This is a genomic window from Aquimarina sp. 433 (assembly GCF_054054605.1).
Genome location: NZ_JBSWZK010000018.1, coordinates 1 through 57,671 on the forward strand (window position 1 = coordinate 1; position 57,671 = coordinate 57,671).

At 33.1% G+C, this 57,671-nt stretch carries 44 protein-coding genes and 1 tRNA gene (1 of these 45 running past the window's edge); 16 read left to right on the forward strand and 29 right to left on the reverse strand.

Features of this window, described 5'->3' with window-relative positions:
• Positions 1-238: 238 nt before the first annotated feature.
• Positions 239-2,341 carry an ATP-dependent DNA helicase RecG gene (gene recG, locus ACWNT5_RS23525; protein WP_456518758.1) on the reverse strand — a complete coding sequence of 701 codons (2,103 nt, stop codon included), beginning with the start codon at positions 2,339-2,341 and terminating at the stop codon, positions 239-241.
• Positions 2,342-2,759: 418 nt separating this feature from the next.
• Between recG and ACWNT5_RS23530 the strand changes: the two genes are divergently transcribed.
• The 4 genes from ACWNT5_RS23530 (at position 2,760) to ACWNT5_RS23545 (ending at position 7,775) form a co-directional block, all read left to right on the forward strand.
• Positions 2,760-3,650, forward strand: a complete 891-nt coding sequence (locus ACWNT5_RS23530; protein WP_456518759.1) for a glycoside hydrolase family 16 protein — start codon at positions 2,760-2,762, stop codon at positions 3,648-3,650.
• 172 nt (positions 3,651-3,822) lie between these two features.
• On the forward strand, positions 3,823-5,943 hold the full coding sequence (locus ACWNT5_RS23535; RefSeq protein WP_456518760.1) for a M1 family metallopeptidase: 2,121 nt from the start codon (positions 3,823-3,825) through the stop codon (positions 5,941-5,943).
• An 8-nt stretch (positions 5,944-5,951) separates the two neighbouring features.
• Positions 5,952-6,848 carry a patatin-like phospholipase family protein gene (locus ACWNT5_RS23540; RefSeq protein WP_456518761.1) on the forward strand — a complete coding sequence of 299 codons (897 nt, stop codon included), beginning with the start codon at positions 5,952-5,954 and terminating at the stop codon, positions 6,846-6,848.
• A gap of 3 nt (positions 6,849-6,851) precedes the next feature.
• Positions 6,852-7,775, forward strand: a complete 924-nt coding sequence (locus ACWNT5_RS23545; protein ID WP_299610949.1) for a patatin-like phospholipase family protein — start codon at positions 6,852-6,854, stop codon at positions 7,773-7,775.
• A gap of 128 nt (positions 7,776-7,903) precedes the next feature.
• Here the strand turns inward: ACWNT5_RS23545 and ACWNT5_RS23550 are convergent, their stop codons facing one another.
• The 8 genes from ACWNT5_RS23550 to ACWNT5_RS23585 form a co-directional block, all read right to left on the reverse strand.
• On the reverse strand, positions 7,904-10,768 hold the full coding sequence (locus ACWNT5_RS23550) for a PKD domain-containing protein (RefSeq protein ID WP_456518762.1): 2,865 nt from the start codon (positions 10,766-10,768) through the stop codon (positions 7,904-7,906).
• Between the two features lie 515 nt (positions 10,769-11,283).
• On the reverse strand, positions 11,284-12,192 hold the full coding sequence (locus ACWNT5_RS23555) for a YitT family protein (RefSeq protein WP_456518763.1): 909 nt from the start codon (positions 12,190-12,192) through the stop codon (positions 11,284-11,286).
• Between the two features lie 6 nt (positions 12,193-12,198).
• Positions 12,199-12,966: a hypothetical protein gene (locus tag ACWNT5_RS23560; protein WP_456518764.1), complete on the reverse strand. Its 768-nt coding sequence runs from the start codon at positions 12,964-12,966 to the stop codon at positions 12,199-12,201.
• A 91-nt stretch (positions 12,967-13,057) separates the two neighbouring features.
• Positions 13,058-13,582, reverse strand: coding sequence for a DUF7935 family protein (locus ACWNT5_RS23565; RefSeq protein WP_299610941.1), 525 nt, complete (start codon positions 13,580-13,582; stop codon positions 13,058-13,060).
• A 6-nt stretch (positions 13,583-13,588) separates the two neighbouring features.
• Complete coding sequence (locus ACWNT5_RS23570; protein ID WP_456518765.1) at positions 13,589-15,163, reverse strand: FMN-binding glutamate synthase family protein; 1,575 nt, start codon at positions 15,161-15,163, stop codon at positions 13,589-13,591.
• A 10-nt stretch (positions 15,164-15,173) separates the two neighbouring features.
• A complete protein-coding gene (locus ACWNT5_RS23575) occupies positions 15,174-16,376 on the reverse strand; it encodes an amidohydrolase (protein ID WP_456518784.1) in 1,203 nt (400 codons plus the stop codon).
• Positions 16,377-16,470: 94 nt separating this feature from the next.
• Entirely contained in the window at positions 16,471-17,007 is a 537-nt protein-coding gene (locus ACWNT5_RS23580) for a DsrE family protein (protein WP_456518766.1), read from the reverse strand.
• Between the two features lie 226 nt (positions 17,008-17,233).
• Positions 17,234-17,521 (reverse strand): hypothetical protein, encoded by a 288-nt coding sequence (locus ACWNT5_RS23585; protein WP_343914865.1) that lies wholly within the window; start codon positions 17,519-17,521, stop codon positions 17,234-17,236.
• A 265-nt stretch (positions 17,522-17,786) separates the two neighbouring features.
• Between ACWNT5_RS23585 and ACWNT5_RS23590 the strand changes: the two genes are divergently transcribed.
• The 8 genes from ACWNT5_RS23590 to ACWNT5_RS23625 all read left to right on the forward strand — a co-directional run bounded on the left by ACWNT5_RS23590 (position 17,787) and on the right by ACWNT5_RS23625 (position 32,142).
• Positions 17,787-20,117 carry an ATP-dependent helicase gene (locus ACWNT5_RS23590; RefSeq protein ID WP_456518767.1) on the forward strand — a complete coding sequence of 777 codons (2,331 nt, stop codon included), beginning with the start codon at positions 17,787-17,789 and terminating at the stop codon, positions 20,115-20,117.
• A gap of 380 nt (positions 20,118-20,497) precedes the next feature.
• The gene (locus ACWNT5_RS23595) at positions 20,498-23,881 is read left to right on the forward strand and encodes a starch-binding protein (protein WP_456518768.1); all 3,384 of its coding nucleotides are present in this window, start codon (positions 20,498-20,500) and stop codon (positions 23,879-23,881) included.
• A 688-nt stretch (positions 23,882-24,569) separates the two neighbouring features.
• Positions 24,570-26,360 carry a type VI secretion system Vgr family protein gene (locus ACWNT5_RS23600; protein ID WP_299610927.1) on the forward strand — a complete coding sequence of 597 codons (1,791 nt, stop codon included), beginning with the start codon at positions 24,570-24,572 and terminating at the stop codon, positions 26,358-26,360.
• A gap of 37 nt (positions 26,361-26,397) precedes the next feature.
• Positions 26,398-27,192 carry a hypothetical protein gene (locus ACWNT5_RS23605; protein WP_299610925.1) on the forward strand — a complete coding sequence of 265 codons (795 nt, stop codon included), beginning with the start codon at positions 26,398-26,400 and terminating at the stop codon, positions 27,190-27,192.
• A 4-nt stretch (positions 27,193-27,196) separates the two neighbouring features.
• Complete coding sequence (locus ACWNT5_RS23610; RefSeq protein ID WP_299610923.1) at positions 27,197-28,456, forward strand: DUF3289 family protein; 1,260 nt, start codon at positions 27,197-27,199, stop codon at positions 28,454-28,456.
• Between the two features lie 27 nt (positions 28,457-28,483).
• Positions 28,484-30,223: a glycoside hydrolase family 19 protein gene (locus ACWNT5_RS23615; protein ID WP_456518769.1), complete on the forward strand. Its 1,740-nt coding sequence runs from the start codon at positions 28,484-28,486 to the stop codon at positions 30,221-30,223.
• Position 30,224: 1 nt separating this feature from the next.
• Positions 30,225-30,644 (forward strand): hypothetical protein, encoded by a 420-nt coding sequence (locus tag ACWNT5_RS23620; protein WP_456518770.1) that lies wholly within the window; start codon positions 30,225-30,227, stop codon positions 30,642-30,644.
• A 178-nt stretch (positions 30,645-30,822) separates the two neighbouring features.
• The gene (locus ACWNT5_RS23625; RefSeq protein ID WP_456518771.1) at positions 30,823-32,142 is read left to right on the forward strand and encodes a leucine-rich repeat domain-containing protein; all 1,320 of its coding nucleotides are present in this window, start codon (positions 30,823-30,825) and stop codon (positions 32,140-32,142) included.
• A 50-nt stretch (positions 32,143-32,192) separates the two neighbouring features.
• On the opposite strand, the gene ACWNT5_RS23630 is transcribed toward ACWNT5_RS23625, so the two are convergent.
• From ACWNT5_RS23630 to ACWNT5_RS23650, 5 genes are all read right to left on the reverse strand, one after another.
• Positions 32,193-33,233 (reverse strand): alpha/beta hydrolase family protein, encoded by a 1,041-nt coding sequence (locus tag ACWNT5_RS23630; protein ID WP_456518772.1) that lies wholly within the window; start codon positions 33,231-33,233, stop codon positions 32,193-32,195.
• Positions 33,234-33,438: 205 nt separating this feature from the next.
• The gene (locus tag ACWNT5_RS23635; RefSeq protein WP_456518773.1) at positions 33,439-34,278 is read right to left on the reverse strand and encodes an alpha/beta hydrolase; all 840 of its coding nucleotides are present in this window, start codon (positions 34,276-34,278) and stop codon (positions 33,439-33,441) included.
• 164 nt (positions 34,279-34,442) lie between these two features.
• Complete coding sequence (locus tag ACWNT5_RS23640; protein ID WP_456518785.1) at positions 34,443-35,204, reverse strand: class I SAM-dependent DNA methyltransferase; 762 nt, start codon at positions 35,202-35,204, stop codon at positions 34,443-34,445.
• Between the two features lie 11 nt (positions 35,205-35,215).
• Positions 35,216-35,869, reverse strand: a complete 654-nt coding sequence (locus ACWNT5_RS23645) for a response regulator transcription factor (protein WP_299610911.1) — start codon at positions 35,867-35,869, stop codon at positions 35,216-35,218.
• Positions 35,862-37,763 (reverse strand): tetratricopeptide repeat-containing sensor histidine kinase, encoded by a 1,902-nt coding sequence (locus ACWNT5_RS23650; RefSeq protein ID WP_456518774.1) that lies wholly within the window; start codon positions 37,761-37,763, stop codon positions 35,862-35,864. The genes ACWNT5_RS23645 and ACWNT5_RS23650 overlap by 8 nt, the downstream gene beginning before the upstream one ends.
• Positions 37,764-38,096: 333 nt before the next feature.
• On the opposite strand from ACWNT5_RS23650, the gene ACWNT5_RS23655 reads away from it, so the two are divergent.
• The 3 genes from ACWNT5_RS23655 to ACWNT5_RS23665 all read left to right on the forward strand — a co-directional run bounded on the left by ACWNT5_RS23655 (position 38,097) and on the right by ACWNT5_RS23665 (position 40,545).
• A complete protein-coding gene (locus tag ACWNT5_RS23655) occupies positions 38,097-39,398 on the forward strand; it encodes a cytochrome ubiquinol oxidase subunit I (RefSeq protein WP_456518775.1) in 1,302 nt (433 codons plus the stop codon).
• A 3-nt stretch (positions 39,399-39,401) separates the two neighbouring features.
• Positions 39,402-40,439 carry a cytochrome d ubiquinol oxidase subunit II gene (locus tag ACWNT5_RS23660; RefSeq protein ID WP_456518776.1) on the forward strand — a complete coding sequence of 346 codons (1,038 nt, stop codon included), beginning with the start codon at positions 39,402-39,404 and terminating at the stop codon, positions 40,437-40,439.
• 31 nt (positions 40,440-40,470) lie between these two features.
• Positions 40,471-40,545, forward strand: a tRNA-Pro gene (locus ACWNT5_RS23665).
• A 139-nt stretch (positions 40,546-40,684) separates the two neighbouring features.
• On the opposite strand, the gene ACWNT5_RS23670 is transcribed toward ACWNT5_RS23665, so the two are convergent.
• Positions 40,685-42,094: a vanadium-dependent haloperoxidase gene (locus ACWNT5_RS23670; RefSeq protein ID WP_456518777.1), complete on the reverse strand. Its 1,410-nt coding sequence runs from the start codon at positions 42,092-42,094 to the stop codon at positions 40,685-40,687.
• Positions 42,095-42,683: 589 nt separating this feature from the next.
• Between ACWNT5_RS23670 and ACWNT5_RS23675 the strand changes: the two genes are divergently transcribed.
• On the forward strand, positions 42,684-43,529 hold the full coding sequence (locus ACWNT5_RS23675) for a helix-turn-helix domain-containing protein (protein ID WP_299610899.1): 846 nt from the start codon (positions 42,684-42,686) through the stop codon (positions 43,527-43,529).
• Positions 43,530-43,593: 64 nt separating this feature from the next.
• On the opposite strand, the gene ACWNT5_RS23680 is transcribed toward ACWNT5_RS23675, so the two are convergent.
• The 14 genes from ACWNT5_RS23680 to thrS form a co-directional block, all read right to left on the reverse strand.
• Positions 43,594-44,403 carry an OmpA family protein gene (locus ACWNT5_RS23680; RefSeq protein WP_299902967.1) on the reverse strand — a complete coding sequence of 270 codons (810 nt, stop codon included), beginning with the start codon at positions 44,401-44,403 and terminating at the stop codon, positions 43,594-43,596.
• Positions 44,404-44,473: 70 nt separating this feature from the next.
• Positions 44,474-44,911, reverse strand: coding sequence for a hypothetical protein (locus ACWNT5_RS23685; RefSeq protein WP_299610894.1), 438 nt, complete (start codon positions 44,909-44,911; stop codon positions 44,474-44,476).
• A 69-nt stretch (positions 44,912-44,980) separates the two neighbouring features.
• Positions 44,981-46,228 carry a PepSY-associated TM helix domain-containing protein gene (locus ACWNT5_RS23690; RefSeq protein WP_456518778.1) on the reverse strand — a complete coding sequence of 416 codons (1,248 nt, stop codon included), beginning with the start codon at positions 46,226-46,228 and terminating at the stop codon, positions 44,981-44,983.
• Between the two features lie 101 nt (positions 46,229-46,329).
• A complete protein-coding gene (locus tag ACWNT5_RS23695) occupies positions 46,330-48,660 on the reverse strand; it encodes a TonB-dependent receptor domain-containing protein (protein ID WP_456518779.1) in 2,331 nt (776 codons plus the stop codon).
• A gap of 220 nt (positions 48,661-48,880) precedes the next feature.
• Entirely contained in the window at positions 48,881-49,231 is a 351-nt protein-coding gene (locus ACWNT5_RS23700; RefSeq protein WP_456518780.1) for a hypothetical protein, read from the reverse strand.
• A gap of 222 nt (positions 49,232-49,453) precedes the next feature.
• Entirely contained in the window at positions 49,454-50,725 is a 1,272-nt protein-coding gene (locus ACWNT5_RS23705) for an adenylosuccinate synthase (protein ID WP_299610886.1), read from the reverse strand.
• Complete coding sequence (locus ACWNT5_RS23710; protein WP_299610884.1) at positions 50,725-51,192, reverse strand: Fur family transcriptional regulator; 468 nt, start codon at positions 51,190-51,192, stop codon at positions 50,725-50,727. Before ACWNT5_RS23710 ends, ACWNT5_RS23705 begins: the two co-directional genes overlap by 1 nt.
• 84 nt (positions 51,193-51,276) lie before the next feature.
• Complete coding sequence (locus ACWNT5_RS23715; protein WP_299610881.1) at positions 51,277-53,484, reverse strand: RelA/SpoT family protein; 2,208 nt, start codon at positions 53,482-53,484, stop codon at positions 51,277-51,279.
• Between the two features lie 138 nt (positions 53,485-53,622).
• Positions 53,623-54,855 (reverse strand): M48 family metallopeptidase, encoded by a 1,233-nt coding sequence (locus ACWNT5_RS23720; RefSeq protein ID WP_299610878.1) that lies wholly within the window; start codon positions 54,853-54,855, stop codon positions 53,623-53,625.
• Positions 54,856-54,914: 59 nt separating this feature from the next.
• Positions 54,915-55,721, reverse strand: coding sequence for a TrmH family RNA methyltransferase (locus ACWNT5_RS23725; protein ID WP_456518781.1), 807 nt, complete (start codon positions 55,719-55,721; stop codon positions 54,915-54,917).
• A gap of 170 nt (positions 55,722-55,891) precedes the next feature.
• Entirely contained in the window at positions 55,892-56,236 is a 345-nt protein-coding gene (gene rplT, locus ACWNT5_RS23730; protein ID WP_219010935.1) for a 50S ribosomal protein L20, read from the reverse strand.
• A gap of 107 nt (positions 56,237-56,343) precedes the next feature.
• A complete protein-coding gene (gene rpmI / locus ACWNT5_RS23735; RefSeq protein WP_027394180.1) occupies positions 56,344-56,541 on the reverse strand; it encodes a 50S ribosomal protein L35 in 198 nt (65 codons plus the stop codon).
• Positions 56,542-56,592: 51 nt separating this feature from the next.
• The gene (gene infC / locus ACWNT5_RS23740; protein ID WP_280139552.1) at positions 56,593-57,108 is read right to left on the reverse strand and encodes a translation initiation factor IF-3; all 516 of its coding nucleotides are present in this window, start codon (positions 57,106-57,108) and stop codon (positions 56,593-56,595) included.
• 80 nt (positions 57,109-57,188) lie between these two features.
• Positions 57,189-57,671: the 3' end of a threonine--tRNA ligase gene (gene thrS, locus ACWNT5_RS23745; protein ID WP_456518782.1), read on the reverse strand. It continues 1,464 nt past the right edge of the window; the window shows 483 of its 1,947 coding nt (coding positions 1,465-1,947); its start codon lies beyond the right edge, outside the window; its stop codon occupies positions 57,189-57,191.

Sequence of the window (57,671 nt, forward strand, 5' to 3'; positions counted from 1 at the left end):
AAAAGGGAAACAAAAGTCTAAATCAGCTTATAAGTCTTAAAACTTAGAGCCTTGTCATAGGTTACTTTTGTTTCCTTTCTCTTTCATAAATATCTAAAAAACAAATCTAAAGGAGCCTGTCGAAGATCAATAAAGCTGTAATTTTTAATTACACTTCGACAGGCTCAGTGTGACAAACAGTAGAATTACAAGCTTAACTTAATGAAATTGTATTTGCCGTAGCAAAGACGGAAACGCCCTAACTAATATAATTCCAAATGTTTTTGTGTTTGGCCAGCTGTTGATATGTAAATAAGAGCACTTTATTTTTCTCCATAGCTAATGAAGGATCTTCTTTTAGGATTTTCATCGCGTAGTGTCTTGCCGTTTTTAGCACATCATTATCGCGCACAATATCTGCAATTTTAAGTGCCAAAACTCCGCTTTGTTGTGTGCCCATAATATCTCCGGGACCACGTAGTTTTAAATCTACCTCTGCAATATCGAACCCATCATTAGTGCGTACCATCGTTTCTAATCGAGTCTTACTATCAGAAGAAAGTTTATGGCTGGTCATTAGAATACAAAAACTTTGTTCGGCGCCTCGACCAACGCGACCTCTTAACTGATGTAGTTGCGATAGCCCGAAGCGTTCTGCACTTTCGATAATCATCACACTGGCATTAGGAACATTTACACCAACTTCTATCACCGTTGTAGCCACCATAATATTGGTTTCGCCTTTTACAAAACGTTCCATCTCGTAATCCTTATCGGCAGGTTTCATTTTACCGTGTACAATCGATATCTGATAATCTGGAGCAGGGAAGGAGCGGGCAATACTTTCATAACCATCCATAAGATCTTTATAATCTAATGCTTCGGATTCCTGAATTAGCGGATATACAACATAGATTTGCCTTCCTTTTTTTATTTCATCAGCTATAAACTTAAATACTTTAAGGCGATTGCTATCATAGCGATGCACGGTTTTAATGGATTTTCTACCTGGTGGTAATTCATCAATTACCGAGATATCCAAATCTCCATATAAACTCATAGCCAAGGTTCTAGGAATGGGTGTAGCGGTCATTACCAATATATGTGGCGGATATATATTCTTATGCCATAATTTAGAACGTTGTGCTACTCCAAAACGATGTTGCTCGTCTATAATAGCCAATCCTAAGTTTTTAAACTTTACTTTGTCCTCTAATACAGCGTGTGTTCCTACCAATATATGTAAGGTGCCATCTTCTAATTCTTGATGAATCTCTTTACGTTCTTTGGCTTTAGAACTACCCATCAATAATTTTATATTAATATCCAGATCTTTGGTAAGTTCTGTAATTCCTTGATAATGCTGATTTGCTAAAATAGCGGTAGGAGCCATAAGACATGCCTGAAATCCATTATCGATTGCCAATAACATCGTCATAAGAGCCACAATAGTTTTTCCAGAACCTACATCTCCTTGTAACAAGCGATTCATTTGTGCACTGCTGCCAATGTCTTTTCGAATTTCTTTAATTACTCGTTTCTGAGCATTAGTAAGTTCGAAAGGCAGATGATGGTTATAAAAATTAGTAAAATGATGTCCAACTTCTGGAAAAGGAAATCCTTTTATCTTTTGTTTCCGAATTAGTTTTTTGGTAATTAACTGAAGCTGGATATAAAATAACTCTTCAAATTTAAGGCGATATTGTGCTTTGGCAAGTAACTCCTGATTTTTAGGAAAATGAATATTCAGAATCGCTTCGTTTTTGGGGATCAGTTTTAACTCGGTTCTTATTTCTTCTGAAAGGGTATCATAAAATCGAGCCTTAGTATCCAAAAACAATTGTTGCATCATTTTACTAATAACCCGATTAGTAATTCCTCGATTTGATAATTTTTCGGTAGACGGATATACCGGTTGCATCATAATTTTGAGGTTTTTTTGATGCTCCGAAAGGAGTTCCATCTCTGGATGTGGCATACTAAAGCCGTTATAATATTTTGTTTTGCCGAAGATTACATAAGGTGTATTGAGTTTTAAGTTTTCTTTGATCCATTTATGACCTCTAAACCAAACCAATTCCATTTCTCCAGTATCATCCATAAACTTGGCTACTAATCGTTTTCCTCGTTTTTGTTCTACTGTTTTTATATGAATGATCTTACCAACGATTTGTACCTCTGCAGAAGTTCTTTGTAATTCATTGATTTTGTAATAGTTGGTTTTGTCGATATATCTATTCGGAAAGAAGTTGACTAAATCCTGATAGGTATGAATCCCTAGTTCCGTACGAAGCAAATCAGCTCTGGAAGGCCCAACACCTTTTAAGTAATCGATAGGAGTTTGTAAGATTGTAGCGCTCAAAGAAAATAAACAGGTTATTTAACACTTTAATGACCACAATATAAAAATAAATAATTAGGGATATGGATGCTATAGTATATTAGAAACTGACTGTTTTTTGGTTTTGAAATAAAAAAAGTATTAAAATATCAGTTTTTAATTGTTGTTTTTTGTTTTTAAATGTTAAAAAATTACATATTTATTATTTTTTTATCTTAAAAGTATATTGAATTTTAGGTTTTTGATGGAGGGAATATATTTTGTTAAATTCTTCTAAAGGCATTGATTTTGTTAGTATTCATAATTTCTTAAGAGATATTTTATCGACATCACGTTACGTCTTTACCGCACATAACTTACGTCTCGGTTGCTTTTTTTGGTACATTTACGAAAACGTTGTAGTCACAACGTAACTATCTAACCCCAAATGATTTATATTATGAAAAAAATAGTGCTCTACACATTCGTATTAGCTGCTTTTATTGTTTTTATTTCTTGTGATAAAAATGAGGAAGTTTTCAATGAAAACTATAAAGATTTTAGTTCTGTAACATCCAAAGCTCCATGGACTGATATTCTGATCGATGAATTTAATGCAGGAACTAATATCGATGCTAAATGGCAACGTACAGAACGATTAGATTATAATTCTGATTTTTGTATGTACAGACCATGGAATGTTAGTATTCAAAGCTTGGATAACAGAAGTTGTTTACGATTGCGTTCGTATAAAAAACAAAACGGATTATGGGAATCTGGTCATGTAAAGTCATGGACAAGTTTTGAGCCTGGTTATAACGAGCAGGTACATGTACAAGTAAGTGCGAAAGTTATTGCTTGGGAAAATGGAAATGCTAAAGGATTTGCAGAAACTTATGGTGTTTGGCCTGCAGTATGGACTGTACAAGAAACGGCTTGGCCTACACAAGGAGAGATCGATATGATGGAAGCATATTCTTATGGATATTACGGTGGAGAAAAATATGCGAGTAATCTTTTTTATGGATATAACGCAGGACAAAGTTTATTAGGTCAAAATGCTGTAAGACATTATGATACTATTGGAGAAGGGTGGCATACTTATGATATGTACTGGACTAATGTAAATGGCAATGTATATGTTGATGTATTGGTAGATGGTGCTGCAGTAGCTAATTATCATAACGGAATCGATTCAGATTTACAATTACAAAACTTTGGGCCACATAATGTAATTCTGAACTTAAATATAGGTTCTAATGACGGTATTTTTAATAATAATGCCATCAATGTATTTTGGAATACGGATATGTATGTTGATTTTGTAAGAGTAAAAAAGACCTCTATATAACATTTTATAATACTAACTTAATTTTATTATCAAAAATCTGAGTTTAAGCTCAGATTTTTGTTTTTAGATATATGTAAAAAAAGTAGTATTTGTCGTATGGTCATATGTTTCTTCTGTCACAATACGCGAATAAATTCGTTATTTTGGCAGAACATTTGATTATTCATAAAATATGCGATTTTTTCTGTATTTATTTATCGGTTTTATTTCGGTATCGACCATCGCGTCTCACGACGAAAAAACCTTATCTATTCCACCTAAAAAAGAACAACCTAATGTAGATTTTCTTACCGGAAATGTATCTATTTTTCTAGATGCTGATTTTAAAAAAATAGAGGGTAAAGTAACATACACCTTTAAAGTGTTACAGCCTGTAAATTCTATCAGTATCGATGCCCAGAAGATGCAGATTATGGATGTGTTGCTAGACGGAGAAAAGACCGCGATAAATTATGACTTTAAAAAAATAAAGGTTGGGGGTAATTTTTTTGCAAATTCAGAACATAGGATAGAAATTCAATATATCGCAGTTCCGAAAAAGGCACTTTATTTTTTAAATGATTATCAAGGCAAAGACCAGATCTGGACACAAGGACAAGGAAAATATACCTCTAATTGGTTGCCAAGTTTTGATGATATGAATGAAAAAGTAGAGTTTGATCTGGTGATTCACTATGACGCTGAATATGAAGTGATAGCCAATGGTAAATTACTACAAACCCAGGCTGTTAATGACACGATAAAAAGATGGGAATACGATATGCAACAGCCGATGAGTAGTTATTTACTGGCCTTAGCAATAGGAAAGTATGAAAAGGTTGTTGAAACTTCTGAAAGTGGAATCCCTCTAGAGATGTATTATTATCCGAATGATAAGGATAAATTTGAGTCTACCTACAAGCATAGTAAGCAACTATTCGACTTTTTGGAAAAAGAAATTGGATATGCATTTCCATGGCAAAATTATAAACAAATTCCTGTAAAGGACTTTTTGTATGCAGGTATGGAAAATACGGGAACCACTATATTTTCTGATGCTTTTGTAGTGGATGATATAGGTTTTAATGATCGAAATTATATCAATGTAAATGCGCATGAATTAGCGCACCAGTGGTTTGGTGATTTAGTAACCGAGACTGATGGGAAACATCATTGGTTACAAGAAGGTTTTGCAACGTATTATGCTTTATTGGCAGAAAGAGAGATTTTTGGAGACGATTATTTTCAATACAAATTATATGAAAGCGCAGAACAACTTACTGAGCAATCCAAAGCCGATAATGCTACTCCTTTATTAGACCCTAAAGCCAGTTCTCTTACTTTTTATCAAAGAGGTGCTTGGGCATTGCACGCTTTGAAGGATATGATTGGAGCTGATGATTTTAAAACGACAGTAAAGCAATACCTCGAAAAACATCAGTTTGGTAATGTTACCACTTCTGATTTTATTAGAGAGGCAGAGCAGGTAAGTGGTCAGGATTTATCGGATTATCAAAAAATATGGTTAGAAGCTATTGTTTTTCCTTCTCAGGAAGCACTTGATATTTTAACAAAATCTCCATTTATAAAACGCTATCTAACTTTAGCTGGTGAACGTACACAGCCCATAGCAGGTAAGTGGGGTACACTGGCAACCGCTTTAGACTTTCCTATTAATGAATACCTAGGGCAAGAAGTAATTTATCAATTGGAAGGAGATACTTCTAAAGAGTCATTAGGATTATTTACCAAAGCTTTCGAAACAAACAATATTTTTGTGCGTCAGGCGATTGCAAATACAATGAGTACGATCCCAAGAGAATTAAAGAAGCAATATGAATCCTTACTAACTGACGAATCCTATGCTACCATAGAACCGGCGTTGTACCATTTATGGGCTAATTTTCCATCTGATAGAACTTCTTATTTAGAACAGACGAAAGGAGTTATAGGGTTTCACGACAAAAATGTGAGAATATTATGGTTAGTACTGGCATTGAGTACACAAGAATATCAACCAGAAAAGCATCAGGAGTTTTATAAAGAACTATCAAGCTATTCGTCTCCTGTTCATCATTTTAGTACTAGAGAAAATGCTTTTACGTATCTAGAAAGTCTTCAGGCTTTTTCGGAACAATCGTTGGTAGATCTTGTAGATGGAGCGGTGCATCATAACTGGAGATTTAGAAACTTTTGTAGAAAAGTGTTGGATAACCTTCTGAAGAACTCTGCATATCAAAAGAAATATGTAGATTTAAAGAATAATTTGCCAAAGAGGCAACAAGAATTTTTAGAAAAGAAATTAACCCCATAAACAAACGTATGCGCGCATTGGTCATATCCGGTGGAGGAAGTAAAGGAGCTTTTGCTGGTGGTGTAGCGCAATATCTTATTCAGGACCTAAAGAGAGAGTATGATTTGTATGTAGGAACTTCTACCGGAAGTTTATTGATCTCTCATTTAGCACTATCTAAAATAAAAGAAATTAAAGAGATATATACTTCGGTAAATCAATCTTCGATATTTAGGAATTGTCCTTTTGTGATCAAAAAAAGAAAAGGATACAACCTTATCACGATTAATCACTTTAATGTATTACGAAACTTGATCAAAGGAAATAAATCCTTTGGAGATAGCAGAAATCTTAGAGACCTTATCAGAAGGTCTGTTACCGAAAGTTATTTTAATACACTTAAAGAATCCCAAAAAGATATCATAATTACAGTCACTAATTTGTCTACGAATGAAGTAGAGTATAAGTCGATTAAAGAGTGTACATATCAGGAGTACTGTGATTGGGTTTGGATTTCTTGTAATTATCCTCCATTTATGAGTCTGGTACAAAAGAACAATTGTGATTATGTAGACGGAGGATTAGGTTCTATGGTTCCGATAGAAGAAGCAATTAGACGAGGAGCGAAAGAAGTGGATGTAATCATATTAGAAACGGAGATCAATTATCTAAATCGTATGCCTACTAAAAATCCATTTACACTAATTACTAGTATGGTGGATTTTATGATGGATACGATCGAGCATCAGAACATTCGAATAGGTAAGTTTATAGCTAAAAGAAAGGATGTAGCAATGGATCTTTATTATACACCAACGGTACTGACTACCAATTCATTAATTTTTGAAAAGGAAAAGATGAAAAAATGGTGGAAGAAAGGGTACGAGTTTGCCAAAGAGAAGAACAAATCAAATCGATTAGAATAAAATATGCGAGCATTAGTTATATCTGGTGGAGGAAGTAAAGGAGCTTATGCTGGTGGCGTAGCCCAATATTTAATCCAGGAACAAGGCAGGAAGTATGAACTTTTTTTGGGAACTTCTACCGGAAGCCTGTTAATACCACAATTGGCACTCGGAAATATAGATAAGGTGTATGATATGTACACGAATGTTAATCAGAGTACTATTTTTAGTGTTAATCCCTTTAGAACCCGCAAAAAAGGAAATCGTGAGTTTGTTTCTATTAATTTCTTTAATACCGTAGTTCAATTTTTAAAGCGCAAACGTACATTCGGAGAGAGTAAAAATTTGCGTAGAAATATTCGTAGAAATTTTTCTGAAATAGAATTCGAATTGGCTAAGAAAAAAGTCAAGGATATTGTAGTTACAGTTTCTAATTTAACCAAAAACACTACCGAATATAAGTCTATTAACGACTTTTCTTATGAAGATTTTTGTGATTGGATTTGGATCTCTTGTAATTATGTTCCATTTATGAGTTTAGTGACTAAAAATGGATGTGAGTATGCAGATGGTGGATTTGGTTGTATGGTTCCTATTAGAGAAGCTATTAAAAGAGGTGCAACGGAAGTAGATGCTGTAATTTTGGAGTCGGAAAATATGGAACATAATAAGGTGTTAGGTAAAAATCCATTTTCGCTCATGGTTAATTTATTCAGTTTTATGTTTGATCAGGTAGAAGGTCATGATACGGTAGTTGGGAAATTAGCAGCAAAAAATAAAGATGTTGTACTAAACCTATATTATACACCTTCTAAATTAACGGAAAACTCTTTAGTTTTTAATAAAAAATTAATGCGAAGTTGGTGGCAACAAGGGTTTGATTATGCTGCGGAAAAAGCTAAACAAGCAGATGAAAATAAACTGAAAGAGATTGATATGGCGGGATAGAATATTTTCCTTTGTATCTATCTTTACATAAAATAGCCAAATCAAATAATCACTTCTCATTTTTGAAAATGATTATTTGATTTGGCTATACTGGTTTAAGAAAGACCTTTTAGGAACTTAGATCATTCTTAACGTGTTATTTTGAGAAATTTATCTACCTGTTTGTTGTTAATCAGCAAGAAATATAATCCTTCAGAAAGTTTTGTGGTGTCTATAGTTTCTGGAACACCTGATTTAAGAATTACTGTTTGTCCTAAAGCGTTTACAACTTTTAAAGAGAATTTATCTTTTAATTCGGATACGCCATCAATATGTAATATTTCATTCGCAGGATTTGGATATAGTACAATCTGATCTTCTGGTGATTGAAGATCTGGTGTAGATAATGCCTGAATCTCTACAGCTTCAGAAAATATGCTACATCCACCTTCATTAAACACTTCTAAAGTGTAAGTTCCTGTTTCTTCAGCAATATAGGTAGCAGCATTAGCTCCGGTAATTGGTTGATCATCTAAATACCACTGATATGATTCATAATTTTCGGTTACCGAGAGTTCATTAGTTTGTGCGTCTACATTTATTGTAGGAACCGTAGGAGTATCCGATACAATTACCTGAATAGCAGCTCTATCGGAAGTACTACAACCACCGAGTGTGGAAACTTCCCAATTATATAGATAATAATAAAAACCTTGAGGATTTGTGGTAGCAGAACTTCTTTTAATAGAAACTATATTGTTTACCGTATATGGATAATTTACATTATCATTACTTCTAAAAAGATTCGCTTCTTCTAAAAATCCTATTTCCATATCATTTCCAGCTGGGATGTTCATATTAATATCGATAACACTTTCTCCATCTGGAATATTTATAGTCTTAGTTTCTAAAACAGTTCCACTAGCATCTATCAATTGTAGGGTTCTATTACCAGATCCTTGTGCTATAACGGTTGCTTTTTTTAACATAATAGGTTGATCAGCGTCGAATACCAAATTAAATCCTCCCTGATGTATATTACCAACTATGTTCGCAACGTCTGTAATTCCAGTAACCGCATCTACGATTGGTTCCGTAGTTCCAGCTACATAAAAAGTTCGATTTTGTGTAATATTTGATACATCTAAAGTTGGTCCTGTTCCTAAAACCGTATCGCCATCTAGAGTATCATACCAGATATACCCATTACTACCAGAAGCTGTGATCGTATCTACATTACCAGAACAAATAGATTGCGTGTCATTATTAGGTAAAGAAGCAATGGTAACGGTAACAAAATTTTCTTGAGTATTGGTATCATCTCCAACGGTATTCGTTGCTGTTAATGATACCGTATAACTTCCATCAGCAGTGTAGGTATGTGTTGGGTTTTGCTCCATAGAAGTGGTTCCATCTCCAAAATCCCACAATACAGAAGTAACGGTATTTATAGAGGTATTTCTAAAACTAACCTGATCACAATCGATCGTAGCTTCAAAATTAGCAATTGGAGGTTGATTGTTATTTCCTGGAGTATAAGATCCAGAAATTTCATAAAAACCAACTGAAGCATAATCAGAATATCCACTGGATAAATTACCTTCTCCCACACCATCAATTTCAATAAAATAGGTACCTCCTGCTAAGGTAGTATTTATACTGGCACTTAGGTTATCTTGTGGACTAGATATAGCTAATTCTTCTCCTGTACCGCTTATAATTCTAGCTTGTATGTTTAGGTTTGGATAATATGGATCCGGATCAATGGTAAAGTCTACTTCGCCACCAGCAGTAATAAAAGAGAATACATCTTTATCTTCTCTTGTAGAAATGAGTGCCTGATGCAAAGATGGATCTACTGTTCCATTAGAACCTACCTGAATTGGAGTAGCTTCAGAAACTGTATCTGCATGGTCATCTTCTTTATATCCAAAACCATTTCTATTTCCAGAAATAATAGCCATATCATCTTCCTGAGTGATAGCGTTGTCGTACTCACCTTGGCTCCATTGTCCGATAGCTCTGCTGGCACTCCATCCCATAATAGGACTCCATGATCCATGACCTGAGTAATATTGATTTCCAGGAACTCCGTCATGCGATAATCCTAGGGTATGTCCAACTTCATGTGATCCCGTTTCTCCTGCAGATCTGGTTCCATTGTTATACACCCAACATGGGTTGTCGATATTATTATTTGAAAAAGAATTAAGATAAGCTACACCACCAGATCCTGGCGCAGCATCAGTAGTAGGAGTGAAAATACACATCATTCTACGATTGATAGGAGTGTTTTCGAAAGTAGCTCTATCGGTAGTGATATTAATATCAAAAGGTCTAAAATCCTCTGCCATAATTCTCCAGATCTCAGTAATTTTGGCATCACTATAGCCAGTAGGTTGCGCATTAATGGTTTCTCCATTAACCCACCAAGTGTCACTTACCACTTCGCCATCAAAATCCAGATAGACAGTAAATGCAGATCCTGGTAGACTTGATAAAGTAGGAACTACCATTTTTGATTGATACGATGTTACTTCTACAGAAGGAAGTTTTTCGTAATCGACACAAAGTACTTTATGAATATCAACTTCTTCTATGAAAACAGCCTTCGCATCATCTGAGGAATACTGATATGCAATTTTATCTTCATATAATACAATTTGACCAGAGATGAGATTGTTTTGTTTTGTAATATGAAATGTAGAGGTTTTGGAATCGCTAATACTTCCTATGATGGAATAAGAATTGGCGTTTCCATTCCTCTTTGTAATAACCCCAGAATATGATATCTCCTTAGAGACTTGAAGAGTAATTTTGTTTGTTTTTGCTCCCCAAAATTTATTAGAGAATGTTTTTTCATTTCCCAGGTTAAAGGATTCATTCTTTTGGGAAAAGATATCTGTCTGATAAAAGAATATCACTAAGAGTAATGATAAGGTTTTGACTGATTTGGATTTGATTTGTTTAAAACACTGCTTTTTCGTCGTTTTTAAGAGTGCAATTGTTTTCATTTGATGTGTATTGAGTTTGTAATTACGGTTTGATTCAATGTTCAAATGACTTGCTAGGATATGAAAAAAATGTTCATATCCTTAAGATATTTTTTCTTGTGCTGAAGAAGGGGAGGTGATGAAAGATTGCCTAAAGGGTCTGGTTTCAGGCGATAATTTAAGGATGTCTGAAATCCTTAAAAAAGTATTCATCAAATTACACAAGCGTTGCAATGTTGTTTTACGAAGTAAAACATATTTACTTAACTGAAAAATATTGGTTTTAGTATGTGAAATAGAAACGTTTTATATGCTAAAGCGTTGGTTTTCTACTAAAGATTATAGCGGTCACGATTCTTTTTTAACTTAATGCGTTGTTATATAGTTTTTTACATAGAAGTTGAATAGCTTGAGAACTATTTGATTCATGCGGGAATTCTTACACAAAAATTAAATGATTTAGATAATATGAATATTTAATAAATGTATTTAGCAAAATAGAATTCTTATTACAAGATTTGTTGGACTAATTTAGTTTACATATTATCGCTAGAAGCATTTTGTTTAATGGAAGAAGAAGATAACTTTTTTAACCCTTCTTTAGACAAAAACTTAGTATACATTCCTCCCTTTATGTTGTTTACATCAAATTCAATAATAAAAGCGTTTTTATCAATGGTATCGATTAGGTTATAGGTTCTTCGAATATCAATTCTATTAATTACACTATGAATAATTTTTTTTTCTGATTGAGGACCTCTTTTTCCAAAACCTCCAGAGCCGTTATAAATGGTTGTTCCAGTGCCTATAATATCAATTAATTGTTTATTGATTTCATCGGTTTGTTCTGATACAATCATTAAACCTACATAATCTTCGAATCCTTCTATCATAAAGTCTATTACTTTTGCAGTGATAATAAAGGTAAGAATAGAATACATAGCGATTTCTATAGAAAGAAGTAAGGCGGTGACGCTGAATAAAATAATATTGAACAGAAGGATAATTTTTCCGATACTTATTCCTAATTTTTCATTTATGAAGATCCCCAGAATTTCAGAACCATCTAAAACAGCACCGTTTTTGATAGTTAATCCAATTCCAGCACCTAAAAATAAACCGCCAAAAATGGCTGTCAAAAGTTTATCATCTGTAATAGCTGCAAAGTTTTCAAAGTGAATAATAATTGCAAGGGAAATGATCGATAATAAAGATTTAACAAAAATTCTTTTGGTAAGGCTGAACCAAGCTAAAATCAAAAAAGGAATACTGACCAACAATAGAAAAATAGATATGTCAATCTCAAAAAGCTCACTAAGCAAAATAGCAATACCAGTGGCTCCGCCATCTAAAAATCCATTTGGTAGTAAAAACATTTTTAATCCTAAACTAGCGAGTAGAATACCTAAAGCAATTTGAAAAATTTCTGACAGTGTTCTTTTCATAGGGTTCTATTTTACTATTTTAACTTCAATTCCCTGAACCCAATGTTTTAAAAAGTTTTCATTCGTACTAAGTTCACTTAGATAAAACTTGTCGTAAGAGGCAAAGACTATAGAGTTTTCAATTTTTTCAATTTCTACTCCTTTTGAATAGATATAGTTGGAATGTATTAGATATAATTGTTCGTTTTCTTTTAATATATAGCCAACATGACTAGAATCAAAACCAATGAAATGAATGCCTTCTTTAAGATTTTTACGAATTTTGGTTATGTTTTCGTTCACAGAATTTTCGGAAATTTCTATAGGATCGGAATCAAGTGCTAAACTTTTTGCTTCTAAGAAAGGGCTTTGTTGTGCTAATTTGTATCGATTTAGGTTTACTCCAATATGCTGAAGTGTAGTAGATACAAAATAACCACAAGCTATTTTACCTTTTTTTGGGATAGAAGTATGCCCTTCGAATGACCATTCTGTTCCTTCCCAATGAGGAAGTATTCTGTGTAGCAAAGAACGCTTAAATAAAGTTGATAAAGAATGGGTAGAGGATTTGGTGTAGTTAGCTTTTTGCTGTTTGATATTGTTTTTAATTTCTTGATAGTTTTTAAGGGTGTCACTAGCCAATCTTATTTCTTGAAGTGATTTTATGGTGTTTTTAGTGACAGTATCCTGAACTTTCTCGACAACAGTAATTTTTTCATCAATATTCTTTTCTTGGTGTTGACCTTTACATCCAAACTGTAGTAATATTAATATTCCAAAAATTATTTGATTCATATAATAATTATTCATGGATTATTACTATAGTTTGTTTATAACAGAAATATTGACGCATCAAATACCGTAAGTATCTTTTTAGATTTGAGAATTAGATACTAAAAAGATCTTCTACTTCAGATTTAATAGCAGATAGTGCTTTATCACTTGGAGCGCCTTTTTCTACTACTTCTGTTAATATAAATTCTCTCATTTTATTGGCGGAATCTACCTCACCATTTAATACGCTTTTTCTAATCAATGCGATAGTACCGTTTTTAGCAGTTTTAATCATATTCCAGCACTCATCCGAAATATAAATTTGTTGGGTTAGATTATGATCAAATTCTTGTTCTATAGTACTTACCAATAAGGATTCATAACTTTTTTTATCATTATCCACAGGAGGAGTTCTTAGTAATAGTTTACCAGGCGAAATTCGCTCCATAAATAAAGCCATACGCTCGTAAGCCTGTAATCTTAATGGTAGCGCCTGCTTTTGATTTTCTCTATGAAGTAAGTATCTTCTTCTTTTTTCTTCATTATCTGTATGCGTTTTGAAATAGAAAAACGCTAAAAGAGTGATAAAAAGTGATGGAATAAGTGAGATTAATAAAGGAATGATTTCTATCTTCATGTAATGTTATTTTGATTTTTTTTCTTTATAATGTCCTCCTAGATATGAGCAATCTTTGAGATCCTGAATACAGGTAAATTCTACAGGTGTCTTGCTATATTTAAAAGAATCTTCTAGGGTTTTTGTGAGCTCTCCATCATCCACATTAACATCGATATCTTTCATTGTAAACTGTGATGGATGTTCATATCCAGCAGCATGCGTTATCTCTATTAGTTCTTTTCTAAAAGATTTAAAATACTGCGCGAGGCGATCTGATTTTAGTGGTACATTAATTCCTTTTTGTAGCCATTTACTTTGTGTAGCAACACCAGCTGGACATTTATTAGTATGACATATTTGAGCCTGGATACAACCAATGCTCATCATAGCTTCTCGAGCTACATTAATACAGTCAACCCCCATGGCAAAAGCCATTGCAGCTTTTGCAGGAAAACCTAACTTTCCACTACCAATAAAGACAACTCGTTCTGTAAGATTATGTTTTTGAAATATTTTATAAATCGCGCTAAAACCATAAATCCATGGTAACGAAACGTGATCTGCAAAACTTGGAGGAGCAGCTCCAGTTCCACCTTCACCACCATCTATCGCAATAAAATCAGGTCCGCGATTAGACTTAACCATAAGTTCTGCAAGTAGTTCCCATTGTTCGGTTTTACCAATTGCCGCTTTAATACCTACAGGTAAACCTGTTTCTTCAGCAATATCTTCTATCAGTTGTAATAATTCGGGTACATCTTTAAATGCTTTATGACTAGAAGGAGATAATACATCTTTCCCAACTTCGACACCTCTGATTTTGGCAATTTCAGGAGTGATTTTTGCTCCAGGCAATACGCCACCTTTTCCAGGTTTAGCACCTTGAGAAAGTTTTATTTCTATGGCTTTTATAAATGGATTGTTGCGAACTAATTCCTTCATCTTTTCCATAGAAAAATTTCCGTCTTCAGAACGAACACCAAAATAGCCTGTTCCAAAATGAAATACTACATCACCTCCATTGCTATGATACGGAGATAACCCGCCTTCTCCTGTATTATGATAAGCTCCAGCTTTTAGAACTCCAATATTTAAAGAATCTACAGCGCGAGCAGAAAGAGATCCATAACTCATAGCAGAAATATTAATGATAGAAGCAGGTCTATATGGTTTTTTACGTTGATTGTAAGAGCCCATAACTTTTGCACAAGGCAGAAATGTTTTGTCTACAGTATTAGGATGACCCGCTTCCATTTGAAAAGGAATCATACAATTTTTTATAAAAATATGTTGATGCTGATAAATGTCTCTATCGGTTCCAAAGCCTTCGTAGTTATTTTCGTTTTTAGAAGATGCATATACCCATCCTCTTTCAATTCTATTAAATGGAAGTTCTTCTCTGTTATTGGCAACAAAATATTGCCTCATTTCTGGTCCAATACTTTCTAAAAGGTATCTAAGATGTCCCACAATAGGAAAGTTATGACTGATAGTGTGTTTTTTATTGAAAAACATATCTCGTATGGCTATTAAGCCTAACGCCAGGAGTATCCACATCCACCAGGATATTGAGCCGAGAAAATTTAAGAAAGCTTCCATGTAATAAATATTATTGAGCGTTTAAATAGTCAAGAGTTAATTGAGACATTACTTTTACACCAAGTAATAAACCACTCTCATCAATATAAAAATCTGGTGTATGATGAGAAGGTGCTTTTGCTTCAGTATGAGGTTTTCCCCCTAAAAAGAAATAAAATCCAGGAACTACTTCCTGAAAGTACGAAAAATCTTCTCCTCCGGTAGTAGCTTTAGATAGGATTACATTTTCTTTTCCTGCAATTCCCTCTATTGTGGGTAACATTTGTGTCACCAGAGCAGGGTCATTGTAGGTGATGGAAGTATTATTCTGAAAATCGATTGTTGCTTCTCCTCCATAGGCTTTTGCAATTGCAGGTACCATTTCACTCATTCTACGGATAATCATTTTTCTCATCGTAGGGTCTAATGTTCTTACTGTTCCTATCATTTCAGCACTTTCTGGAATAATATTAAAACGAACACCACTAGTAATTTTACCTACTGTAATTACAGCGGCTTCATCTACCAACGGAGACTCTCTACTAATAATGGTTTGTAGTCCATCAATTATTTTTGCTGAGATTAATATCGGGTCAACACCTGTCCAAGGTGCAGATCCGTGTGTTTGTTTTCCCTTTACGTTAATTACAAAACGTTCTACTGCAGCCATCGTACCACCTGGTTTATAACGGATCATTCCAACGGGAGTTCCAGAATTGATATGAAGCCCAAAAATAGCATCTACATCAGGATTTTTTAAAACTCCTTCTTTGATCATTAATTTAGCTCCACCTTCTTCTCCAGGAGGGGGTCCTTCTTCAGCAGGTTGAAAAATAAATTTTACGGTTCCTTGTATTTTATCTTTGTTCTTACTTAATACTTCTGCTACTCCCATAAGAATAGCTGTATGAGTATCATGACCACAAGCATGAGATACTCCAACTTCTTTACCAAGAAATGTTGTTTTTACAGTTGATTTAAAGGGAACATCAGCTCGCTCGGTTACAGGAAGTGCATCAATATCTGCTCTTAATGCAACTACTTTTCCCTTTTGTTTTCCCTTAAGAAGAGCTACAACACCAGTTTTTGCAACATTTTCTGTTACTTCTAACCCTAAACTCTTTAAGTGAGCAGCAATTTTTTTGGCGGTTTCGAATTCTCGATTCGAAAGTTCTGGGTTCTGATGAAAATCTCTTCGCCATTTGATAACCTTACTTTCTACTTTGTCCGACATTGCATCCACATCGGGATCTATTTTTTGTGCGTTCGTTAAGTAACACACTAATACCATAAGGATGAATATGCTGTTCTTCATAGGATACGTTGAGTTAAAAATTAATGAGTTTGTAGTTTTTATTTTGTAGTTGTACCAAAGCGGTCATCGCAGATAAAGCTAGTTGAACTTTAGGATGTATATCTGACTTGGTGATTTTTCTATGTGTAGCTGTTTGTCCACATAATATAATCTGTACACCTTTCTCACTTAATGCAGTGATCAAATCAGTATTTGGGTTCTTAATACTAAATTTAGCTTGATATACTTTATCTTTCAAAATATCATTAGCAGCATTTCCATGAATCACTAATGCTACTTTCAAATTCTTAAACGGTACTCCAGCATTTACATGCATGTTGAGATATCGAGCAGCTGTATTCATCAGCGGATTTACTTTGGTACTATCACCGAATGAACGACCAACATCAAAAACAACTTTCAGTTCATTTTCTAAGTCTGTTTTAAAATCAGGATTTTCAACCTTATATGTGTTCCCAAATTCCTTTATAACAGTACCTTGTTGAGGTTCTTTTTGACAGAAAAGGATCATTGGAAATATAGCGAGTAGAAAGAAAAATGTTTGTTTCAAGCCGTTTTTTTTGGTTTCTAAAGATATTCAAAAATCTATAAAAGGAAAGTTAAAATATATTTTTGATAATTATGATAGCCAAAAAAGACATCAGAAAAGTTTGTATTCGGAATATGATCTATGATAAAACAAAAGGTGTCGGTAGTAATTAGTTTTAACATAAATAAAAAATAAAGCTCTCAATTAAATATTATTGAGAGCTTTCAAATAAGTAGTTTTACTTTTATTAGGATATACTAATAATTCGTTCTAACGGAATAATTGTTGATTGTTTTAGAATAACTTCTTTATCTGTGATTCCCCAGATAGTCGTTTCTACTTTTTTAAATCCTTTATTATCCACAAAAACAATTTTTACTTTATGACGTTCTAGATTGCCTAATGATAAGGCTCTCTTAAGTTCTAAGACTCTATCAATTTGGTCTTTTCTTTTCTCTAGTACGTCTTTTTTTGGAAAGGTTAGAAATTTAATTTGTTCTTTTTCAATAGGTTGAATGTTCATGTTTGGGGACATAACAAAAATATTAGGTGAATGTTGGGGTTAAGGTGTTATCTAGGTGTTTTAGATAAGCTTTTCCTAAGATACGTATTTTATCCTATAAAACCGTAATTAAACGATGTTTTTTGCATAAAAATTCAGAATTGTCTTGTGAAATATTTCCCCGGATGAAAAATTTTAATCTTTTTATGGTTAATGATTTGTTTATAAATATCAATCATATTAGTTCTTAAAAAAAGATAGTTTACTTAAATTTCGAAGCTTATAAAAAATTGAAAATTTGGAAGAGTATTTAGCTGGATTGAATGACGCTCAGAGAGCTCCTGTATTACAAAAAGATGGTCCTATGATTGTAATTGCGGGTGCTGGTTCTGGAAAAACAAGGGTGCTTACGTTTAGGATAGCATATCTTATGTATCAGGGAATAGATGCATTTAATATTTTGTCTTTGACTTTTACGAATAAGGCAGCACGTGAAATGAAAAAACGTATTGCTGATATCGTTGGAGCTAGTGAAGCTAAGAATTTATGGATGGGAACTTTCCATTCTATTTTTGCCAAAATTTTAAGAATAGAAGCAGATAAACTTGGATACCCTTCTAATTTTACTATTTATGATACACAAGATTCTCAGAGATTAATAGCTTCTGTTATTAAAGAAATGGGATTGGATAAAGATATTTACAAATACAAACAGGTTCAATCTCGAATTTCTTCTTATAAAAACAATCTGATCACGGTAAAAGCATATTTTCAAAACCCTGAATTGGTAGAAGCAGATGCCATGGCCAAAAGACCTCGTATGGGAGAGATCTATCAACATTATGTAGATAGGTGTTTTAAAGCGGGAGCGATGGATTTTGATGATTTATTGTTGAAAACGAATGAATTATTGAATCGTTTTCCCGATGTTTTAGCGAAGTATCAGAATAGATTCAGATATATATTGGTGGATGAGTACCAAGATACAAACCACTCTCAGTACCTTATAGTAAAGGCCTTATCTGATAAATTTCAGAATATATGTGTAGTAGGTGATGATGCCCAAAGTATTTATGCATTTCGTGGGGCAAACATCAATAATATTCTGAATTTCCAAAGAGATTATGATAATGTTCAGCAATATCGCTTAGAACAAAATTATAGATCTACCAGAAATATTGTAGAAGCTGCGAATTCTATTATCGATAAAAATAAAACCAAATTAGACAAGGTGGTTTGGACCGCTAATGAACCAGGTCCGAAAATTTTAGTAAATAGATTGCTTACCGATGGGGATGAAGGGCGATATGTAGCGAGTTCTATTTTCGAGAATCAAATGCAGCATCAGCTTAATAATGGTCAATTTGCTATTTTGTATAGAACCAATGCACAATCCAGAGCAATGGAGGACGCATTACGAAAACGTGATATTAAGTATAGGATTTATGGAGGTTTATCTTTTTATCAGCGAAAAGAAATCAAGGATGTACTTGCGTATCTTCGATTAATTATTAATCCAAAGGATGAAGAAGCGTTAAAAAGAGTAATTAATTATCCAGCAAGGGGAATTGGTAGTACTACAGTAGATAAATTAGTTGTTGCCGCAAATCATTATGATCGATCTATTTTTGAAGTAATCGAAAATTTAGATCGTATTAACTTAAAAATTAATAGCGGAACTAAAACTCGATTGGAAAACTTTATGAATATGATCAAAAGTTTTCAGGTCACTAACCAAACTTCTGATGCTTTTACGCTGGCAGAAATGGTAGCAAAAAATACTGGATTACTACAAGAGCTTAAAAAAGATGGAACTCCAGAAGGTATTGCTCGTATTGAGAATATAGAAGAATTACTCAATGGTATTCGTGATTTTGTAGAAGGGCAAAAAGAGCTTGCTGATGAAACGGGATCTCTAGCAGAATTCTTAGAAGATGTAGCACTAGCTACAGATCTTGACCAAGATACAGGAGATGATGATAGAGTCGCTTTAATGACAATCCATTTAGCAAAAGGATTGGAGTTTCCTTATGTATATATAGTTGGTATGGAAGAAGACTTATTCCCATCAGGAATGAGTATGAATACCCGATCAGAGTTGGAAGAAGAACGAAGGTTGTTTTATGTAGCTCTTACAAGAGCAGAAAAACAAGCTTATCTAACCTATACGCAATCACGATATAGATGGGGGAAACTTGTAGATGCGGAACCCAGTAGGTTTATCGAAGAAATTGATGATAAATATTTAGAATATGTAACTCCAATTGATACATATCGATATAAGCCTTTGGTGGATACAGATATTTTTGGAGAAGTTGATAAAAGTAAGTTGAGACTAAAAAAACCAGTATCTGGATCTCCACCAGTATCGCATAGACCTACAGAAGAGCAGTTACGAAAACTGCGTAAGCTGCGGCCGATTACCAACGGTACTCAGAGTGCTCCAAAAACCAATAGTATTGATGGGGATTTAGCGCCTGATACTATTGTAGAGCATATGCGTTTTGGACGAGGAAAAGTTCTTAAATTAGAAGGAGTAGGACAAGATAGAAAGGCTGAAATTAACTTTGAAAATGGAGGGATTAAGAAACTCTTATTACGATTTGCTAAACTGAAAGTCATAGGTTAAAGTAAACATTCTCATTGTATTATCTAGAATATAAAACCACGGTAATTATTGTTATCTTACCGATACAATAATTACCGTGGTTTGTTTTTGGGAAACTTTCAAATTTTCGCTTCATTTTTTGCGAGGTTCTGATCTCTTTAGATTTTGCAGATATATCTCTTAATATGTCAAGATATTAAGTGTTTTTTTGATTGGTTACTACTTTTTTAACCTTCTTTAAAACAAAATATCAACACTCAATCGTTTTCGTGAAAAATCGATGCACTCATAATTATATTATTCGATTTTTTTTTAGAAATCTTTATTACAACGATTGAGATAATTTCCCCATATAAATTATCCAGCCGTTCTTTTATTAACACACAAACAAAATCTTAATTATGAAAAAAATACTCTACTTAGGGTTATTAGTGGTTTGCCTATGTTTACCAAAAATAGGAATAGCACAAGCAGAAAGAAATCTTCCATTTTCGTGGGATAACTTAACGGTTTATTTCTTGATAACAGATCGTTTTTACAATGGCGATACTACGAATGATTCTAATTTTGATCGTTTTCAGGATAGTAGAAATAATGAATTAGATTTCCATGGAGGAGATATCGCAGGGGTTACTCAAAAATTAGAAGAAGGTTATTTTGATGAGTTAGGAGTGAGTGCTATTTGGGTTACTCCAGTAGTAGAAAATCGACATGGCTTTAATAACCCTCCTGCAGATGATCCTACTTTTAGGGATTATCCATATCATGGCTATCATACAAATGACTGGACTGCTTTTGATCCTAATTTTACAAGTGCAGAAGACTTCGAAAAATTTATAGACACAGCTCATGATCATGGAATTAGAGTATTACTCGATATTGTAATGAATCATTCAGGTTATCGTACCTATAAAAATGTAAATGGTCAGTTAGAGTTTGTAGACGAAGATTATCCATCGGATTGGGTACGACTACAATGCGGTTCAGAAAATGGAGAACTTCCTTGCGATGATTTAACTACCCCTCTTTTCGGATTACCTGATATTCGTACAGAATCTTTCAATTCAGTAGCGTTGCCACAATGGTTAATAGATAAGTGGGATGCTGAAGGAAGAAGACAGCAAGAATTGGATGAGCTTAATGCTTATTTCGCAAGAACTGGAAAACCAAGAGCACCTAGATATTATTTAATCAAATGGTTAACGGATTGGGTAAGAGAATACGGTATTGATGGATTTAGAGTAGATACAGAAAGGCATGTAGGTGTAGATGCATGGGCAGAGTTAAAAGATGAAGCAGTTTCTGCTTTGAGAGAATGGAAACAAAATAATCCAACAAAAAAACTAGATGATCTTGATTTTTACATGACAGGAGAGCATTCTGGTGTAAATATTATTGGTAATGTAGGGGATCCTTTACCAGATGATTTTACAGTAGGAAAGTTTAATAGTATGATTAATTTCCGTTCTCCAAAAGAAGCATATACAGATTTAGGACAGGAAGAAATATTTAGTTCTTTTGCTGCAAAATTAAATAATAACGATAATGGTTTTAATACTCCTGGGGAGTATAATATGATCAGCTACCTAAGATCTCATGATTTTAGCGAGTTCTTTACAGGTAATATGTTTGAAGGAGCAGTAAAATTATTACTATCTCCTGGTGGAGCGCAGATTTATTATGGAGATGAATCTGGGCGACAGTTTTTTAACGCTACTACTTACGTAGATGCTGGGTATCGTTCTGATATGAATTGGGATTCTATAGATGATGCTCTATTATTACATTGGAGAAAGCTTGGGAAATTTAGAAGAGAACACATATCTATCGGAGGAGGATCTCATCAAAAATTAAGCGATTCGCCTTATATCTTTAAACGTGAATATGATCGTAATGGAGAGTCTGATAAAGCTCTTGTTTTCCAAGGACAGGATAATGATTTTGCGGGAGCTTTAAATGTATTTGGCATGTGGCCTGATGGTACATTGTTAAAAGATTATTTTTCTGATACAACCGCAACTGTAACAGGAGGAACAGTTACTTTCGGAACTACTTTTGGAATTGTACTGGTAGGAGAACCTTTTGATCTTTCAGATTCTGTAACCTTGTCAATTGATCCAGTTTCTGGATTTTATAATGATGCTATTACAGTAAGTATGACAGCTTCTACCACTGCAGAAGGAGCAAGTACTTCTATCTACTATACAACGGATGGATCTGATCCTTCTGCTACAAGTATGTTATATACAGCACCTTTTACGATTAATGGCTCTGCTTCAATAAAAGCAATTGCAATTGATTCTGATGGGAATGAATCTGCTATTGTTTCTAGAGATTATATCATTGGTGATGGTGAGCCATTTAATGTGTATTTTAAGAAACCATCAGATTGGTCATCAGCTTATATTTATATATTTAACCAAAATACAGGAGATCCATTACCAGGATTCCCAGCCTGGCCAGGAGAACAAATGGATGGTGTAGCAGGAACTCCTTGGTATTCTTATTTTATAGATCAAGATGTACAAGTAGGTATTGTATTTAATGATAATGGAGGTGCACAATCTGACGATCTAACCAGAATTGTAGAAGGATGGTATGATGGTCAGTGGTTTGATACTTGTCCAAGTGATTGTCCTACAGGACCACAACCACCTACTTTAACGGTTTCTCCAGATTCTGGAGTATATAATGGAAGTGTTGAGGTATCGATGAGTGCTACAAACACTGGAGTTATATACTATACATTAGACGGATCTATTCCTGATAATACCAGTACTTTATATGAAGGTGAATTTGCTATATCTTCTGTTGGAACTACAGAATTAAACGCTATCGCTATGAACGACGCTGGAAGTTCTTCGATAGAAAGTCGTACATATACTATTGAAGATGTAGCTGGGTATACGGTTAACTTTAGAAAACCTGACACTTGGGGAACGGCATATATCTATTTATTTGATAAAAACGCGAATGCAGCAATTCCTGGATTCCCTGCATGGCCAGGTATCGAAATGACACAATTGTCAACTTCTCCTTGGTACTCCTATACAATAGATGAAACTGTAGAAGTAGGTATCGTATTTAATGATAACGGAGGATCCCAGTCAGATGATTTGTTTAGAACTACAGATGGATGGTACAATAATGGGTGGACAGATACCTGTCCTGGAGAATGTCCTGGTATTACTCCAGATGATTCATTTGATGTATTCTTTAAAAAACCTTCGTCTTGGAGTACAGCTTATATTTATCTATTCGATAAAAATGCGAACACTTCAATCCCTGGATTCCCAGCTTGGCCAGGTGTAGCGATGAATGAAATCGCAGGATCACCTTGGTATTCTTATACGATAGATGAATCCGTAGAAGTAGGAATTGTATTTAATGATAATGGAGGATCTCAGTCAGATGATTTATTTAGAACTATAGACGGATGGTATGATAACCAATGGTTTGATAATTGCCCGAGTGATTGTCCGTCTTCTGAAGATATCAAAGGATCTTTTGTAGATCAGAAACCAGAAGGAGACGCTTTGCAATTAGTAAAGGCATGGCCAAATCCTTTTAATGATTCATTGACTTTATCTTTTACAGGAAATATGAAAGATAATCGTGTACGAATTGAAATATTTGATCTTGCTGGTAAAAATACAAATACATCCATAACAAAAGATACCAAAACAAATACTGTAACCATGAATACAGCTAATCTTCCAAAAGGAATCTATCTTCTTAAGATCGTTTCCAACAAAAATGTGAAAGTGCTGAAAATGGTAAAGTAACCAATAAATTTTGCTGATTTAAGACCTGTCTAGAGAATTATTTTTTTGGGCAGGTTTTTTTATTGATGATTTAAATAAAAAAATGAAATTTTTAAAAACCTGTATTTCAATTAATTATACTTTGGTTTTTTAGTTGTGTAAAGTTTGGCACGCGTTTTGAATTTTAATAAACAACTGATGAGATGATTATCAGTACGAGTTAAAAAAGTTTATTAATTTAAAATTTAGGAGTTATGACAAATTTTATTTCATTTAAGATTAATTGGAGTATTTTGAGAAAGTTTTTACAGGAATTACCAGCTGCAAGTAGCCATGCAATTCACCGATAGACTTTCATTAATAAATCCCCAGTAAAATGTATACTAATTACTTAATATAACTGGATATAAATATTGTTTTATATCCAGTTTTTCTTTTTTACTCTCCTCTGTATACTTTTCTTCTTTATTGTTTTTTACGGCTAACCCTTATCTTTTTTAATAACTAACCTTTTATAACCACAGTGGTTTTCAGGGGTTTCTTTTCACTGAATGTCTGGTTGATTTACAGGCAGTTGTGTTTTACATTTGAAATAACCATCATAGAAATATGTAACTCTTACTTAACCTAATTTCATTTTCACTTATTGGTTGAAGGTAAGATTTCTTGTTTCTGACTTGGATTCACACATTAATCTTAAAACTTAACAATGGCACTTCAATCTAAAATACAGCTATTTATAGGGGGATTTTGTATAAAGGCCTTTAAAAAACTTACACTCCAACAAGAAATTGATAACCATCATACTCTAGAACTTTTATGTCGTAGAGATGTATTAGAAAATGCATCTAATTTGGACGAAGAGGTAAGCAATGATTTTTTGGGGCAAACGATAACGCTTACGATTTCTTCTTTGGATGCTGTAGATATTTATAAAGAATTAAAATTTAAAGGAATCGTTACCGAGGTGAAGCTTACCAATGGTTTTCATCAATCCACAGGAGATTCTATTCTAATTAAGGCGAAAAGTAATTCTATTCTAACAGATGACGGACCAAATTATACATCATTTAGCGATGAAAATTTAGAATCCATTCTTACTCAGTCGTTTCAGCAATATGATAGATCTAAACTAAATACTTCTATAAAAACCAGATCGAAAGATACATTGCATTACTGTGTTCAGAATGGAGAGAGTAGTTTTGAATTTGCAAGTAGATTATCCAAGCAATATGGAGAATGGTTTTATTATGATGGAGAATACTTAGTTTTCGGAAAACCAATGGATTCAGAACCTGTTGTTTTAACCTATGGTGTAGATTTAATGGAATTTTCCAGAAGCCTAAATCCTAGATCTAATAGCTATTCTTTTTTTACCAATGATTATCTAAATAATGAAAAACATAAGATAACAACTTCAGAAATTACAAGTTCTATAAATGGATATAACGGTTATGCTTCTAATAAAAGTCAGGAGATGTTTCCACACGACACCAACGTTTTTCTAAACACTTATAATGATCCACAAACGAAGCAGCGATTAAATCATTTAGTAACCGAACAAAAAAAGGCAGAAGAGATCAAACAGGTTTTGATCACTGGAAAAAGTGATAATCCAGGAGTATGTTTAGGTAAAGTAGTACAAATAAAACAAGAAGGTAAAAGCCAAGGAAGTTATAGAATCATAAAAATAACACATAATGCCGCAGAGAATGGAAAATATATCAATCATTTCGAAGGAATCGCAGTAGATCAAGATGTATATCCATATACAGATATACGTAATAATCCTAAAAGTGATACTCAAGTAGCTACCGTTACTGCTAATAATGATCCAGAAGGTTTAGGAAGGATCAGAGCTCAGTTAGATTGGCAGAAACCTTTAGGAGTATATACCCCTTGGTTACGAGTCATGACACCTCATTCTGGTGGAGATAAAGGATTTCATTTTATTCCAGAAGTAGGAGAAGAGGTTCTTATTGGATTCGAAGGAGGAAATGCAGAACGACCCTATGTTATGGGCGCCCTGTATAATGGAACAGCAAAACCAGGTAGCTGGAAAACGGATAAAAATAATGTGAAAGCTATCAGAACCAGAAGTGGGCATACTATTGAACTTAATGATACCGAAAAATCTGAATTTATTACAATCATAGATAAAAATCAAAATACGATCCATATAGATACTGCCAATAATAATATCACCATTACAGCATTGGAGAAGATGACTTTAAATGCTAAAAATTTCGAAATGAATATTCAGGAAGATGCTACTTTAAATATTGGTAGAGATACGGTTATTTATACAGGTAATAATTTCGATACATCTTCTTTGAATCATACAAATATTGTAGAAAACAAAATGAAAAATACAATAGGAGGTGATCTAATACAGAATAGTGGAAATGCTCAAATTCAAAGTAAAGCAAATATGAAAATTGCTTGCGGAGCAACAGCTTCTTTTCAGGGAGGAGGAAATGTAAAAATAAGCAAAGGATAATAACTCTTTAACGTAAACATAAATCAATCGCAAGTCAATGATTCCAAGTAAATATACATTTAGAACTCAAGAAATTCAATTGCAAATCCCCAAACAAGGCGTACGCAGGTATTTAATAGAAACAGAAAACTATATTAATTATACTGGTGCTATACGTTGCAATCGTAAAAAAGAAATTAGTATTGCTATACATGAGCATGAAGAACAACCTTACATTCGAACAGTGAATATAGCTGTAGAGAGAGATACTTTTAAATTCTCAGACGGTTCTTTTGCTATGCAAGATATTATTCAAAAAACGGCTTCGGTTTATGAAAGTATAAGTTTACAGTTGTCGTATTTAGGCGAAATTGTAGCTATTGATAACATTGACGTAATTAGACAGAAATGGATCGTTATAAAAGAATACCTAGAAAGTAAATATAAAGGAGATCAGGTACAACGTTTTATTCTGAAAACAGATACTATTTTAAACTTAGAAGAGGAGATCATAAAAGATCTTACGCTATATCAGAACTTTGGTGGTTTGTTAAAATCTGTTTATCAGAAATTTAGTTCCGAGTCGTGCAGTGAAACTTCTCAGTGTTTAACCACAAAGTACGGTAAAGTAACTACCAAAGAAGAGTTCTTATTACAGTCTGCAAGCGAAAGTGAAGATATCCAATTACAATTGCAAGCTCATTATCCAGAGAAAGAAGAGTATGTCTCTGTAAATGGAACCTATAATTTTTCGGGATTTAAAGAGTCTTGGTTAACAAGAGCAGTTATTTCTTGTATCGAAAAATATGGGAGACAAGAATACAGAAATACCGTTAATATAATTCAATTATAAAACCATGGCTGGGCAATTTGTAAAAAACGGAGCTACACTAAAATGTCCTCTTTGTTCTAGCAGTGGTACCTTAGTGGTATCCCACACCCAAGTACAATTACAAGATACGCCTTGTGCTACGAATGGAGATAAAAGTGGTACCAATCTTGTTTTCGGTGGAGTCTGTAAAAAATGGAGAAAAAGTCCTCCACCATGTGCTAGTGTTATTGCTCCAACACAATGGAAAGGAGTTGCGACAGATATCGAAATTGATGGAGAATTCATGCTATTAGAAGATTCTACCATCATGTGCAGCACAGGTGGAGTAGATATTGCCATCGAAGATACAGCCCAAATAGATGTGCCAACAGATTTGCAAGAACCTACCTTAAAAGAAATTGAAGTACCCTTTTATGTAGAACGCTTTAGAATACCAGGATTAAACACATCTGGAAATGCTATAGCAGATGATATGACGTACGGTTTTGGAGAACCAAGTACACTAATTTATTCAGAAGAAGAGATACAATCATATACAGAAGAATACATACAGAATGGATTTAATGATTCTGAACATATAAAATTTGCGAATGGAGACCGAATAACGGACAAAGCTATTTATCGCACCAATGAAATTACAGAATTAAGACCTTTTCTTTTCAATATTACAAGATTGAATTTTGATTTTATGCTTTTTAGCGACTTTAGAATCATGGCGTTTCAACTTTCTTCCGGAGCTTTAAGAGAGAATATCGCATCGATGATTGATAAATTTCAGAGTAATGAAGGAGGAATTTATGAGAATGATGCTCTCAATGATGCGGCTAAGGAAAGTTCTGCTACAAAGCGGTTTTGTGAAGCACTAGAACGTGATATCACACAACGAATTCAAAATGCTGGTGGCGACATCTCTGGAGCAGAAAATACTACGATAAGATGGCAAAGGAGACCAGGAGCATCACCCTCATTTGCAAGAGGTGAGGATAATAATCTTTTTAAAGGAATGACCATAGCGGTAAATGATGTTTGGAGTTATGAAGTGAGTATTATAGAATATACCAAAAAGGAAGATGGATATGATATTAAATACGAAGTCATTTACTGGGATCACTTTGGATTAGATCTGCCAGATATGCAAAAGTTTTATTCGTTAGGCGCTGGATTTAGAGCTTGGTTTGTGTTGCAACATTTAAGGGGCTATAAACCTTTTTTAACCAAGATAACTTTCGAAAAAGAGTTTTTTGCTTATGCGCCTTCATTCCTTAATAATTTTGATCGTACATAAACTAGGTAATGGTAAAATACTGTAACTATGAGTGGACATAATGATACTGTACAAAATATAGCAAGAGATAATGCTAATGCACGTCTACAAAGGATAGAAGATAGATTTGGGCAATGGAGTGAAGAAGCGAATCAAATTACTCTTGCTACTAATGAAGCGGAAGAGGGATTATTAGATGCATATTTTGCGGAACAAGTAACTAGACAATTTGGAATACCAGATGGGACTCATACCTATACATTTGGTGGCACTAATGATACCAGTACAGGAGATAGAAAAAGGCGTATAGCTCAGATAATTTTTGATAGAGTTTCTCCTCAGTTAGAACAGAATGGACAGCATACCGCAATAGAATTAATAACAGCAGCATTAGTAAATGATAGTTATAGTAATAGTAATGGAGATACAGTAACTTTTGAAATTTTTAAAACTGAAGAAAAAATTTCCTATCAAAAAATAAGTTCAGGAACTTTGGGTGGAGAAGCTTATATAGTTGTAAAAGGATTTGCTTTAAAGGACAAAGAAGCGACCATAGAAATTTTTGAAAAGGAGCCTTTTTTGTTAATGGAAAGCGAAACACCACTGACCGTTATACAATATGATTCTATGGATGCAGAAGAACCTAATGAAAGTGTTAATAAAACACAATTAAAGGCAACTTTTAATGATGGAGGAGAAGCTGTAGTAAAAATTAAATTTAGACCAAAAGTAGAAGATCCTGATGAAGTTTTTAATGAATGGAAAGAAAAGTTTAAACCTATTGTAGAAACATCAACAAATGAAACTGGTGCTGTTGAAACAAGTATAAGACCAGAACCAAGACCTGATGATTTAGACACCTCTGTAGCGCCAACAACACATAAACCACCAAAAACTATAGATCTTTTATGGCTTAAAGTAAAAGCAAATGGAGACAAGCAAGAATATGAGGAAGAGTTTTTGAAGATTGGGAATGGATATTTTCAATTGGGAAATAATTGTTGTAGTCAAGATATGACAAAAGAGCAACTAATGAATATTGCTGTTCATGCTCGTGAAAGTAATGTAGAGACTCATTTAAGTGGTATAAATGAAGCATTTAAGGATAATGATATAAATACTTGTTTAAGAAGGCTACATTTTCTTGCTCAAGTTATACATGAATCAGGAAGCTTTAGATATACTGAAGAATTAGGAGTTGGAGAAGATGCTTATGGAGGTTTTAAAGGAAGAGGATTAATGCAACTTACATTTCGCTCTAACTATCAAGCATATGGTAACTTTGTGGGAGAAGACTTTACTTCTTCTCAAGAAAATAAGGAAAAATTAGAAGTTAATCCACATGCTGCTCGATCGGCTGGTTGGTTTTGGGCGCAAAATGCGGAATTAAATGATAATGCTGATGATAATGATTTAATTTATATCACCTATAGAATTAATGGAGGTTTCAATGGATACAATGATCGTCTTGAATATGTAAACAGAGGGTTTGAAGTGTTATTAAATAGTTGTGGTAATTCCAATTCCGAAACTACCGATTATATTTTCTCAGAAAGTAAAACATACAATGAACAAAAGGGATCTTTTGGATGGGGTGCATGGCATGATCCAGGTACAAATAAAAGGGGATGTACCAAAAATAGAGCAAAGGCTATAGAAGGTTACGAACGTTTTATTTCATTAAATAATGCAGCGGAAAGAACAACTCCTTCTAGGAATTGGTATGGATATAATAAGAATAGTATACGAAGTTTTGTAGAAAGTAGATTGAATAGTTTAAAAAATTGAAATGGTTAAAAGTTTTCAAATAAAACACCTTGTATTTTCCATAACATTTTTGCTAGGGATCAGTGGTGCATATCACGATCTTAATATTCCTGTTGAACAAAATTCTTTTCAATCGATTAAAAATGTTGATGGCGAGTATAAATCAGAAAACCCTGATTGTTTTATATCGATAAAAATTTCAGGTTTGGACTATACTCTTCAAAATGGAGATTATCAAGTAAAGGATACATTAGAAATTAATTCTAATGATAAATCAGTTCTCCTTCGGTTTAAAAATGTCCATAAAGATCATGTAAAAAAAGATTTGACTGCAGAACTTATAGATGATTATATAGTAATTCAGAATTATGGAAACTCTCTAAACAATTATATACTATTTAACGAGTGTGAAGAGAAATATATTGAACTAAAAAGAAAGTAAATATATAAGTATTTTGATACAGGATTGGCATCGAATAATTTTTTAATAATCTTTTACTTATATCAATAAATAGTGGTTTTCAGGGGATAATTTCCACAAAAATCAAGGATGTTTCTATCCTTATAACTTTATATCTTACATAAAAATAAACACACAAAACTCTTAAAACTAAAACCAAATGAGGGACTTATTATTTTGCAGAAACACACTTTTATTAGTGTGTAGTCTAATGGTGTTTTCTTGTTCCAAAGAAATAGACGGATCTGATATAACTTTATTAAATTCTGATAAGGAAATCTTAGAATTTAGTTTTTTAACATCAGAGAATGGCGAATTAGAAACTAACATTACGGCTAATATAGATCAACTTAAAAATACCATCTCTGTAGTATTACCTTTCGGCACACCTATAAGAGCTTTAAAACCTAGTATAGTTGTATCAGACGGAGCAATTGTAGTTCAGAATATTGATACGACTTTTGATTTTTCAGAACCTATTGTTTATAGTGTTCTAGCGGAGGATGGATCAACCAAAGATTACACGATCTCTGTAAGAGTAGTTACTAGTACAGCCAGAGAAATATTGACTTCTTTCTTCAATCAAAACCCAGATAATACTTTGGGATGGAATCTGGAAAATGAAGATGTTTCTACCTGGGAAGGAGTAGTGGTAGTCGATGGTAAAGTAGTTGCACTAGAGTTGAATGAGAAAGGACTAACAGTACTACCACCAGAGATTTGCGATTTGTTTTACCTAAAAACACTTTCCTTAGAAAGTAATAGCATAACCGAAATTCCTAAGGAAATAGAAGACTTATCTAATAATTTAAGAACACTAAATCTTGGTGCTAACTTAATTGAAGCTATACCAGAAGAGTTTTTTAGTCTGAGAAAGCTTGTGGAGTTTAGGATCTATACAAATCAACTTACCGAGATCCCAACGAGTATAGAAAGTCTTAAAGAGCTTAGAGAACTAAGTGTATCTAATAACACCTTAGAAGAAGTACCTTTAGAATTGTTTCATCTTACGGAACTAAATGTCTTATTCATGAATAATATTGGATTAACAGAGATACCAGAGGAGATTACCAAGCTATCTAAATTAACAACTCTAGGAGTGTCTAGTAACCCTATTGGAATTATCCCAGAACATATATTAAGCCTACAATCGCTAACTAGGTTAGATATGTATAATACAAACTTAACAAGTATCCCATCTGATATTATTAAACTTACTAATCTGGTGCGATTACAATTGTCGGGTAATATGTTGGTAGATATCGATACTAGTATTGGAGATATGTTTCATCTAGAATACCTATATCTACGTACAAATATGATAGAGATGGTTCCGAATCAAATAAGCAATCTCATTAATTTGAAATTATTGGATCTTTCAGAAAATGGAATTATTTCTATGCCTACAGCAGTATGTGACTTAGTGAATACAGGTACCGAAATTTTATCGGATGATGGAGTAACATGTTCTGCGAGGTAGTTTTAATAAAAAAGGCAATTGGCATGTGTTCATCAAGGTAAAGAGTAGCTTTATCTTTGGTTTAACCAGTTTTCTAAAGTTTCCAAAAATCCAGTACATCTTTTAAAACGTAAACTGTTGTCCTGAAATTCGTAGAATCCACCAGTTTTGCATTCGCGAATATTATGATCACAATTTGGAAATGATTGTATTTCTAAATCTGTATTTGTTGCTAACGTCTGTTCATATAACAACTTGGTCTTTTTCCAATCAACATTCATATCACTTTCTCCAAATAATGCCAAAACGGGACATTTGATGTTCGATAAGATCGTTTTGAAATCCTTAACTACAATGGGCAAGCCAGTTTTTTCGTCAAGTTCTTCTTTCATAAGTTGCTTCTGATAACTATAATATTCTTCCTCTGTAATGGTGCTACCATTATTAAATCTTAATATAAAATCGTTTTTCCTTAGATTGGGTGTAGCGTTTTGAGCACTTTCATAACTTCCTCCTGAATGATGAATTTTTACAGCTGCTTTCCATTCTCCAACAATTAAATTAACTGAATCTTTTGGCAATCCATCAATTCGCAAGTTTTGTTCGAGTAGGTATCCAAAATTTTCTTTGTCATCAACGCCACTTACAGAAACCCAAAATGCTATATCGTTGTATGTGTTTATTACTATTGGATTTACCCAGCCAGCTCTACTAACTCCATATAAACCGATAATATCCGAACCAGGTATTTGCTTTTCTTTTAAAGTATTGATCGCAGCAATTACTTCTTGCGCACTATTTTCAATAGACTGATTATAATTAAACGCACCTCCACTTTTTCCACAGCCCATTTTATCCCACATATAGATGCCGTAACCAGCTTTTACAAATGTTTCTCTTATATCTATATACCATTCCTGAGCAACAGCATTTGTCTTTCCAGATCCATGCACTAACATTATAATTCCCTTAGGTTTTTGATCTTTCGGAAGGTTTAAAACACCATTCAGTTGTATTCCTTCAAATTCGAAGTTTATGATTTGTCTGCTACTCTGAGCCTTCAAATTCATAAGAATTAGAAAAAGAGCTGAGGTTATGATGATTCTATTCATTCTTAAAATTTATAGTCATTTATTACAAGTGTTCCTTGTAGTAAGGATTAATAAACGTTAAGAATGTTACAGTTTAATCCAAGAATATATTTGGATAAAGGTTATGCTTACGAGGTTATTTTTTAAGTAAAAACTCTAAAGGAATATGTAGTCTTTTACTCCAGGCATTTTCGCTATGGTTTTCTCCTGGAAAAAATTGAGTACTTTAATTGTTTTCATTGTAGCCTTTTTTAATCATAACTTGATCAACTTTTTTCTGGATATCTGGATACAATTCATCTAAAGTTTTATCACCACAGTCGAAGTAGATCTTATGATTTTTGGGATTAGGAAGATGACTATCTAGATATTTGATAAACGCCTCTGGCATTGAATTGTTTTTAAGTGTAAAAGAACCTGGCCAATGAGTCGATAAGCAAGCAGCTCCTCCGAATACTTCAGGATATTCACAAATAGCATACATAGATATTAAACCTCCCATACTACTTCCCATAATATAAGTGTTTGCTTGATCTGAAGAAACAGAATAGTTTTTATCGATATAGGGCTTTAGTTCTTCAACAATAAACTTAAGATAGTTATCAGATTGTGGAATAAATGATGTTTTTATCGGTACATGCGAATGTTTAAGTTGTGTATTTAAGGTGTCTTTTTGACTTTGTGATAAATAATGAAATGGTTTTTGAGGAAAGTAATCAGAATGTCTTGTTGCTCCACCATTCCAAATACCAACAACAATAAAATCTTTTATTTTGTGCGATTCAGGTAATTTAGAAGCTACATTATCTATATTCCAGGCTTGTTTATTCCATGAGCTCTTAGGATCGAATAACATTTGTCCATCATGCATATATAGTACTGCATATTTTTTAGAAGAAGAATAAGCTTCTGGCAACCATATATCTATATTTCTAGGGGTTATATGCTTTGATTCAAAATTCTCTATACGATCCACTTTTCCAGATACGACTTCGGGAAGCGTGTTTTGAGCTTTTGCAGTAAAAATTAGTAATAAGACTATGACGCTATTTATTATTTTTCTCATCTATTCGTTACATTAGATATATCTGCTATTCTGGGCTTAATTTATACCAAATAAATCAATATACCAATCCTATGTTAGATGGGAATATGTTAAAAGATTGAAAGTCATTTTTGAATTAGTTTTTGGAAAGCTCTCTAGCTTTTTGAAAATATTTCTTTACTAATTCATCTTTTTTGAGCAACCACGACATAGGTAGGAAATGCGTAAGATTCTCTTGTAATTATTTCTAGTACCTCAAATCCATTTAAAATTAGAAAAAGCTCAATTTCATCTTTAGTGAACGTTCTTACAGTAGAGTGATCTGTTCCAACTTTTAGCAAATTATTTTTTTCTTTTTTATAAAAGTTAGATTCCCAATCGAAACACCAGTTATTTAGGATATTGGGATTCCATTTACTTTTCCTTAGGTAAGTTATATTCTTATGGTTAACTTCATGGGTAATTTCCTTTTTATTGCTTATTTCTGGTATGAATTCGTTAGCATCTATGAAATCAAAACAAAAGACACTTCCTTTTTCTATGTTATTATGAATACTAGCAAAAGTGGATTCTACATCTTTGTTTTTAACCAAATAGCTTATTGTTCTCCCAGTCATGATAACGCTTTCTACTGGTTTTTCTAAATTGAAATGTCGCATATCTCCATGAATAAAACTAGCGTTAGGATTTCTTTTCTTAGCTATTTTTAGCATTTCTTTACTAAAATCAAGTCCGCAATACTCATAGTTGTCGTTAATAAAACGTTGAGATAAATTTCCTGTTCCACAACCTATTTCCAGAATACTGTTTTTGTCATACTTTTTGAGAAAACTTTTATATAGGTCATATTCTAACTGGTAATCAATAAATGTTGCATACATCATTTCGTAAACCTCAGCTAAATCTGTATACAAACTGCTCATTTCATTATTTTTTAACTGTAGTATAAATTAAATAGTTAATCTACCAGTCCCATTTTAATCGCATGTTTTGCCAACCCAACAACGTTTTTTACGTTTAGTTTAGAAATCAAACTGGTGCGATAACCTTCAATGGTATATTTGCTTAAGAATAGTTTATCAGCAATTTCCTGTGTGGTATATTCTTTAGCAATTAGTTGCAAGATTTCTTTCTCACGTTTACTAAGATTGATTTCATTGGATTGTTTTTGTTCAAAAACACTCTTGGTATATGTTTCTTTAATACTGTCTGAAAAGTAATTAGAACCTTTTAGGATGGTTTCTATAGCTTTTAATAATTCTTCTTTTCTAGAGTTTTTAGGAATATAACCATTTACACCATCCTGAGTAAGTTCATAAATTTTATCAGGAGTCGATAACATACTAACGATTAGTGTCTTTATACCAGGATGATTCTTTTTTATATGTTGGTTTAAAGCTATTCCATCCATCTTAGGCATATTAATATCTAAAATTGCCAAATCAATTTGGTCATCGGTATTGATATCTAAATACTTTTTTAGATCACTCCCGTTGCTTGCTGTATAGATAATTTCATAGTCAGATTCATGTGCGATGATACTTATCAAACCGTCCAAAAACATTTTATGATCATCTGCTACGACTAATTTATATGTATGCTTTTTAGTCATGTATTATTGTGGGTATTTCAATACGAATGGCAGTACCTCTATTCATTGAAGAGTCAATATCCATTTTTGCTTTTAATAACGCTATGCGTTTTTGAATATTTTGTAAACCGATACCATTCGTTACTTTATCTGTGTCAAATCCGATTCCATCATCTTCAAAAATAATTTCTATAGAATCTTGGTATGCATTTAGACAAATCTCGATCACTTTAGCTTTGGCATGTTTTAAAGCATTCGTCATTAATTCCTGAATGATTTTGAAAATCTCAACTTTCTGATTGTCGTTTATGTTGTTTATTTTTTCTACAGGATGAGGTATAAATGTAATTTCAGGATCTGTAACCTTTTCTATCGTATCTATATATTCTCTGATATAATTAGCAAATGCTGTTTGGTTAATTTTCTTAGGAATCAGATTATGTGATATTTCTCGAACTTGCTGATACGTATCATCTAATTGATCGATTAATGTATCTTTTATTTCCAGATCTTTTTGGACATTCACAATTTGTAATTTGATCGCAGCTAAATTTCCTCCAATGCTATCGTGCAATTCTCTAGAAATTCTGCTCCGTTCTTCATTTTGAGCAATTACATAGGTATTCGCTAATTTTAGTTCTTGTTCTTTTAGAAAAGAAGCGGTTTTCTGTCTATTAATCTCTTCTTTTTGAGCATTGTATTTTATTTTAACTTGTAATTTCTGGTAATACACAAACAGGAGTGCCATGATTGGTACTAAAACAATAATAAAACCAATGACGTAAAACCGTTTCAATAAGCGTTGCCTTTTAATTTCACTTTCTTTAAGAAGTTGATCTTCTTTTAAAAGCAAAATCTCTTTCTCTTTGGTAGCTGTTTCATATTTTACTTCGAGTTCGGTGATCTCTTTCTTTTGTTTTCTATTATTCAAAGAATCTCTTAGTCTGTGAAATTGTATTAAGGCTTCATTTGCGGATTTATGATTATTTGCTTTTGTATATACGGTAACTAGATTATCATAACTATTTTTTTGTATTTCTATGTTTGAGATCTCTTTTGCTTGCGCTATTGTTTTATTTAGCATTTGTATCGCTTCCGAATAATTTCCCATCACTCCTATAACTTCAGCTTTATGAGCAGTAGCATTAAGGCTTTTATCTATAAAACCGTATTCATCCGCGATCTTTTTACTTTTATCAAAGTATTCAATCGCTTGCTTATACTTTTTATTTTTATAAAGTACAGAACCTAAGTTTAAGATCAGTGTAGAAGATGCATTAGGAGAGGAGTTTGGTGGGAGTATTTCAAGAGCTTTTTTGAAAAAGTTTTCAGCATTTTCAAAATCGTCTTTTTTAAAATAGGCAGCACCTATATTAATGTAGTTAGAACAAATAACTTTTTGATCGTCTGTAACGGCATTACTTTCTTCAAAAAAAAGAATAGCTTTATCGTAATCCCCTTTGTTTGCTGATAAAATTCCTAAATCAGATTTTACCTTAACAATCATATCTAAATAGTTGATTTCTTCAGAAATCTTTAAACTTTTGTATAGAATTTCGATAGCATCATCGATTTTACCACTTCTTCTATATCCAGATCCTAATAATCGATAGGCTTGGGATAAATATTTTTTATTTCTAAGATGTATTAAGGACGATTTTGTATAATAAACAGAAGAATCTATGACACCAATGGAGTTAAAATAACTTCCGAGGTAAAGCTTTGCTTTTGCTTTTGTAGAATCTTGATTGTTTTTATCCTTTACTATTACCGATAGTTCTTTATACGAATAGGAAGGATTTACACCCAAAGAATCCACAGCATTATTGAGTCTTAAAGTAGCTGATTCTTGTCCGTATCCGACAGAAACACTGAGTAGGAGTAGTGCTATGAATATTTTTCTTTTGATATTCATGTAATCTGGGTGAAAAATTATGTAGGTTTTCTAATTAAAGAAAAGGTTTATTAATTAGGTTAGTTTAAATATAGTAGTATTTCATGGATTACAATGCCTTATTAGTCATATTAACGTTTGTTGGGAGTTTAATTAACTGTCTTTTAGGTAAGTAAAAGATGCAATTTTTTGTTGCTTTTAAATACGGTTTTTGGTGTTTTGGAAATGACTAAAATTATGATCAAAAAAAGCTTCAAAAAACCGAAAAGACTCAGGTTTTTTCTTCTTAAAATGGGCTTTGTGTCGTATCTTTATAGAGTAATTAGAATCACACTCTTTCTCTAAATATTTTCTATGGAAAACCTTGATGCAGCAAGACTCCAAATGGCATTTACGCTTATATTTCATATCGTTTTTGCTTGTATTGGAATGGTCATGCCTTTTTTTATGGTAGTATCACATTATAAGTGGTTAAAAACAAAAGATGAACTCTACTTAACGTTAACAAAAGCCTGGCAAAAAGGGGTGGCTATTTTTTTTGTCACAGGTGCAGTATCGGGAACAGCTTTATCTTTTGAGTTGGGGCTTTTATGGCCTGAATTTATGAAACATGCTGGTCCTATTATTGGAATGCCTTTTTCCTTAGAAGGTGCTGCTTTTTTTGTAGAAGCGATAGCACTTGGTTTTTATTTGTACGGATGGAATAAATTACCGGAAAAGTTTCATTGGTTTACTGGGGTCATTATAGGATTGTCTGGAGTAGCCTCAGGAATTCTAGTAGTTGCGGCAAATGGATGGATGAATTCACCGTCAGGATTTGATTATGTAGATGGACAGTTCTTAAACATTGATCCTGTTAAGGCAATGCTTAATCCTGCATGGTTTACCCAAGCCTTGCATATGACTTTAGCCGCTTTTACAGCAACGGGTTTTGCGGTAGCAGGAATTCATGCCTATCAAATATTTAAGGGTAGAAGAGTGGCTTTGCATACCAAGGCATTTAAAATAGCAATCACTTTTGGAGCAATAGCGGCAATTTTGCAACCGATTAGTGGAGATATTTCGGCAAAAGATATTGCAGAAAGACAGCCTGTAAAATTAGCAGCGATGGAAGCTCATTATAATACAGAAAAAGGAGCTCCTTTATATATCGGAGGTATTGTAGATGCCGAAACTCAAGAAGTAAAATACAAGCTTGCTATTCCTGGAATGCTATCTTTCTTGGCATTTGGAGATTTTGATGCTGAAGTAAAAGGATTAAATGATTTTCCGGAAGATGAACGCCCTAATGTTCCTATGGTTCATTATGCGTTTCAGGTGATGGTTGGTATTGGTGGTATCCTGATGCTAGCAGGATTATTATATTTTGTTTCTTTAAAAAAGAAAAAATGGCTTACCAATAAAAAATATTGGTTATTGTTTATAGCACTAGCACCACTTGGATTTTTAGCATTAGAAGCTGGTTGGATTGTAACAGAAGTTGGAAGACAACCTTGGATTATTCATAAAATAATGCGAACAAAAGATGCAGTGACACCTATGCCAGGAATTGTGGTAAGTTTCTATACCTATATTGTGGTTTATACTACACTATCGATTGCAGTTACCTGGTTAATGATTCGCCAGATCAAAGTTCTTAATGCTCAAAATAACTAGTCTATGCTATACGTCGTTTTATTCTTCTTAATATTTTCCTTGTACTTATACGTTGTTCTAGGTGGTGCGGATTATGGAGCAGGGATTGTAGAGATGTTTTCCTCAGAGGAAAACCAAAAAATCACAAAAAAAACAATTTATAGAGTCATGGGACCCGTATGGGAAGTCAATCATATTTGGATCATTATTCTCATAGTAATATTATGGATTGCATTTCCTGCGTATTATAATATCCTAGTGGTGAATCTACATATTCCATTAACAATAGTTTTATTAGGAGTTACTCTTAGAGGTGTTGCCTTTGTATTTAGGCATTATGATGCTGTCATCGATAATTCACAGAAATTATATGATGCTATGTTTAAAATATCTAGTTTGATTACACCGATATTCTTAGGTATGGTTTTCGGAGGATTGATTAGCGGACAAATTATACTAACAGAAGATGTCGAGAATCTTTCGTTCTATGATGTTTTTATAAAACCTTGGTTTAATGTATTCAGTATTTTAGTTGGGTTGTTTTTTGCAGCTTTATGTGCGTTTTTATCTTCTGTATTGCTTATTGGGGAATCGGTAAGAGGAAAGGAAAATATTTATATCCGAAAGGCAGGAATAGCAACTATTGTAGTTTTTATAACAGGCTTAATAACTTTTATTTACGGATATATCAGCGAATATAGTTTTGTTACTGTATTTGTTACAGATCCTTATGCTATTGTTGCTATGTTTATCTCAGGATTACTGTTAATTCCTCTTTGGATTACTATAAAAAAAGGACGTAGAGTGTTAAGCAGATTTTTTGCAGGTTTACAGGTTTTTTTAATTCTTCTCGCAGCATTTGTAGCCCATTTTCCGAACATAATTATTACCAAAACCAATGAGGTGAGTTTATTAGATAATATAGCTCCTGATAGTGTAATTAATGTACTTGGGATATCACTGATTATCGGTGGCGCAGTTATTCTTCCTGGGTTGTTTCATTTATTAAAATCATTTAAAATGATTAAGATTTTAGAACGCCATAATAATCCTTCGCAATAACGAAAGTATTTTTATATTTGTGTCCCATTTTCGGGTAGTAGCTTAGTCCGGTTAAAGTGCTGGTCTGGGGGACCAGAGATCGGAGGTTCGAATCCTCTCTACCCGACAAAAAAATCCAATAGTCTCATGAATATAGACTATTGGATTTTTATTTTTCTTTTTTCTTTTACAAAAGATCAATATTCATGATCATTTTAGAAAAGCAAAAGAGCAGTTTTATAGCAAGTTATTTGATACCAATGCTACTAGTTCCTTAATCGGAATTTATTCACTGCATCTGATATTTCATAACCTAGACGATATCCTTCTACACAGTCCATTCTAATATGAACTCCCAGAGGAATTCTGGAGAATGCATTTTCTTCTGCCATTTCAGAAAAGGAGTCAAATTGTCTTGGATCTCCTAAAAACTCAGTTCTTCCTTCGTGTGTACGATCTGTAAAGTTAATATCGTTTCCAAACTCATCTATAAATATTCCTGCAGCAGCAGACGCAAATGTTGAGTGGCCAGATGGGTAACCGGGAAATGTTGGATTTGGCCAAAAAATAAACTTGAATAAATTTGTCTGATAATCAGGATTAATAAACTCCTGAATATATACACTAGGACGCATAACTAAATATTCATATTTATCTGCCCAAGATGAAACTGCAGCATCATTTAGAGAAAAACCTAATTTGAGTAACATCGCCAATGATTTAGCATAATCAAGGTTATATTGATCAATAAGCTGATAGGCAATAGCGATTTGCCTACCAGGAGGACTTACCATTAAACCTTCAACATCATCAGACCAAAATTCTGCGATCCATAGATCTTCGTTATTTTCTTCAGCTGCTTTTGTACTTACAGTATAAACTTCATCCATCTCAGCATAATAATCACTTTGTGGATCGGTACTATAAGTAATTGGTGGTGGAATACTGCTTGTTTCTTCAGAAGAAATTATAAAAGTCCTTACCTTTCCCCAATAAGGAAATAAACCACGTTCTTGCTCTGCGCTATAACTCCATAAACCTGGACCAATAGGAGGTTCATAATCTAATGGTTGTGGCTCTAGAATTTGTGTTTCAGCTTCAGTGTCTGTTTGGCTATATGCAATAACTTGTTCTGCCACATGAGTTCCCCATTCAATAGAATTTCGGATGTCACGTCTTCTTAAGCGTTTAGAAAGCTCGTCTTCATATTCGGATTGTAATTGACCAATTTTAGCGTCTATTTCGGGATCAATGTTATTCATGAAATGATCAAAGACAAGAGCATAGCACGTGTTTAATGCCAGATCTAAACTGATATTTCTGTCTCTTTCTCGTTGGTCTATTTGTAATTCATTAAATCTGTTTTCTACAGATCTATATCCACGCATATCTTGTACAGCAGTTTCATATGCTGCTAAGTGTATATACGCCAAAGCTCTTGCAGTGGCATTTGGTCGCATTCCGAAGGCATGTTGATCTAGTTCTACCCATAAAGAATTCCAATCCATAATTAGATCAGTAGTAGTATCAGAATCATTGGATCTTTTACTAGCATCGTCAATACTTTCGGATCCTAAAGCTTCTTCATCTAATTCCTCATTATCATAAGAACAAGATTGTATTAAAATTGCTGTTATCGAGAATATCAGTAGTATTCTGAAATTTGTTAGTTTCATAAATTTGAATAGTTAATTGTTAGACTAAAAACCTTCACCTTTCATGTTAGAAAAAGAAGATTATTTTCCTTTAAAAATTGCTTTGGTACCAAGCAATTTTTAAAAAATGTAAGTGTTGAATTCAAAAAGGAATTTGTTATAGTTTGCTCGAACATTTTTAGAGCGGATATACAAACCTTTTTCGAAGCTTAGCTAAGCGTGTTACAGAAAGAATAACTTAAGATCTTGGATTTATATTGCAAGGGGATATTACCCTTTCAGCAGAATGTTTCCGAGGACTATTGAATGATGTTTTATCTTCAGTGAATCGATGTTTATTTTCAGTAAATGAGCATTTTTCACCTAAAATTATAACAATTGTGGTTTACCATTTTAGGAGTAATGTGAAACCCATAATTATTTTAAAAAAAGAGAAAGGAAAAGAAAAAAATTATGACGAAATAGAAAATACTTTTTGAAGGATGATATGAATTTAACCTATTAAAGTAATTCTATGTTTTTGAAAATTAGAAAAGGTTAAAGAATGTAAATTATTCCTTAAGAACAAAGGATTTTTATTTTATGATGAAATTTATTTGTTAATTTGAATATGAGATTAGATTATGCTAGTATAAAAGATGAGAGCACCTTTATTCTAACCGACTTTAATTGTACTCCTGCTTTAGATTTACTGAAAGATAAAGGACTTTATAAAATTCTATGGAGTCGAGGACAAGCTGTAAGTTTTAGAGTTGATGGTTCACTGATCGAATTAGAGAAAGATCAGATCATTTTTTGTACACCTATTAATGTGTTAGAAATAGATAAGGATACTGAAGGGATTGTTTCTTTAGTTTTTAATAGAGAGTTCTATTGTATTCAGGATCACGATCAGGAAGTTTCTTGTAATGGTTTTTTGTTTTTTGGTTCTTCGGTTCCGCAAATATTAACATTAAAAGGTAAGGATAAAGATAGTTTCTGCTCTATGTTCGACTCTTTTGAGGAAGAATTTAAGAATAAGGATCAAATACAAGGTGAAATGTTGAGAACACTCCTTAAAAGTTTTTTAATTAAATCGAGGAGACTGATTAAACAAGAATTACCAGATCCTGGATTGCCTAATAATCAATTAGATATTATTAGAAGATTTAATGTTCTTGTCGAAAAGCATTTTAGAGAAAAACATCAAGTAGCGGATTATGCTGATTTACTTTTTAAATCTCCTAAAACATTATCGAACTTATTTCATAAGTACAGTGATAAATCTCCATTAGCTACGATTAATGAACGTATTGTTGTAGAAGCAAAAAGGTTATTATTATACTCTGATAAAACATCAGAAGAAATTGCTTATGAACTGGGATATAAAGAAGCAGGCCATTTTTCGAAATTTTTCAAAAAACACGCTGGATCGAATCCTTCAGAATTTAAGAGTAAAAAATTAGCAAGCTCATAAAATAGGATATAAAAAAACCATCTACCTCAGGCAGATGGTTTTTGAGTTATAAATAGAATTTTATTTAATTCTTCATATTGTCTTTTACCAAATTGTAAAAGTTATTAAACTTAGGATCTATGATAATCCTAGTTACAGTTTCAATTCCTTCGGTACCATACTCACTCTTTCCTAAAGCTTCCATTCTTTTAGGATCTACTTTATAATCTGTTTGTAGTACTCTCACTACAGAAGCAGCTTGTCTAGAACTTAAATCCCAATTATCGATTAACTTTTTGCCATCTAATTTTAAGGCATTACTATTTCCTTCTACGATTATGTTTAAATCAGGATTCGCATTTAATGTTGCCGCAATTTTCTCTAGTGTAGGTTTCGCCTTATCATCAACGATATAATTTTTATCATTTTCTCCAAAAAGAGTAGTATTTGGTAAAATAATATGGATAGTACCGTTACTAATTTTTAGATTATCACCACCGATAGCGTTTTTAAATTTGCTAAATACAGCAAGGTTAATAGAGTCATTGGCAGTTATTGCATCGTTAATAACGTTTAATTGTCTATCTTTTTCCTTTATAATCTCTTGAGATGTCTGTAGATTACTAGCTTTTTTGTTTGATAATTCAGTAAAACTATTCATGTTAGCAAGCAGAGTAGCATTGGTCTCTTTAAGATCTGCTACCTGTGCTTCCATAGTTTTTACTTTGGACTGACTTACTCTTTCATTCTTTCTGGCTTCTACAAGCTCTCCATCTTTAGTTCTAAGTTCTTGTCTAAGCTTATCAATTTCAGCTAATAAATCTTTCTTTTTCTGAGCTTGTACCACAGTATTGGTTAAAAAAAGTACAGAGGCTAATAAAATAATTTTTCTCATGGGTTTAAGCGATTTGTTGCAGTGGCAAAAATAAACAATTTTATAAACTATGCTTTTCAAAAGAGGATTACTACTTTTTTAGCAGCTTTTCTGCAGTTGCAATGCTAGAATTGATTTGCTCTTTCAGTTTATTTACTTCTACTTCCTCTTCTTTAAGGATATTCATCTTAGCAGTAAATTTTTCCATATCCTCAGTAGTAACATCTTCTCCATGTGGAAATTTAGAACTAAAATCACTCATCCAATCCATCATAAAATCGTAAGAGTCTTTTAGATCCTTTTGTGCTTTTTCATAATTTTTTCCAGCGGCTGTAGTATCAATTTTAGTGCCTAATTCTTTTATTAAAGAACTCATTGTTCCCATTTTGGGCATTACTTCATCATGAACATCGATTACTTTTTGCATAAGTGCATCGAATTCTTGTTCTTCTTTAGATAATTCATTACAAGAAAAATTGAAAATAAGTCCCACGATTAATAATAGGGACCATAACTTATTGGTATTCATTGGTATGTTTTTTTAATATTTCAAATGTATTGTTTTTTTAAATAATCGCCTTACTATCATCATAATGGATTAAGAAATTTTAGAGAATCTGTATTTTCTTAGATATTCTATTGCTAAAATGATTAGAATACTGGCACCAAACAACGGAAAAATAATGGATAATATACCAATTAGTAGTATAACTCCGTACCCAACTTTGAAGGAAGCAGGAACTTTTGGAACTCCCCAGCTTCCCTTTCTTTTTCTTAATATATATGAGGCTAAAGCTGAAACACTCATAATGGTTAATAAAATGGCTGTGATGAGAATTAACCACCAATTCCAACCTCCAAACTCTCCTTGATGAAAAGCCATAAACCACATTCGTCCCCTCATTAAAATTCCTACGTCTTTCCAGGTGTGCTTGAGTATAGGTTCTCCAGAATATTGATCAAAATGGATACTCTGTTGAGATGTTAAGTCTGAAGGATTGAAGTTTGAAACGCTAAACACTCCTGATGGTCCTTTTGGGAATCCTAAGCTTACAACTCCTGGCAGCTCTAAAGCTTTTGCGGTAACCACCATTTGATCTAGTGTTAAAGCTTTTCCAGAAACAGTAGACTTTAGTTGATGCCCTTGCCAAGTAGCGGGATAGCCAGTATTTGTTGCTTTTTGGACAGTTTTAAAATTTTCTCCAAAAACATCCGTCCAGGGAAAACCCCCAGCAAGAATTATTAGCAATAGGATAGATATCCAAAATCCAGAAACTACATGTAAATCTCTATAAAATGTTCTTTTGTCTATATTGGTTCTTGGCATAAAGTACCCTTTTAATTTCCATCCTCTTTTTGGCCACCAAATGTATAATCCCGTTACAATGAGTACAACCATCCAACTTGCAATAAGCTCAATGATTTTAGTGCCGAATCCACCCATTAGTAATTCTCCGTGTAATTTTCGTATACTATACATGGTAGTATTTTTTCCGATGATTTCTCCAGAAACTTCACCTGTATAAGGGTTGATAAAAATGCTACTTTTATTACTAAATCTTCCAGAAACAAACTCTGTGGCTTGGTTTGGAGATGTTTTTAATACAAGTGAGTTTGGTTTCTTAATAGCGTTTTTATTTGCAATATCCCATTGTTCTTGTAATGAAATGGGAGTTCCTGTAACCGTAACTTCTTTAATATGTTTTTGTCTGGGCGTTTCATAATCCGATTTAAACAAATAAATGATTCCGGTTAAAGAAAGCAAAAGAACAAACGGAAGCGATATTAATCCTGCTATAAAGTGCCATTTCCAAAGCCAAGCATTCAATTTTGATTTTTTTTTCATAATGTAATTATTAAAAAGAAAACTTAAAAAGTCTACTGCTACACTTTAATAGATATGCTATATTGGTTATTGTAGCAGCAGAAATTCGTTTAAATGGTTTATTAAAAATTATATCTCATCCCCAGATGAAATGCTCTAGGATTTCCAATCGTAAAACTATTTTCTCCTCTAAATCTGTTGAAAGAGGTTCTGGCAGCATATAATTCATCAAAAACATTTAGTGCATGCCCCCAAATTTCAATGCCTTTATAATTAAAAGTAGCTCTGAGATTAAATACATTATGTCCATCATAGGTTGCTGTCCCAAAAGTTCCATCTTCATTTTCCACTTGATTTTCAAAGCTTGTATTGTATTCTCCAACAAGTTCGTGTTCTGCGGTAATCGTAAAACCAAGTTTTCCAAAGGTATTACGATATGTAATTCCTGAAGTTCCTAATAGATTAGGTGCTGTTTCTCTTTCGGTATCTGAGTAATCAATTCCACTATCAAAAAAGTCTACATAACGATGTTTTGCATAACTACCATTATGAGATATAGATAACTCTTTTAATACGTTCCATGTAACTCCATATTCTATACCATAAGATCTGGTTTTACCAGCATTCGTATTAAAAAAGTTGTCATCATCATCTCGTAAAGTGATTAAAGTATTTTTACCTTCTAATAGATATATGGCAGCATCTAGTTTTAGTTTAGAAGGAATCGTAAAATATCCTCCAATTTCATAGTTATTATATCGACTAGGTTTTATTCCCTGCACTTGATTTGTATTTCTATACAATGTAGATACTTGCGGAGGCGTAAAACCTTGAGAGTAATTTGCGTACATTCCAGCTTTGGAAGAGAAATTATAATTAATTCCAAGTTTAGGAGTTAGATTGTTAAAATTATCAACGGTATCTTCTACGCCTACAATTCCATCTGCTTTGTTATCGTAATCATATTCAAAACCGTCATATCGTATTGCTGCGGTAATTTTTAGTGGATCGATAGGAGAAATTTCATATTGTAAAAATCCCGCATAATTAAAGATATCTGCTTCGTAGTTTAACAGAAAATCCCCAGAATTAATACTAAAGTCAATATTTCTTCCGGTTTCGGGATCAACAATAATACTGGTAGTTTCGGCAACGTATTTCTGAGGAGAGAAATCTCCAGTCGCGCCAAGAATTAATGATGAATTTGCAAAATTGAAATCTAATTTATGTTGAATTAACCCGACAAAACTTTTAAATTGATTAGAGTTTACTTCTCCAGATCCAAAACCTGTTAATTGTCCTTGATCTCTAAACTGACGAACTCTATACGATGGATTTTGATCCATAGTATTATCCCTGAATATAAAATTGAATGATGTCTTATTATTTTCATTCCAGAACTTATCTAAGGTAGTTCTTACTCTTAAAGCCAAAGCTTCTCGCTCTGTAAATGTTTGATCACTTTCAAAGTTTCCTCCTAAGTAATCTGATTCACTAAGAGAACCGGTCATGTCTGATCTATAGTCTATGATATCTAAAACCGTAGTCCATTTTGTAGAAGGAGAGAAGTCATAGACAGTTTTAAAAGTCACAGCAAGTTTTTCATAATCGCTATGTTCTATTGGCCCATTTTCTCTTTGTACATAATGACCACCTAAGTAAAAACCGAAGTTATCGCTTGTTTTATCAGAGACTTCCAGTTCATAACGAGATAAACCGATATCATTAATTTGGAATCCTAGACTTCCGCTTAGACTTTCTGTTGGATTCTTGGTGATAAAATTAAAGCTACCTCCGATAGATTCACTTCCGTAGATACTTGAAGCAGGACCTTTTAGAACTTCAATTCGCTCATAAGAAACATCGTTCATCTCTAGTAAAGCGTTATGATTAAATACAGAGGTAGGACGAATCTGCAATCCATCTTCTAGATATAGAAACAATGCTTTTGTGGAGATCGGAGATCGAACAGCCATAAAATGTTGTTCGTTACTCGCAGCTCTGGATGTAGACATAAAAACACCTGGTACTTGATTTACTAATTGATCGATACCAAAAGCTTTGGTTTCTTCTATGTTTTTGGTAGATATCGTGGCAATAGATCCAGGTACTTCAGAACGTTTCTGAATTTCTCTACTAGCTGACGTTACTAATACTTCTTCTAAAGCTACGTTGTCAACAGTTAAGCGAATGATATTTGTTCCAGTTGTAAGCTGTACTGTTTTGGTAATGTATCCTAAAAAACTAACGGTTACTTTAGTTGAGTTTTGAAGGTTAATTTCAAAAGATCCATTTAGATCTGACATTACACCATTAGAAGGTGTACTGGTTTCCGATATGGTTGCTCCTGGTAATGGATTGTTAGAATTATCCACAACTTTTCCTTGAAAAGTTTGTGCATAGCTATATACTCCTACACAAAGAAGTATAGCTAATAGTATGATATTTTTCATTATTAAATTCTGTAAGCAATCAGTTTAGACTGATGTGTGCTTATTTGTTAAGTTGAATGATTAGAGTTAAATTAATAGGCTATTAAGAATTCATTTTTAGGTATATAAAACCATCAAAAAATTCTTAACTTTTAGTTACAATAATGCATAGAGTATTGTACCGACAAATAATTGTTATAAGCGGTTTGTAAAAAAAGTACAATCAATTAGTGATTGATAATTATGAAAAATATATCTCTGGAGGATGATCTATAACTTTGGAAACATCTTTTGGATGAAAGTTCATCGGTTTCCAATTTTTTTGAAGTGAGAACTGAAAATTAGGAACACTTGCTATAGATAATGTGTTATCCTCAAAAAATAATGGGAGAAAAGCTTCTAGAATTGGAATCGAAGCTTCTGAATTGTTATTATCAGCCATCGAACTCATTTTCATCTGAGTCATCAAATAACACTTACCGTTACAGTTTAACTTGGGTCTTTCTTTATTAATACAATACTTCTCTATAATACTATCAATATTTAATTGATAATAGAGTATGCTACTAATTTCTATAGTAGGCCGTAACACAAAGGCAATAAAGATTAATATGGAAAAAAAGACTCTCAAAGAGTGTAGGTTCTAATATTTTTTGCAAATATACTACTCTAGACAGAAATTAATAGAAAGCCAAACTATAAAAAATGTGAATGTTTATCAAAGAAGTTTTAATTGCTAGTTTGTTTTGATAAACAAAAAAATCCCTCAAATCATTGTCATTTGAGAGATTTAATATTATAAAAATCGATAGTTTTACCTGTGAATTGTTTGTGTTCTATCAGGTCCTACAGAAACGATAGTAATAGGAGTTTCTAATTCTTTTTCTAAAAACTCGATATACTCATTTAATTCCTTAGGAAATTCTGATTTATCACTCATCTTAGTAAGATCTTCCGACCAACCTTTCATTTCTGAGTAGATTGGAGTAACATTCTCTGGTTCGATATTATAAGGAAGGTGATCAATAGTTTCTCCTTTATATTTATAAGCGGTGCAAACCTTAAGCGTATTAAAACCACTTAAAACATCACCTTTCATCATCATTAATTGTGTAACTCCATTAACATGAACAGCATATTTTAGGGCTACTAAATCTAACCAACCACATCTACGAGGTCTACCAGTAGTAGCACCAAACTCGTTCCCAACACGTCCCATTGTTTCTCCATCTTCATCAAACAATTCAGTTGGAAAAGGACCACTTCCTACACGTGTGGTATATGCTTTAAAGATTCCAAATACTTCTTTGATTTTATTAGGAGCCACACCTAAACCAGTACAAGCACCAGCAGCAGTAGTATTAGAAGAAGTTACAAACGGATATGTTCCAAAATCAATATCTAATAATGAACCTTGTGCTCCTTCAGCTAATATTTTCTTACCATCTTTTTGCGCTTTATGTAGATATTCTTCACTATCAATAAATGTTAATGATTTTAGAGTTTCTACAGCTTCAAAAAAATCTTGCTCTAGTTCTTGTAAATCGTATTCGATTTTTGCATCATAGAAATCGATCATCGCCTCATGCTTATTCGCAAGATTGCGATAACGTTCTTTCCAGTCGCTTAATTCTAGATCTCCAACACGAATACCATTTCTACCCGTTTTATCCATATATGTAGGACCAATTCCTTTTAGTGTAGAACCTATTTTCGCTTTTCCTTTAGAAGCTTCTGAGGCCGCATCTAGAATTCTATGTGTTGGTAAAATTAAATGTGCTTTTCTGGATATAAGAAGTTTTGATTTGTAATCGATATTAAACTTTGCAAGATTATCAAGTTCTTTTTTAAAGATTACCGGATCGATTACCACACCGTTTCCTACTAAGTTAACAGCTTTATCATGAAAAATTCCACTAGGAATCGTGTGTAAAACATGTTTGATTCCGTCAAATTCTAAGGTATGTCCCGCATTTGGTCCGCCTTGGAATCTCGCTATAATATCATAATTTTTTGTAAGAACGTCTACAATTTTTCCTTTACCTTCGTCTCCCCACTGAAGACCAAGTAATAAGTTTACCGCCATTAGTTTTCTTGATTAGTTGGTTTCTTTTTAGTTCCGTAGAAATACAATGAATGATTTGTTATTTCTACATCAAAAATTTCTTCGATTGTTTTTTTTATGGATTGTATTCTAGGATCACAAAACTCTAAAACATCACCAGAATCTGTTAAGATAAGATGGTCATGTTGTCTATCGAAATAAGATTTTTCGTATTGTGCCTGACTCTGACCGAATTGATGCTTACGTACTAATTTGCAATCCAAGAGTAATTCTATAGTATTATATAGAGTAGCTCTACTAACACGATAGTTTTTGTTTTTCATTTTGATGTAAAGTGATTCTATATCAAAATGTTCTTCACTTTCATATATTTCTTGAAGTATAGCGTAACGCTCAGGTGTTTTTCTATGACCGTTTTCTTCTAGAAAACTAGTAAACACATTTTTAACGATATTTTGATCGTTTTGCGTAGTTGTTTTGGTACTCATAATGATTTAAAAAACAAATTTACATTATTTTTTATTAGTGAGAGACCAATTTATGAATACTTATTAATAAAAAAGTAAGATCAATTATTCTCGAATGACTTTGTCGATTCCATTGATCTTAGAAAGATTTTGAATAACAGTCTTAAGAGTATTTTTGTTTTTCACACCAACGGTTATTTTTCCTGTAAAAACACCGTCATTAGTATCAAAATTCATATTGTAAATAGCTAGGTGCATATTATTAGAAATGATCTGTGTCACCTCATTAACTACACCGATATTATCAATTCCGTTAAGTCTAATTACTGCCTTGAACTCTTCTTGGCTAGAATCTATCCACTTTGCTTGAATAATTCTGTAAGCATAATTGCTCTGCATTTGTAAGGCATTCGGGCAGTCCTTTTTATGAACTTTAATACCTTCATTTACAGTAATAAAACCAAAAACATTGTCTCCTGCAATAGGATTACAACAATTAGATAGTTTGTACTCTAATTTTTCTGAGTCTTTACCAAATACTAATAAATCATATTTAGAAGTAATTTCATCTTTGTTGACATCTTTTGCATTGCCACGACGAATTCTGTTTTTAATAAAATTCATAAAAACATTACTTCGCGCAGTAGCAAACTCCTTGATTTTCTGGTTATCGATCGTACCTATTCCAACTCTATAGAAAAGATCTTGACTAGTTTTTAATTTAAAATATAAAACCAGTTCATTAACCACTTTTTCTCCCATAGTGATTTTTTGAGAGCGTAGTTTTCTTTTAAGGATTACTTTTCCTTCTTCGGCGATCTGTTTTTTCTCATCTCGTAGAGCAGATTTAATTTTAGATCGTGCTCTTGCAGTGGTAGCATAATCTAACCAAGTCGATGTTGGTTTTGATTTTGCAGAGGTTATGATTTCGACCTGATCTCCACTTTTTAGTTCATGACTTAGTGGGACTAATTTATTATTTACTCGTGCGCCTCTGGTTCTAAGTCCAACTTCTGTATGAACACTAAAACCAAAATCTAAAGCGGTAGCTCCTTTTGGTAGTGATTTAAGATCACCTTCTGGAGTAAAAACAAAGATTTCTTTGGAATATAGGTTTAATTTAAACTCTTCTACAAAATCTACCGCATTTGCCTCAGAGTTTTCTAATGCTTCTTGGAGCCTGTTTAACCAACCATCTAATCCTTGATCTTGTTTTTCTTCGGTGTTTTTATATTTATAGTGGGCAGCATAACCTTTTTCCGCAATTTCATGCATACGCTCACTACGAATTTGTACTTCTACCCATCTGCTATCTGGACCAATAACAGTAATGTGTAATGCTTCATAACCAGTAGATTTTGGTTGAGAAATCCAATCTCGAAGCCTTATTGGATTAGGGCGATAATAATCGGTAACAATAGTATAGATTTTCCAAGCAATGAACTTTTCATTTTCAATATCTTCCGCTTTATAGATAATTCGAATTGCGAATTTATCATATACTTCATCGAAGGAAATATTTTGTTTTACAATTTTACGTCTAATAGAAAAGATAGATTTAGGTCTTCCTTTGATTTCGTAATCTAGCCCTTCTTTGTCTAATCCTTCTTTGATCTTATCAGAAAACCTTTTGATATAAGCATCTTGCTCTTCTTTACTTTCTTTTATTTTTTCAAAAATGTCCTTGTATACCTCAGGTTCTGTGTATTTTAATCCTAAGTCTTCTAACTCTGTTTTAATATTATAAAGCCCAATTCTATGAGCTAAAGGAGCATAAATATATAATGTTTCGGAAGCAATTTTGACCTGTTTATCTGGTCGCATCGCATCCATAGTTTGCATATTATGTAGTCGATCGGCAATTTTAATGATAATAACCCTAACATCATCATTAAGGGTAAGTAGCATCTTCCTGAAATTTTCCGCTTGTAGCGAAATATCTTTATCCTTTTTTAGAGAAGATATTTTTGTCAATCCATCTACAATTCGAGCAACTGTTTCTCCAAACATTTGCTCGATATCCACTAAGGTATATTCGGTATCTTCTACAACATCGTGTAACAATGCTGCAGCTATGGAAGTGGCATCTAGCCCAATTTCACTTGCTACAATTTTAGCAACAGCAATAGGGTGGAAGATATAGGCTTCTCCACTTTTTCGACGTTGGTCTTTATGCGCATCTACAGCAACATCGAATGCTTGTCGTATAAGTTTCTTATCATCCTTACTTAGGTCTCTATAACTTATACGAAGCAATTCTTTATATTGCTTTGCAATTTGTTTGTTTTCCTGTTCTATAGCGGCTTCGGTCATACTACAAAGTTTTCTTAGAAAGCCTTTTTCAATATGATTGTGCGAAAAACTCCAGAAATTTTCTTGTCTAGAAAAATACTAGAGTAATAGTTAAAAATACAACTAAGAATTGTAACCACCAAGTCTATTTCACTTGATTTATTTGCGTATGTTTTTAATCCTTTGCAAAAGTGTTGGATGTGAGTAATGTATGAAAACCATTGCTGGATGTGGAGTCAGATTACTTAGGTTGTTTTTAGATAGTTTTTTTAAACTATTGATGAGTGCTTCTCCATCATAAGAGTTTTTTGCGTAATCATCCGCTTGGTACTCAAATGCTCTAGAAACAATGTTCATAATTAGACCTGTAATTTCTGATATCGGACTATATAAAATTCCAAAGGCTATTAATCCGATATGAAAAGAAGGAACTTCTACGGATAGAGCTTCAGAAAGAAGAGGGTTTGCGATAAAAAGAGACAAAAACCAAAGTGTTATTCCTGTTAGTAAAATGGATAAAAGGAGATTGATAATTACATGTCTTTTTTTGTAATGTCCCACTTCATGCGCAAGTACAGCTACAATTTCTTCTTTGTTTAAATCTTTAATCAAAGTATCGTATAAGGTAATTCGTTTTTCACTACCTAAACCAGAAAAATAAGCGTTGGCTTTAGTACTTCTTTTGGATCCATCAATAACAAAAATATCCTTTAACTGAAAACCTACGTTCATTGAATATTCTTGTATAGTATCTCTTAATTCTCCAGGCTCCAAAGGTGTTTGCTTATTAAATAAAGGTACTATAAGTTTTGCATAAAACATATTCATGGCAAGTGTAAAAATAGAGATAAGCGCCCAAGCGTATAACCAGAAATATTGACCAGTAATTTCATAAAACCACATAATTAGAGCTAATAGTCCGCCTCCAACAATAATCATCATCACAATACCTTTTATCTTATCTATGAAAAAGGTCTTTATCGTAGTTTTATTAAAACCAAATTGCTCTTCAATAACAAAGATTTTGTAATACGATGCAGGAGTAGATAGTATATCACTACAGATCATAATGATCCCAAAAAAAATAAGCCCAACTACGATTGAGTTGTCAGAAAAACTTCTTGCGATCCCATCCACCCACGCAAAACCATCTAGGAAAAAGAAAAGTAACATGATACATAAGGAAATAGAAGAGGAAACTAACTTGAATTTATAATTAGCTTCTTTATACGCAATCGATTTTTGATACTCATCTTCTGGATATACATCAGAAAGTTCTTCGGGGATGTTATTGTTGTAATGCCTAGCATTCAGTATATCTAATAAAGAATCTATCAGAAAAACTATTATGATAATAGCTATCAATAGATTAAAGAGCATATTTGATGTCATTTGTATAGGTTTGTAGCTTTGGGATTTGTAGGTTAAGTAAGTTAATGATTTTTTAAATATCAGACAACAAAATCACGTTGCCGTTTTGCTTCAAAAATTAAAATTCCTGCAGCTACTGAAACATTCATCGAATCTATAACACCACTCATGGGGATTTTGATATTTTGGGTAGTGTTCTTTAACCACTCATCGGTTAAGCCTTTATCTTCAGTACCAACGACAATTGCTGTTGGTTTAGTATAATTTTGTGTGTAATAATTTTCTGAAGATTGTAATGCAGCTCCATAAATAGCAATGTTTCTATGATTTAGGTAGGCGATTATTTCCGCAGTTGTGCCCATAGCTATGTTATTTGTAAAAACACATCCTACACTAGATCTAATGATATTTGGGTTGTAGAGATCTGTTCGAGGATTAGCAATGAGAACGGCATCCACTTTTGCTGCATCTGCTGTACGTAATAGCGCGCCTATATTCCCTGGTTTTTCTGGGGATTCAGCCACTAAAATCAATGGGTTTTTATTATCTAAATCAAGATTGTCTAATGACACTTCTTTAGATTTTGCAATGGCTAAAATTCCCTCGGTAGTTGACCTATGAGATAATTTTTGATAAATTTCTGTAGTAATTTCAAAGGTGTCAATGGTACTAGAAGTTCTATCTATTATAGCGGATACATCTTCATTCGGAATAATTGTGGGGCAATAGTAAATTTGTAATAGCTGATATCCACCATGAATAGCTAAAGAGACTTCTCTTTTTCCTTCGATCACAAATTTTTGCTCTTTTTTACGTAACCTAGATTTTTCTTTTAGCTGATGTAAAAACTTGATTTTTGGATTTTGTAAACTGGATATTAAGAGCATGAATCGTATAACTTTTGATCAATCCGTAAAATAAAGGTAATTCTTATTCCTATACAATAATTGTTCTTTTAATTTTATTGAAAACTATTGTAAAACAAGATGCAATTAAAAAACCTCGTCAAAAATGACGAGGTTTTTTTATAAGTGAGATAATATTATTGTTTAAAAAATTACTTTACTTTTTCTACAATCGCTTTAAAAGCTTCTGGGTTGTTCATTGCTAAATCTGCAAGAACCTTACGATTCAATTCGATATTATTAGCTTTCACTTTTCCCATAAATTGAGAATAAGACATACCGTGTAAACGAGCACCTGCATTAATACGAGTGATCCATAAAGCACGGAAAGTTCTTTTTTTGTTTCTGCGGTCTCTATAAGCATATGACATTGCTTTATCGACTGCATTTTTTGCTACTGTCCAAACGTTTTTACGACGTCCGAAGTATCCTTTTGCTTGCTTAAGAACTCTTTTTCTTCTAGCTCTTTTCGCAACAGAATTTACTGATCTTGGCATAATTTTAAATTTTTTAGTAGTAGGCGGTCAATGATTTGACACTTTGTCTTTTTTATAAAAGGCCCAACTCCTGGGTTTATAATAATTTTAACCTGATTAAAAAAAAATTACTTTAAACGTAATTGTTCTTTAATACTATTTTCATCGCTTTTATGCACTAACGTAGAGTGCGTTAAAGCTAGCTTACGCTTTTTAGACTTCTTTGTTAAGATGTGACTCTTAAAAGCGTGCTTTCTTTTGATTTTACCAGTTCCTGTAAGCTTAAAACGCTTTTTAGCACTGGATTTTGTTTTCATTTTAGGCATTGATCCTTGTTTTTATAATAATCTCACTTATTATTTTAAACTTCTTTTTACTTATTTAGTCTTTTTAGGTGCAATGAACATAATCATTCTTTTCCCTTCTAGTTTTGGCATTTGCTCTACCTTACCATAATCTTCAAGTTCCTGTGCAAGTCTTAATAATAAAATTTGCCCCTGATCTTTATAAATAATAGAACGTCCCTTGAAGAAAACATAAGCTTTTAATTTAGCTCCTTCACTTAAAAACTTGATTGCGTGTTTTTTCTTAAACTCATAATCATGTTCATCTGTATTTGGACCAAATCGTATTTCCTTAATGGTTACTTTGGTTGCTTTGGTTTTAAGAGCTTTGTCCCTTTTTTTCTGCTCGTATAAGAACTTTTTATAGTCCATTATTTTACAAACAGGAGGTACCGCTTTTGGAGAAATTTCTACAAGATCCAATTCTTGCTCTTCAGCAAGTGCTAGTGCTTTTTTAGTTGGATAAACACCAACTTCTACATTGTCGCCTACAAGACGCACTTCATCAACTCTAATTTTGTGATTGATTCTGTGAGCATCTTCTTTAATTACTCTTAGTGGTTTCTGAGACCTTCTTCTTCTTATTGCTATGACTTAAAAATTTAAATTAAACTTAAAATTTATTTCGGTTATCCATTAAATGGTAATAACGTCTTATTTATTTCTTCTGTTATTATTTCTGTGAACTTTTCGATACTAATCGCTCCGATATCTTCACCTCCATGTTTTCTAACCGATATCGTGTTGTTTTTCTCTTCTTGTTCCCCTACAATTACAATGTAAGGAATTTTTTTCATTTCTGCCTCTCTTATCTTTTTACCCATGGTTTCATTTCTATGATCGGCAAGGGCGCGAATTTCGTTATTTTCTAACAAATTTAAAACTTTTTCAGCGTATTTTTCATATTTCTCGCTGATTGATAGGACAATAACTTGTTCTGGCATTAACCAAAGTGGAAAGTTTCCAGCGGTGTGTTCTAGTAAGATTGCAATGAATCTTTCCATACTTCCGAAAGGAGCTCTATGGATCATTATAGGTCTGTGCATTTCGTTATCACTACCTTTATATTCTAAATCAAAACGCTCTGGTAGGTTATAATCTACCTGAATAGT

Coding starts and splice junctions, on each gene's coding strand:
- ACWNT5_RS23530 (WP_456518759.1), top strand. CDS start 2,760: ATGAAAAAAATAGTGCTCTACACATTCGTATTAGCTGCTTTTATTGTT.
- ACWNT5_RS23535 (WP_456518760.1), top strand. CDS start 3,823: ATGCGATTTTTTCTGTATTTATTTATCGGTTTTATTTCGGTATCGACC.
- ACWNT5_RS23540 (WP_456518761.1), top strand. CDS start 5,952: ATGCGCGCATTGGTCATATCCGGTGGAGGAAGTAAAGGAGCTTTTGCT.
- ACWNT5_RS23545 (WP_299610949.1), top strand. CDS start 6,852: ATGCGAGCATTAGTTATATCTGGTGGAGGAAGTAAAGGAGCTTATGCT.
- ACWNT5_RS23550 (WP_456518762.1), bottom strand. CDS start 10,768: ATGAAAACAATTGCACTCTTAAAAACGACGAAAAAGCAGTGTTTTAAA.
- ACWNT5_RS23555 (WP_456518763.1), bottom strand. CDS start 12,192: ATGAAAAGAACACTGTCAGAAATTTTTCAAATTGCTTTAGGTATTCTA.
- ACWNT5_RS23560 (WP_456518764.1), bottom strand. CDS start 12,966: ATGAATCAAATAATTTTTGGAATATTAATATTACTACAGTTTGGATGT.
- ACWNT5_RS23565 (WP_299610941.1), bottom strand. CDS start 13,582: ATGAAGATAGAAATCATTCCTTTATTAATCTCACTTATTCCATCACTT.
- ACWNT5_RS23570 (WP_456518765.1), bottom strand. CDS start 15,163: ATGGAAGCTTTCTTAAATTTTCTCGGCTCAATATCCTGGTGGATGTGG.
- ACWNT5_RS23575 (WP_456518784.1), bottom strand. CDS start 16,376: ATGTCGGACAAAGTAGAAAGTAAGGTTATCAAATGGCGAAGAGATTTT.
- ACWNT5_RS23585 (WP_343914865.1), bottom strand. CDS start 17,521: ATGTCCCCAAACATGAACATTCAACCTATTGAAAAAGAACAAATTAAA.
- ACWNT5_RS23595 (WP_456518768.1), top strand. CDS start 20,498: ATGAAAAAAATACTCTACTTAGGGTTATTAGTGGTTTGCCTATGTTTA.
- ACWNT5_RS23600 (WP_299610927.1), top strand. CDS start 24,570: ATGGCACTTCAATCTAAAATACAGCTATTTATAGGGGGATTTTGTATA.
- ACWNT5_RS23605 (WP_299610925.1), top strand. CDS start 26,398: ATGATTCCAAGTAAATATACATTTAGAACTCAAGAAATTCAATTGCAA.
- ACWNT5_RS23610 (WP_299610923.1), top strand. CDS start 27,197: ATGGCTGGGCAATTTGTAAAAAACGGAGCTACACTAAAATGTCCTCTT.
- ACWNT5_RS23615 (WP_456518769.1), top strand. CDS start 28,484: ATGAGTGGACATAATGATACTGTACAAAATATAGCAAGAGATAATGCT.
- ACWNT5_RS23620 (WP_456518770.1), top strand. CDS start 30,225: ATGGTTAAAAGTTTTCAAATAAAACACCTTGTATTTTCCATAACATTT.
- ACWNT5_RS23625 (WP_456518771.1), top strand. CDS start 30,823: ATGAGGGACTTATTATTTTGCAGAAACACACTTTTATTAGTGTGTAGT.
- ACWNT5_RS23630 (WP_456518772.1), bottom strand. CDS start 33,233: ATGAATAGAATCATCATAACCTCAGCTCTTTTTCTAATTCTTATGAAT.
- ACWNT5_RS23635 (WP_456518773.1), bottom strand. CDS start 34,278: ATGAGAAAAATAATAAATAGCGTCATAGTCTTATTACTAATTTTTACT.
- ACWNT5_RS23645 (WP_299610911.1), bottom strand. CDS start 35,869: ATGACTAAAAAGCATACATATAAATTAGTCGTAGCAGATGATCATAAA.
- ACWNT5_RS23650 (WP_456518774.1), bottom strand. CDS start 37,763: ATGAATATCAAAAGAAAAATATTCATAGCACTACTCCTACTCAGTGTT.
- ACWNT5_RS23655 (WP_456518775.1), top strand. CDS start 38,097: ATGGAAAACCTTGATGCAGCAAGACTCCAAATGGCATTTACGCTTATA.
- ACWNT5_RS23660 (WP_456518776.1), top strand. CDS start 39,402: ATGCTATACGTCGTTTTATTCTTCTTAATATTTTCCTTGTACTTATAC.
- ACWNT5_RS23670 (WP_456518777.1), bottom strand. CDS start 42,094: ATGAAACTAACAAATTTCAGAATACTACTGATATTCTCGATAACAGCA.
- ACWNT5_RS23675 (WP_299610899.1), top strand. CDS start 42,684: ATGAGATTAGATTATGCTAGTATAAAAGATGAGAGCACCTTTATTCTA.
- ACWNT5_RS23680 (WP_299902967.1), bottom strand. CDS start 44,403: ATGAGAAAAATTATTTTATTAGCCTCTGTACTTTTTTTAACCAATACT.
- ACWNT5_RS23685 (WP_299610894.1), bottom strand. CDS start 44,911: ATGAATACCAATAAGTTATGGTCCCTATTATTAATCGTGGGACTTATT.
- ACWNT5_RS23690 (WP_456518778.1), bottom strand. CDS start 46,228: ATGAAAAAAAAATCAAAATTGAATGCTTGGCTTTGGAAATGGCACTTT.
- ACWNT5_RS23695 (WP_456518779.1), bottom strand. CDS start 48,660: ATGAAAAATATCATACTATTAGCTATACTTCTTTGTGTAGGAGTATAT.
- ACWNT5_RS23705 (WP_299610886.1), bottom strand. CDS start 50,725: ATGGCGGTAAACTTATTACTTGGTCTTCAGTGGGGAGACGAAGGTAAA.
- ACWNT5_RS23710 (WP_299610884.1), bottom strand. CDS start 51,192: ATGAGTACCAAAACAACTACGCAAAACGATCAAAATATCGTTAAAAAT.
- ACWNT5_RS23715 (WP_299610881.1), bottom strand. CDS start 53,484: ATGACCGAAGCCGCTATAGAACAGGAAAACAAACAAATTGCAAAGCAA.
- ACWNT5_RS23720 (WP_299610878.1), bottom strand. CDS start 54,855: ATGACATCAAATATGCTCTTTAATCTATTGATAGCTATTATCATAATA.
- ACWNT5_RS23725 (WP_456518781.1), bottom strand. CDS start 55,721: ATGCTCTTAATATCCAGTTTACAAAATCCAAAAATCAAGTTTTTACAT.
- rplT (WP_219010935.1), bottom strand. CDS start 56,236: ATGCCAAGATCAGTAAATTCTGTTGCGAAAAGAGCTAGAAGAAAAAGA.
- rpmI (WP_027394180.1), bottom strand. CDS start 56,541: ATGCCTAAAATGAAAACAAAATCCAGTGCTAAAAAGCGTTTTAAGCTT.